This window comes from Collinsella sp. An271 (genome assembly GCF_002159695.1).
In the GTDB taxonomy this organism is placed as follows: Bacteria; Actinomycetota; Coriobacteriia; order Coriobacteriales; family Coriobacteriaceae; genus Collinsella; species Collinsella ihumii.
Map to the genome: position 1 here is coordinate 228,687 of NZ_NFJE01000002.1, position 57,360 is coordinate 286,046.

Consider the following 57,360-nt stretch of genomic DNA (forward strand, 5'->3'; position numbering starts at 1 on the left):
GAAGGAAAACAGCATGATGGAGCAGTTGCCCGGCAGGTCGACCCTGCTGCTATCCTCATAGCCCAGCGCGTGCGCGAGGAACTCGCGACAAGACGAACCGGAGGACACGGCGAGCACGCACTCGTGACCGGGCCGCCGCATGATCTCGGACAGCGTCTCGACCATGCGCCTCCTGACCTCCATCTGGCCCTCCCCGCCGAAGCGCTTGAAGAAGTCGCCCCAGGGCTTGGGGAACATAATGTTGGAATGCTCCGCCTCGAAGGTGCCGAAATACCATTCGCGAAGACCGTCCTCGCAGCTATAGGGCATACCGGTGATGCATTCGAGCGTTCGCTGCGTCCGCGTGAGCGTCGAGGCGTATGCGTGATCGAACACGACGCCCTCGCGCTCGAGGTACGCCCCGGCGCGACGCGCCTGCTCCCAACCGAGATCCGTGAGGGGCGAGTCGCACCAGCCTTGAATCAGCCCCTTGACGTTGAACAGCGTCTCACCGTGCCGCACAAGATAGAGATGTCTGGTCATCAGGGTTCCCACCGCCTTACAATCCGACAATCCGCGGCTCTACATCGCACGGTTCTTCGCCGCCGCAGCGCGGGCGGCGTCGATCACCGCGGCGCGGAAGCCGCCGGACTCGAGCGCGGATACGGCCTCGATCGTCGTGCCCGCGGGCGAGGACACCATGTCCTTCAGCACCGCCGGATGCACCCCGGTCTCGAGCAGGTACTTCGCCGTGCCCAGCACCGCCTGCTCGGCGAAGGTGTAGGCCTGCGCGCGCGGCATGCCCTCGGCCACGGCTGCATCCGCCAGGGCCTCGATGAACACGCATACGTACGCAGGCGAGCTGCCGGACGCGGCGATCACGGCGTCGATGAGGTGCTCGGGCACCACCTCGGCGCGGCCGAAGCTTTCGAACAGCTCCTGCACGCGCGCGCACTCCTCGGCGCTCACCTGCGCGTTCGGCGTCAGCGAGCTCATGCCCGCAAGCACCATCGCCGGCAGGTTGGGCATCACGCGCACAATCTTGCGCTCGGAGCCCAACAGGCCCTCCAGGCGCGCGAGCGTCACGCCGGCGGCGATGGACACCACGAGCACATCGGGCGCCACGGCGTCGGCGAACCCACGCACCACGTCGTCAAGATACTGCGGCTTCACCGCGATGATGACCATGGCCGCGTCGCGCACCGCCTCGACGTTGTCGCAGGTGCCCGCGCACCCCAGCTCGCCAGCCAGCCGTGTGGACGCCGCCTCGCTCACGTCCGAAACCACGATGTCGCCCGCGTCGATGAGGCCCGCGCCCACGATGCCCTTCACGATCGCGCTGCCCATGTTGCCGCAGCCGATGAGGGCCAATTCCTTATGCATGATGCTTGTCCTTTCCCGTGATACGAATGGTTCAGCGTCTCCCCAAAGCAGCTAAAACGCCTGCTCCGTACGGTTGATGATCTCGTCTTGCAGCTCGCGGCCCAGGTTACACCACTTCTCGGAGAAGCCCGCCACGCGCACGATGAGGTCGCGGTAGTTCTCCGGATGCTCGCGCGCGTCGAGCAGCGTGGCACGATCGATGATGTTGAACTGGATGTGGTGCCCGCCCATGTCGAAGTAGGTGCGCACGAGGTCGGCCAGGTTCTCCAGACCGCGCTCGCCCTCGATGGCCGCCGGCGCGAACTTCTGGTTCAGCAGCGTGCCTCCCGTGGAGGCATGGTCCATCTTGGCGCACGACGCGATCACGGCGGTCGGTCCGTTCACGTCCGCCCCGCGCTCCGGCGAGATGCCGTCGGAGACCGGCTCGCCCGCCAAGCGTCCCGACGGGGACGCGCCCGTGACCTCGCCGAAATAGATATGGCAGGTGGTGGGCAGCATGTCGACGCGCCACTCGCCGCGGCGCATGTTGGGACGCCCGGTCACCGAGTCACGGAAGCACGCGAACACCGAGCGCATGATGTCGTCGGCGTAATCGTCGTCGTTGCCGTACTTGGGCGTGCGGCGGCTCACCATGCCGCGCAGCGCCGCGAAGCGCTCGCCCTCGAAGTTCGCGTCGAGCGCATCCATCATCTCGCCCATCGGCACCCGGTGCTCGTCGAACACGTTGAGGCGCAGCGACGCCAGCGCGTCGGTGATGGAGCCGATACCCACGCCCTGCAGGTAGGTGGTGTTGTAGCGCGCGCCGCCGGCGTTGTAGTCCTGGCCGCGCGCGATGCAGTCCTCGGTCATGATAGACATGAACGGCACCGGGTTCAGCCGTGCGCACAGCTGCGTGTTGATGTTGGAGCCGCGCACCTTGATGTCGATGAAGTGGCGCATCTGGGCGCAGTAGGCGTCGAACAGCTCGTCGTAGCTGGCAAAACCGCGCGGGTCGCCCGTCGTGAGGCCGATGAGCTTGCCCGTGCGCGGGTCCACGCCGTTATGCAGCGTGACCTCGAGGATCTTGGGCAGGTTGAAGTAGCCTGTCAGCGGATAGGCCTCGTAGCCCCAGCAGCCCGTCTCCACGCAGCCCGACGCCCCGCCGCGGCGCGCATCGGCCAGGCTCTTGCCGGCCGCCAGCAGCTCGTCGACGATCTCCTCGGTGCTGTAGAAGGCCGGCTGGCCCCATCCGGCGCGCGCCACCTCGCAGGCGCGCAGCAGGAAGCGGCGCGGCGTCTTGCGCGAGATCTGCACGTTGGAGTTCGGCTGGATGAACATCATCTCGTCCATGCAGTCCAAGATGAGGTAGGACACCTCGTTCACGCCGTCGGCGCCATCGGGCGTGATGCCGCCGGTGTTGATGTTGGCGAAATCGCTGTACGTGCCGCTCTCCTTGAGCGTCACGCCCACCTTGGGCGGCGCGGGCTGGTTGTTGAACTTCACCCACAGACATTCCAGCAGCTCGAGCGCGCGGTCGCGGTCGAGCGCACCGGATGCCACGTCGGCGCGATAGTGGCCGATGAGATGCTGGTCGAGGCGGCCGGGCGTGTAGGCGTCCCACGGGTTCGTCTCGCTCGTGATGGCCAGGTGGATGAACCAGTAGCGCTGGATCCACTGCCAGAACGTCTGCGGGCGCTCGGTCGCGACGACGCGGCAGTTCTCGGCGATCTGCGACAGCTCGGCGGCGCGCACGGGATCGGGCTCGTCGGCCGCCATGGCGCTCGCCAGCTCGGCGTAGCGGATGGCCAGCGTCTGCACGCCCTCGAGCGCGATGAGCATGCCCGAGAGCTCGTCGCGCTTGGCCACGGCGTGCTCGTCGGCCAGGTAGTCGAGGTCCGCCAGCGCGGCCTCGATGTCGGCGCGGATCTCGCCGAAGCCCGCGCGCACGCCGCGCTCGGAGCCCAGGCAGGTGTGCCCGCCGGCGCGCTGCTCGTAGAACTCGGTGAAGATGCCCGCCTCGTAGGCGTCGTGCCAGGCGGGCTCCTGCGCGCGCATGATGGCGTCGCGGCTCGCGCGGCCCATCCAGTACGGGATCACGATGTCGCGCTGTGCGGCCAGATCGTCCTCGGTGACGGTGAAGTTGACCTGCTCGCGGTCGTTCATGTTGTGCATATCCTCGAGCGTGTGGCAGCACAGCTCGGGGAAGGTGGGCGCCGCCTGCGGGCCGCGCCCCTTCTCGCCCACGATGAGCTCGCCCGGCTCGATGGAGATGCTCTTGTGCGCGAAGTAGTCCCGCAGCACCAGGCCGCGCAGCTCAGGGATGGAGACCGTGCCCTCGTAGCGCAGGTAGGTCGCCGTCTCGATGAGCGCCCGCTCCATGTCGAGGTAGGGCTGGGTGGTCTCGGACTGATGGCGCAGCCGCTTCACGCGCTCGTTCATGCCGCGGTCGTCCTTCCACGTGGCATGCGACGTGGTCCGCGTGGGCGCGGTATGCGAGCGCACCGCGGCGAGCGCGGCGCGGATCGCCTGGAAGCGCGGGTCGTCGAGCGTGGGAGATGCGTCGAGCGTGGGAGATGCGTCGGCCCGCTGGATGCCCGACGGCTTGCCCGCCTCCATGGCGACCTCCCCCGTATCGGTGTTCCCTGTCATATCAACCCCCGATTTCCACCTGCAAGAAGCCGCGCTCGCGCAGCAGGTCGCGCAGGTGCTCCATCGTCTGCGCCGAGGGCACCGCGAACGCGCCAGCCGGCGCGGCGCGACCCAGGCGCGCGTACTTTCCGTTACCCGTTGTATGATACGGCAGCAGGCTCACCGGGCACAGCCCCGCATGCGACTTGATGGCCTCCGCCGCAGCGATGATATCGTCGTCGCCGCTGTTCACGGGCTCGACGATAGGCATGCGCACGTTGATATGCGCGCCGTGTTCCGCGAGGTAGGCCAGATTCTCCAAGATGGCCCCGTTCGGCGCGCCCGTGAGCGCCCGATGGGTCATCTCGTCGGCAGCCTTGATGTCATAGAGCCAGAGGTTCACGAAGGGCAGCAGCCGCTCCAGATGCGCGCGGGGCGCCGCGCCGCACGTGTCCGCCGCCACGTGCACGCCCTCCTCGCGCAGCAGGCGGCAAAGCTCGACCAGGTAATCGATGTCCTGTGCCAGGCACTCCCCGCCCGACAGCGTGACGCCGCCGCCCGATTTCTCATAGAACATGCGGTCGCGCAGCAGGCAGCGGGCAAGCTCGGCGGGCGGGGGCGCGGGTTCGCCGGTGATCTCGCGCAACCCCTGCGGGCACGCGTCCGCGCAGGCCCCGCACGCCGTGCAGCGGGCACGATCGGTGCGGGCGACGCCGCGCTCCGGGTCGATCTCGATGGCGTGCTGCGGGCAGGCCCGCGCGCAGAGGCCGCAGCCGCGGCAGCGCTCCTCGTCCACCATGAGCTCGGGCGCGAACGCCTGCGACTCGGGATTGTGGCACCATGCGCACGTCAGCGGACAGCCCTTGAAGAACACCGTGGTGCGGATACCCGGCCCATCATGGGTCGAGAACCGTTGCATGTTGAAGATAAGCGGGGCCGTCCCCATACGAGCCTCCCGGTGCGCGCGATGCAAACATGCCACCATTGTAGTGGTACATTTTGGGACGGGGTCGCTTTTGGACACGGGTTCACGGGGGCGACATCGTGCCGTTTGTGCTCCAATGGCGCACGGGCGCACGCGAGCGCGCTTCTAGGCTCCCGGAGCGCTCGGGAAGGTCGCTGTATCCGCCCGCGTGCGAAATCGCACCTTGGTAAAAGGTTTAACCAGGGCCTGCGGACGCTTCGTTTTGAATTTGGTATCAAGTCTTGGGCAATAAGGGTCACGTAAGAGCGAATCGGATATCCCTTCCGAGGCCTCCGGAATCGATCGTGTGGAAAAAACGCAGGTCACAGGCTTGTCAAATATGGCCGCTTCCCTTTCGTGCTTCCCAATTTGATACCAAATTCATTTTCAGGAAACACTGACCCCCTCGTTCCTGCGGTAATGCAGTGCGGTTTCCCTACCGGACGCATACGGGACCTCGGGATCCGCCCGGCCCGTGCCCCCTACTCCCCGCTCGTGCGCACCCAGTTGCGGTCGAAGTCGCGCAGCAGCAGGAATATCATGGCGACTCCGAATGCGAGCGGGCGGGTGTCATCGTCCTCGAGCTCGATGCGAAAGACCGGACGGCCCGACGAGCGCAGCGCCGTCACCGTGGCGATACGTCCGCCCTGGCGCCAGATGCTGAACTCGTCGCCCAGCACCGCGCCCTCGACGCCCACGCCCTCGCCCTCGATGGTGTAGACGGTTCGAAACTCGCCCGGCTTCCATTCGCGCCTCACCTGCACGCGCTCGAACCCCGGCACGCGCAACTGATACACCGGATCGAAGGTCGCCCTGCCTCGATGGATGGTGCCCACGGCCTCTCCCGCACCGTTCTCGATGCGATAGTTGCTCATGCTGAACAGCGCGAACGTCCGCACCAGGCGAAACTCCGGCATGCCGGCGCGCACGGCCTCGATGCGCTCGTAGTTGCCGAACACCACGCTGCCCTGCGGCTCGGGCATGGTGAGCGTGATGGGCGCGTCGGCATCCTGTGCTCCGGCGTCCTCCACGGTGGAAACCCGTTCGGATTCGATCTCGCGGTCACCCGATTCGGACAATTCCGGCCCCACCACCAGCAGGCGATTCCGATCGCGCGCGATGGCCCGCGCCATCACGTTCGCATCGCCCTTCACCATCTCGTCGATCGTGACGCCGAACAGGGCGCTCATGAGGATGAAACTTTGGATATCCGGCGTCGTCGCGCCCGTCTCCCAGTTCGATACGGTGTTGCGCGAAACCCAGATGGCGTCGGCCAGATCCGCCTGCGACATCCCCAGCGCCTCGCGCCCGCGCCTGATCTGCTCGCTCACGTTCATGACGGCATCCTTCCACTTTGCCGCGGCCCGTGCGGCTACCTACCGTGTACCCCCACTGCAGCACAGGCGAAGCGAACGCGCTGCCCAAAGCCTTTGGCATAGCGGCAAACGGCCGGCAGACGCGGGCGAAAGACGACACGTGTCCGCCATCGGGAGACACGCGCGCATGGCGGGGATGCCGTCAACCGGCCATGCGGAAATGCCCCACGATGTCGCCGCGGCGGGACTCCAGGAGGTCCTCTTCGTAGCGCAGCTGAAATGCGCTTTGGTGGTGGATCACATAGGGTGTGCCGCGGCTGTTACGATAGTCGGAGACGATGCCCACGTGCCCCTCGAACATCACGATGTCCCCGGGCTGCCACGAGGAGAGATCCTCCGGATTGTTCGTGAGGCGTTGAGCATGGCGCTCGAAGTACACGAGCTGGTTGCCCGTCCTGCGGAAGTCGATGGCGGCATCGGGCGTCTCCACGTCATACGCCTCCGTGGCAGCCGCGATATCATCGGCGATGAGCCTCTGCAGGTCATAGCCCGCATCGCGCAACGCGAACGCCACGACATCCGTGCACACGCCGAAGCCGTCATCCGGATATCCGTTCGCGTAATATGCGCTTCGATAACGCGGCCGGGTCCGAACATACGCGAGCGCCGCCTCGAGAATGTCCTGGCCGTCCTCAATGCCGTCCCCGTCGCGATCAACATGCGGTCCGTCGTCGACGAAGAGTATGTCCATGTAATGCTCCGGGCGCTCGGCGGACGTCATGTTCACCGCACCCGTCGCGACGAGGACGGCAGCGACGAGCGTGAACAGCAGAAGAATCCCGCCCAGGGCTGCCGTAACGCGATGCCTCATCTGCCTTCTCATCGCAATCCCTCCCGTACCGAGCATGCTTCGAACGCGTCGATGCGCGATGTTCCCCTCCAGCTTATCAGCCCATCCTTTCGCGCTTGAAACGGGACGATTCGGTCTTGACCTTACCGTTACGTAAAGCGCTATCGTGGAGCTCGAAGGAGGGGCCATGAACGGATACCGCATCGGGGAGCTCGCGCGCATGGCGGGGATCACCACGCGCACACTGCGCTTTTACGAAGAGGTGGGGCTGCTTGCGCCCTCGGGCCGCAGCGAACGCGGCTATCGGCTGTACTGCAGCGCGGACGCCGATCGGCTGCAGGAAATCTTGCTGCTGCGCCGCTGCGGCGTGGCGGTGCGCGACATCGGCCCGCTGCTGAGCACTTCGTCCGCAGAGCGCACCGAGCTGCTCGCACGCCACCTTGATCGCCTGCGCGACGAGCAATGCCGCCTGACGCGCCTCATCGCCACCGTCGAGCGAACGCTCACAACTTTGGAAGGAGCTGGGTCCATGACCGATATCGAGAAGTTCGAAGGTTTCAAACGGGATCTCGTGGATAAGAACGAAAAGCGCTACGGAGCCGAGGTACGCGAGCGCTATGGAGACGACGCGGTCGACGAGAGCAACAGGAAGATGCTGAAGATGAGCAAGCAGGAATATGCGGATTTCCGCGCACTGGAGGAGCAGATCCGCTCCGAGCTGGAGAGGGCAGTCGACGCGGGAGACGATCCCGCGGGCGAGACGGGCGAACGGATCTGCAGCATGCACCGCACCTGGCTGGGCTACACCTGGCCCGCCTATTCCGCCGAAGCGCATCGCGGGCTGGCGGAGAGCTACGTGGCAGACGATCGGTTCCGCAGCTACTACGACCGCTCCGTCGAGGGCTGCGCCGCATGGCTGCGCGACGCAATCGTCGCGCACGCGCGGTAGGCGGCGCTTTTCGGGAGGGGCGCCGGTTGCTGTACCCTTCGCCTGCCCCACGGTTCGGTGCCCCCCTTGATGCGCATGTGCGATAATCGATGTCCTCAGCGAAAGCGATGCGCACCGCGACCGTGGCGCGCAGACACCGAGCAAGGAGACGCATGGCCCGCATCCGCACGCTCTATATTGATGCTGACGCCTGTCCCGTCCTGCGCGAGGCGCTCACCTGCGCACGACGCGCCCATATTCCCGTCATCATCGTCGGCAACACCACGCAGAACCTTGCGCGGCACATCAGGCGCGACGACCCGCGCGACGCCGAGCATGCCCGCGGGCGCACGGCTGATCGCCCCGGGTTTTGGGTCGACATCGTCGACGTGTCGATTGGTGCCGACAGCGCGGACTTCGCCATCATCGAGCGCCTGCAGCCTGACGACGTGGTCGTCACGCAGGATATCGGGCTGGCAAGCATGGTGCTCGGGCGCGGAGCGGCGGCCATCGGGGCGCGCGGACGCGTGTACTCGAGGGCGACGATCGACATGGACCTGTTCATCCGCCACGAAGAGAAGAAGGTGCGACGGGCCGGCGGGCGCACGCGGGGTCCGGCGGCGTTTACCGACGAGGATCGCGAGCGGTTCGTTCGCAACCTATCACAGCTCCTGGCTTCGTGAAGCGCTGATCGCACGGCTCACTGTCGATGCGCGGTCTCTATGGGGGCACCCTCCCGTGCATGAGGTGCCGCCGGACAGCTCCGGAAGACGACAGCGCCGATCCGCCATCGCACCGAACATGAGCTACGTCACCCTCGGTTGCACCACGTTGCGCAAAAGTGGCTAGATATTTCGAATTTGCTGTTCGTCGATTCTGATCCGGATGTCCGAGTCGGCCGGTTTGGCTATATTGGCTGGTTCTGACGGCGGGATGAGAGGCCCTTTCGTCCCGAATCGGGCCCCGTCAAGGGGAGATGAACCGGAAGCACAGGCTCCAGGCACATCGGCACGGGGTTTCTTACAGCAAAATAGAAATTTCTAGCCACTTTGCCATCAGCGGGTGATAACGGAGGACCCGTTCGCACGGCTGGGACGCTCCGAGGCGACCTCGCGCCTCCGCACGGATCCATCCGCCCTGCCCTACAGCCCCGCTGCCATCAGCACGAGGCCCCAGACCACCGCGATCACGTACAGCAGGGCCAAGATGATGACGTTCTCGCGCGCGTTGTGGTTCGTGCGGAACAGCACCAAAAAGCCCACGCCCGCCGATACGAGCGTGCCGGCCATGAGCGGTCCGAACCCGAGCACGCCCTCCAAGTACAGCTGCGTGATGACCACGCTTGCCGCGCAGTTCGGGACGAGACCGACAAGCGCCGAGGCGAACACCGCGAGCGCCTGGTTGCCGGCGACGAACGAGGCGAGCGCCCCCTCTCCCACCGTCTCGAGAATCGCGATGAGCGCGAACGTCACAACGAAGATGAAGACGGTCACCTGCACGGTGTGGGACACGGCGCTCAGCACGATCGAGCGCAGGGCGCCGTGACCATGGTCGTGCCCATGCCCCTCATGCGCATGGTCGTGATGGTCGGCGTCGTCGTCGCACCCGCAGTGGTCGTGCTCGCACAGACGATGGATGTGCGAGGCGCCCTCGCCTGCTTCGGCCATCTCGTCGAGCAGGTCGCGCCCCGCCTCGGCGCCGCGCGCGGCACGGCGCAGCGCGGCGTGGGCGCGTGCGTTCCTGCGCAGCACGCGCAGGCCGAGATCGATGCCCAGGCCGGTGATCGCGGCGACCGCCGCCTTGGCGAGCAGCACGAAGGCAAGCGAGTCGGCGTCGGTCCGCTCCGCCAGAAGCATCGGCAGCATCTCGTCGGACGTCGACAAGAAGACCGCGACGAGCGTGCCGAGCGTGATGACGCGTCCCGCGTACAGCGTCGCACCCATAGCGGAGAACCCGCACTGTGGCACGATGCCGAGCAGCGCTCCCACCACCGGGCCCGCCGCGCCCGCACGACGCACGGCCGCGTTGACGCGCTCGCCCGCCGCGTGCTCAAGCGCCTCGAGCGCCAGATAGGTTACCAGCAGGAACGGCACGAGCGGCAAGGTGTCCTCGACCGCATGCTCAAGCAGATGAAGAAGAAGTTCCATGGAGCGCAGCTCCCTTTCGTATAATCGTCTTCCGGCAGATAAGGTTAGTACCCATTTGTACGCCGTGTGTGAAACGACCGAGGATGTTCCGGCATCAACACAAGTTCCGGTATTGTATCCACGTTAGTTGCACATGGCAAACTATTCACAAGAACACGAGAGGTGAGCAGCGTGAACGTCAATCAGGCACTCGAGTACTCGATGCAGCCCTTTATCCCCATGTTCATCTACGGCGACTACGACGCCATGGAGTCGGAGCGCCAGCGCGGCGAGGAGGCCATGAAGGCCCTCATCGACGAGTGGCGCGTGAACGACGAGCCCGGGTTCTCGTTCGACGTGATCCTGGAGCTCGCCGACCGCAACCGCGAGCTGTGCGACCAGATCGGAGAGGCGCGCCTGCGCAACCTGTCCTCCCCGCTGCTCGCGCGCTCGCTTTCCGATGCCGACACCTGCGCGGGCATCGGCAAGCTGCAGGGCCGCGGCGCCGGCGTCGTGGCGCGCGCCGTCCGCGGCGACCGCGACGCCTACGCGGTCGAATGGGTCCGCAAGCCCATCAAGGGCTGCGTGCTCGGCATCGATATCGAGACCACCGGCCGCGCGCCAGAGCGCGGCTACATCATCAACGTGGGCTGGGAGATCATGGAGCTCACGAGCGACGCGGTGCCCCACGATGCCGAGGCCCACTACTGCGGTCTGCCCGAGATGTACCGCGAAGCGGGCATCCCCTTGGCCGACATCCACCACATCACGTGGTCTGACGTCGAGGGCAAGACGCCGTTCCGCGAGGACAAGGAGCTGCACAAGGCGCTCATCAAGCTCATGAAGAAGTATCCGTTCATGGCACACAACGCGGCGTTCGAGGATTCGTGGTTCATGATGCATCTGCCCGGTTACGCCGAGCTGCGCCGCGCGGGCAAGATTCTGCCCATCGATACGCGCCAGATCTGCCGCTCCATCGACGAGGAGGTTCGCACCCTACCGCGCGAGAGCGCGCCCGCGAGCCTGGAGAACTGGGCACGTCGCCGCGGCACGCTTGCCGCCGACGCCGCCGAGCAGCACCTCGGCCTCGACGACACGGACCTCATGCTGCGCACCGTGCAGGCAGAGTTCAATCGCAAGTCCATGTTCAAGGCGTAAGCGAGACGTTTCATATCCGTTTGCAACGCGGGCCCTTGCCGGATGGCATTCCGGCAAGGGCCCGCGTTTTTGTGCGCGATGGGTTGAAACGAACCCGTCCCCAGCCAACCCATCATCTGGAAAAAACCCTTGACATATGAACATGCGCTCATATAATCGGAGCTGACAGAAATATGAATGTCTGTTCATATGAGAAAGGAGGCAAAAATGAGCGCGCGACAGCAACAATTGGACGGCGGAGACATGACGGCCACCGCCCATGAGCCCGCGGAGCTCGCCACGACCTGCTCGCCTGAGGACCTTCCCGACGAGGAGCTTCTGTACGACCTCGCGGACCTGTTCAAGGTGTTCTCGGACACCACGCGCATCAAGATCCTCTACGCCCTCATGGGCCGCGAGCTGTGCGTGGCCGACATCGCCGCTGCGACGGAAACGTCCCAGTCGGCCGTGTCGCACCAGCTGCGCATCCTCAAGCAGTCGCACCTCGTCAAATTCCGGCGCGACGGTCGCAACATCAACTACTCGCTCGCCGACGACCACGTGTACACCATGCTCAACCAGGGCATGAGCCATATCTGCGAATAACGACCGAAAGGAACCATCATGCGCAAGTCCTTCAAGCTCGACGAAATCGATTGCGCCAACTGCGCCCAGAAGCTCGAGGACGCCATCTCGAAGCTCGACGGCGTCGAGAAGGCAAGCGTCAACTTCATGACGCAAAAGCTCACCCTCACCGCCGCCGACGACCGGTTCGACGAGGTGCTCGACCGCGTGGTCAAGCTCACCGCCGATCTTGAACCCGACTGCGAGATCCTGCGTTAGAGGATACGAAAAAGCCGCCCGCGCGGGCAGGCGCGGGCGGCTCGAATCAACCGGCACATCTCATACCGTTGACACGGCAAGTATAGACCCATTCAGGTGATCGAACCATGAACAAGAAACAGAAGCGCTGGAGGAACCGCATCGTCCTCGCGCTCGTCATCTTCATCGTCGTGTACGCCGTCGAAGAGCTCGGCGTGCTCGGCGCCATCTTCGGAGCGCCCGGCGACCTGTACGCAAGCTTCGCGCTCTTCCTCATCCCCTACCTCATCGCCGGCTACGACGTCCTGCAGAAGGCATGGCGCAACATCCGCCACGGCCAGGCGTTCGACGAGAGCTTCCTCATGACGGTGGCGACCATCGGTGCCTTCGCCATGGTGTTTTTCCCCGAGGCCGAGCCGCACATGGCGGAAGGCGCCGCGGTCATGCTGTTCTACCAGGTCGGCGAGCTGTTCCAGAGCTATGCCGTGGGCCAGAGCCGCAAGTCCATCAGCGCCATGATGGACATCGCCCCCGACTACGCCAACATCGAGCAGGACGGGCAGCTCGTCGAGGTCGACCCCGATGAGGTCCAGGTCGGCGACATCATCGTCGTCAAGCCCGGCGAGCGCGTGCCGATCGACGGCGTCATCACCGAGGGCGTAAGCCAGCTCGACACCGCCGCGCTCACCGGCGAGTCCATCCCCCGCCACGTGGAGCCGGGCGCCGACGTCATCTCCGGCTGCATCAACATGACCGGCATGCTGCACATCCGCACGACCAAGCCGTTCGGAGAATCCACCGTCTCGCGCATCCTCGAGCTCGTGGAGAACGCGAGCGAGAAGAAGGCGCGGACCGAGAACTTCATCACGCGCTTCGCCCGCTGGTACACGCCGATCGTCACCGGCGCCGCCGTGCTGCTCGCCGTGATCCCGCCTGTGCTCGGCATGGGCGCCTGGTCCGATTGGATCCTGCGCGGCCTCACGTTTTTGGTGGTCTCCTGCCCCTGCGCCCTGGTGATCAGCGTGCCGCTGTCGTTTTTCGGCGGCATCGGCGGCGCTTCCAAGCTCGGCATCCTCGTCAAGGGCTCGAACTACCTGGAGCTGCTCTCCAAGGTCGATACCGTGGTGTTCGACAAGACGGGCACGCTCACGAACGGCACGTTCAACGTGGTCGCCATCCATCCCGAGGCGGGCGTCGACCCCGATTACGTGCTCTCCAACGCCGCATATGCCGAGGCGTTCTCCGATCACCCCATCGCGGTGTCCGTGCGCCAGGCGTACTCCGGCGAGATCGACCAGGCGCGCATCCGCGACGTCAAGGAGGAGTCGGGCCACGGCGTGTCCGCGCACGTTGATGAGCACGTGGTCATGGTCGGCAACGACAAGCTCATGGCCGAGCACGGCGCCCGCTGGCACGAATGCGACCTGACCGGGACCATTCTGCACGTCACGGTCGACGGCCGCTACATCGGCCACATCGTGATCGCCGACGTGGTGAAAGACGATGCCGAGCAGACCATACGCGACCTGCATGCCGCCGGCGTGACCAAGTGCGTCATGCTCACCGGAGACCGGCGCGACGTCGCCGAGGCCGTGGGCGAAAAGCTCGGGCTCGACGAGGTCCATGCCCAGCTCCTGCCCGCCGACAAGGTCAGCGCCGTCGAGCATCTGCTCGGCTTCGAACGCGGCGACGCCAAGCTCGCGTTCGTGGGCGACGGCATCAACGACGCGCCGGTGCTCACCCGCGCGGACGTGGGCATCGCCATGGGGGCCATGGGATCGGACGCCGCCATCGAGGCCGCCGACGTGGTCCTCATGGACGACAAGCCGTCCAAGATCGCCCGCGCCATCCGCATCGCGCGTAAGACCATGCGTATCGTGTGGCAGAACATCGTGTTCGCGCTCGCGGTGAAGATCGCGATCCTGCTGCTCGCGGCGATCGGCGTGGCAAACATGTGGCTCGCGGTGTTCGGCGACGTCGGCGTGGCGATCATCGCGATCCTGAACGCGATGCGCGCCATGCGGGTGAAGGGGGTCTAGAGCTCCGCGCTCCCGTGGGTCATGTGGGGACGGGGCCGGTTCAACCCATGGCGGCGCGCTGCGCCGACGTGGGTTGAGCCGGCCCCGTCCCCCATTGCACCTAATAACACTACTAGGCCATATGCGCCTTGAGCTTTTGGAAGCTGTCCTCGGACAGGCAGTGCTCCATGTGACAGGCCTCCTCGGCCGCGAGCTCCGGCTCGACGCCGGCTGCGATAAGCAGGTCGCGGAAGAAGACGTGCCGCTCCAGGATCTCGTGCGCCACCTGCGCCCCCGCCTCGGTGAGTCGGACGTCGCGCTTGACGACCTCGATGAACCCCTTGCCCTCCAACGTCGACAGGGCCTTGGAGACGCTTGCCTTGGTCACCCCGAGATGCTCGGCGATGTCGATGGCGCGAACAGCTCCGCGCTCCTGCTGGAGCACCAAGATGGCCTCGAGATAATCCTCGCCCGATTCGCGCAACCGCATGTCGCAACCCTTTCGATCGGTTAGTTAGTTATAGTGAACTCATACTACCTCAAAAAGTTTGATATAGCAAACAAATAGCCCTGCACCGGACAGCGGTGCAGGGCTTGCGGTAAAGCGGCATGAAGCGCGACGCGATGCGGATGGCTCGTCTCTAGTCGAACACCTCGACGAGCTCGATCTCGAAGTTGAGGTCCTTGCCTGCCATCTCGTGGTTCGCGTCGAGCATGACGCCCTCGTCGTTCACCTCGAGCACGACCGCGGGGATCGGCTGGCCCGCGGGGCCGGACAGGTAGACGTGGTCGCCCGCATGCACCTGGTCGATGTTGGGCACCTGATCGGCCGGAATCCTGAAGACGAGCTCCTTGCGGTGCTGACCGTAGGCCTGGTCGGCCGGGATATGGACGGTCTTCTTCTCGCCCACCTCCATATCCATCACCGCCGCGTCGAAACCGGCGATCATCTGATGGGCGCCGCAGATGAACTCGATCGGCTCGCCGCGATCGTAGCTGGAATCGAACTGCGTGCCGTCGTCAAGCGTACCGCGGTAGTGCGCGCGGACCTTCTTGCCGTCGTTGGACATGTGCATCCTCGTTTCTGTCATACCGTCTCGCCCCTTGTGGGCGCAGACATGCAGTGGGCACTATACCCCATGCGCCGCAATCATGCCGCGCGCGGCGCATTCGTGCCATCGAGCGAGATATGCACACAAATTCGGGTACCATGGCCTAGAAAAGCTCCCGGCCCGGAGCCGGGGCAGGTCGCGCAAGCAGCCGGTCGGCACCTGCTGGCCCGGCGCCCCGCCCGATGAAAGGATGAGATCATGGCAGATTCCACAGCACGCGATCGCGACGCCCTTGCGGACAGGGAGCTCGAGCAGGCGTCGGGCGGCATGAGCATCGACGAGATCAGGGACCTCACGGACTCGTACCGCAACTTCCTCGAACATGCGAACAACGCAGTTAAAACCGCGTCCGACCTACTGAAAGACCAGGCGCAGCGCCTGTAAGCGGCCGCATGCCGGGATTTCGCGCAGTGCGGACCGTGAATCGCCCAGATACCGGCATCTGAGCACCGGCCACGAAACGAAAAGGGAGCTTTTGGGTACATGTTTTCCGGTCCGCCGAGTAGACCCTCATCAGCATAATGTATAACATACTGATTTAGATATGTTGCCATATGCAGAAGGTGGGCTACTCAACCAACCGGAAAACATGTACCCAAAAGTCCCTTTTTCGTTCAGGCAGCAATTCAAGAGTATTCTATTAAATGCAATATATAAAAACAGGGGTATAATGCCGGAATTTCCGGCATTATACCCCGACCCCACCGCGCCGCTGAGCGCTCCGGCCGCCTGGGGCTATACAGATAAGCGGCAGGCACGCGCCCTTGGCGCTACCCGTGCAGCTTGGCGTCGATCAACTCGGCGAGCACCTCGCCCAGATCGTGGCCCGCAACGCGCATCATCTGCGGGAAGCGCGAGTAATAGGTCATTCCCGGCGTGGAGTTGACCTCGTTGAAGACGACCTCGCCCTCCGGTGTCACGAACAGGTCCACGCGCGCGAACCCGGAGCAACCGAGCGCCTCGTAGACCGTGCGACCCGCCTCGCGGACGCGGGCCATGACGTCGGCGGGAAGGTCGGCGGGACACCGCAGCTCGGTGTTGGCGCCGGGATCCTTCTCCAGATGGATACGGAAGAAACCGTCCCCGGTGATGACGATCTCGTCGACCTCGCCCATCGTGATGCCGTGGATGGAGTCGCCCATGACGGCGCACCCCACCTCGACGCCCGTGATGGCCTCCTCGACGGCGACCTTCTCGTCGAGCTCGAACGCGGCATCGAGCGCGGCGCGGTAGGCCGCGTCATCGGAGGCCTTGGAGACGCCGATGGACGAGCCCCCGCGAGCGGGCTTCACGAACACGGGGTAGCCGCCGCACTTCTCGACGACGGCATGACACGCCTCGTCGGAGGCGCCGCGATAGAGCACTTCGCACTTGGGCGAGCGAACGCCGGCGGCCGCCGCCAGACGGTGGGACGCGTCCTTGTCCATGCATACCGCGGAGGCGAGCACGCCGCAGCCGACATACGGCACGCCGCACGCCTCGAGCGTGCCCTGCACCGTGCCGTCCTCGCCGCCCTGGCCATGGAGCACGGGCAGCGCCACATCGACCGGCAGCTCCACGAACTCGCCTTCGACAAGCTCCATGAAGCCGCCGCGTGCGTCCTCGCTGCAGCCGGGGATGAGCACCACGGGGTTCACGTCGTGGTCCTCCCATGCGCCGGTCACAATATCCGCGACATCGCCCGAATAGTGGAACCACGCGCCGTCGCGGTCGATGCCGATGAGAACCGGCTCGAAGCGGTCGCGCGGCAGCTGCGCGATGACGTTGTCGGCGGATTTGAGCGAGATATCGTGCTCGGTGGAGATGCCACCGAAGAGGATCGCAACCTTGATCATGGCCATCTGTCCTTTCCGATCGGGCGACGAGGCGCCGCGCGTGCAAGGGGCACCCATTATAGCGACGCGACCCCGCATGCCCTCTCGCCGCCGCGGGCGCCTAAGCGCCTGACCACGGCAAACCGCCGCTGCGTCACGGAGAATTCACGGCAGGGTCCGCACAGGGCAGGCGAGCGTGCTATGCTGTGCCGCATGAAACGCACAGCAGCCCTTTCGGCTTCAACCTTCACGCTCTACGTCGATGGCGCCGGACAGCGCATCCCTGTGACCGTCACGCGCAAGCGCGTGCGCAACCTCAACCTGCGCGTACGCGGGGACGGTTCCGTGGCGATGAGCATCCCTGCGCGCACGAGCGTTGCCGCCGCGCAGGAGTTCTTGGACCGCAAGAGCGCGTGGATCGTCGAGCGCGTGCGGCGCAGACGCGAGGTCATTTCCGCCCCGCTCCACCCCGAAGAGCTCGAAACCGTCATGCTGTGGGGAGCGCCGGTGCCGACGGAACGCGCGCTCGATGACGCGGGCATCCACCACGGCGCTGCAGCGCGCCCCTCGACATTCAGAGCCATGCTGCAGGACGGGCCGTCCGTGCCTGCCCGCATGTCGCCCGACGAGTACGGGCGCCTCGTCGACAAGCTGTATCGGCGCGAGATCGAGCGCGCGCTGCCCGAGGTGGTCGAACGCGTCGAGGCGACCATGGGCGTGCATGCGAGCAGCTGGAGCATCCGGTCCATGAAGACCCGCTGGGGGTCGTGCACGCCTGCGACCCGTGCCATCCGTATCAACGCGCGCCTGGCGGCCTATCCTCCGCTTTGCCTGGAGATGGTCGTCACCCACGAGCTCGTGCACCTCATCGAGCCGAGCCACAACGCGCGCTTCCACGCGCTGCTCGACACCTACTGCCCGAGGAATCGCGAGGCTTCCGCGCTGCTTCGCCGATCGTGAGCCGCGTGCGGCAGACCCCTCGGCTTATCGCGCCGCTACCCACCGCCAGCGCGACGACAGAGCGCGCGCCGATCTCGAAATGGCAGCGAGCGATGCCCAGATCGATCTTTGCGCACGGCCCCAGCCCCAAGCGCGCCCGCACGCCGGGCACCTCGCCCTCGACGAGCTCGAACGAGAACGCCTGCTGGTTCATGGCCGTCGGGGCGAGCTGGGCGGCACGCATGCCGGCTGCGAACCATTCCGGCATGGCCGCAGGTCCGCCCGGCACACGGCACAGGCTCGTCACGGGCTTGACCTTATGGGACGCGCCGGACGTCTCGCCGTACCCGAGCGCGAGGATCGCCGGACGCGCCTCGCCTGGCATCGTGCGGGCGGCGCCCCGTTTGCGGTAGGTCATGGCGACCCAGCAGGTGTTGAGGCCCAGCAGCTGGGCGGCGAGCACGACCTGCTCCCCGTAATACCCGACCGTCTCATCCAGGCGCGGGCCCTTGCGCCCGATGAGCGCCACGTGGTTGCGCACCCCGCGAAACGACCCGTAGTGAGCGAGGGCGCCGTCGAACGCGGACGGGTCGTCTGCGACGAGCGTGAAGCTCAGCCCTGCCGCCTCGTTGCAGCCGTCTATGACGGACTGGAGCTCCCGCAGCGCATCGGCATCGATTCTCTTATCTCGGTAGCTGCGCACCGAATGGCGCGCCTCCATGGCGTCAAGCAGATGGGCATCGTCCCAGCGCGCAAGCGCATCGACCGTCCCGAAAGAGCTCGTATCGATTTCCATGGCACCCTCTCCCCTTTCTCCGGATTCCTATTCGACCCGCTTGCCGCCGCAGCCATCCCCCGCACTCTCGGCGCGGCGCGCGACCTGTCTCACGAACCCCTCCGCGTCGCCTGCCAGGCGCGCCATCCGCGCCCACAGGGCCAGATCGGCGCTCACGTGATAGAAGTTTCTGGTTCCCACCTCGTACATATCCACGAGGCCCGCCTCGCGCAGCACCTTGAGATGATGCGAGACGGCCGGGCGCGACAGGTTGACGCACACGGTGAGCTCACCCACGCGCATGCCTCCCCAATGGCGCAGCCGCTCGATGAAGATCTGCTGGCGGCTCTCGTTGCCGAGCGCGATGAACACCTGGCGGCATGAGGAGAACTCCTCGGCAAGCTCCGTCATGCGCCGCGGCGCGAAGGCGTCCCAGGCCGAATCCGCAGGCTCGCGGGGCTCGATGGACTCCCGCTCGGAGTCGCAGGGATCGCGCATGGTGCTGCCTCCTCACGTCAACGGTCGAAGATCTTGAACCATTGTAGAAAGCGCATTCGCCCCTGTCAGCATCGGTAAAGGTATTCGAGACGAACGGGCGCGGGCGCGGGTCGGCGCCGTATCCGCCCGCATCCTGGGACTCTCGCACTACCCGACAGCTTCCTGTTGCCGCAGCTCATCCGAAGCTCGATAGCGAACCGCCCGGGCGCGCCCCGACTTGACCAGCGCTCCGGAGGCCACCATACCGTTGATGACCTTGAGCGCCGTGTCGCGTCCGACGTCAAGCGCCCGCTGAGCTTCCTCGCGCGAGAAATCGCCTCGTTCGAGTGCGAAGGCTATCATGAACCGCTCGAGACGACGCGGGCCCGTATCCGCAGGGCTGTCCCCGATGCGTTCCATATGCGTGACCCGAACGCCCGCCGGGGCGCCGGCGACCTCCCGTCCGGCCGCGTCCGCCGCGCGAGTTCCCTCTTGTGCACGATCGAGCGCGCACCTCTCCGCACGCGCCCGGTCATATGCCGCCTTCACGCGCACGGGCAGAGCCCCCATCGCATCGAGTTCGTCGAAAGCCTCCTGGCCCCCGCGAAGATCGGGGCCGCTGTTCGCCGTCAGGCTCATGTGCGGGTTGCGCGTCGTGTTGACGTTCGGCAGCACGAGCGTGAAGAAGGAGCCCTCTGCCTCGATACGCGCTGCAAGCCCCTCGTGTTCATACAGCTTCCAGATCTTGGGAAGGCCGGACCCGTACGCCTCGACTTCTCCCAAGCGGCCGAACAGCGCCAGCAACCGGGGGTTTCGCGGCGAGGACTCCCGCGTGATGGCCTGTTGCGCGGTGATGCCGAACAGGCCTCCGAACGAGGTGAACGAAAGCTCCGTGCGGTACATCTTCACCAGCGTGGGCACGCAGAGGCTCTCATCGTAATCGCGGTGGATGATGGCGTTGAGCAGGCCCTCGCGCAGCGCGTCATCAGGATAGTCGCGCTGATCGATCCTCGTGTTCGACGGGAAATACGACCTGAGGTTGTTCGCGAGGCGCAAAAAGCCGAGCGCCCGCTCGTACTGGCCGAGGATCGACCCCTCGCACTCGATGCGGTTCAAAAACTCGGTGCCGGCGTCGTCGTTGAAGACGGCGCACTTCAGGGTGAAGGGGTTCTGGTCGGAGACGAGCAGGGCGAGATTCGAGTAGAACCCGTCGCGGGCGAGCATACCGAGCGCCCGAAAGCGTTCCGGGGAGAACTCGGCGCCGTGCTCCCGGAAGACGCGCCCGGCCTCGTCGAAGGTGAGCTCCTGCACCCTTGCGTGGCGCGTCTCGAAAAAATCATCGTCGGCTTCGCGGATCATGCGCCGGATGTCCCGGCGGCCCATCGGCACGGTCGCAGGCCCCAGGCGGATGAACACGCCAGCCGGAACCAGGCCCTTTGAAGCCAGGTAGTAGGGCTTCTCATCACCCGCCTCGACGGACACGAGCACGGTGTCTTTGCCCTCGAGCTTGACGGGCTCGATATGCACGAGGTGCGCGAGCGGTGGGCAGATGGCATCATGCACGAGGTTCGAGACCTTGAGCATCTCGCTGTCGATATCGTCGACGCCGATCACCCGGCCAAAATCGTCGATACCGATATAGATGTCTCCACCGGTTCCGTTTGCAAATGCGATGATCGTCCTGACGATACGTTCGGTAACTGTGCGTTTAAACTCGATACGTTCCGTTTCCCGGTACTCCATCGCCCGCCTCCTCTCGTCGATATATCGACGATAGTACCACGGCGTGCGGACATCGTTGCGTGCGGGCGTGACAGCACGACAGAAGAATCGTCAACCCGGGCGGCCGCCTGACCGCCCGGGTTGACGATTCCCCGCCTTGTTGTCACGCCTGGGATGGAAGCCGCTACCTCGTGCGGACGATCTCCACCGCGACGGTGCGCAGCGGCAGGCCGATCGGGGCCCAGGGCTTCTCCAGGCGCACGCGGACGCCCACGAGCGCGTCGTGGCGGGCGAGCAGGCGATCGGCCAAGCCTTCTGCCACGGCCTCGATCAGCTTGAACGTATGGTCGCGCAGGAAATCGTCGACCTCGTGGCACACCTTGCCGTAATCGATCGACGCGCGCAGGTCATCGGTGCGCCCCGCCTCGCGCAGGCTCGTGTAGAGCGTGAGCGAGACGATGAACTTCTGGCCGAGCGCGCGCTCCTCGGAATACACGCCGTGGTTGGCGAAGACCTCCAGGCCGTCGATCTGGATCTTATCGGCTCCGGACAGGTCGGCCGCCGTCCAGCGGGCTATGGCCGTCCTCGTGGCGGGTAGCCCGGCCTCGCGCCGCGCGAGCTCCGCGCCCTCGGTCGGCGTGGCGTTTTCCGGCAGATGCTTTTGATGCTTCTTGCCCATGGCAATCTCCCCTTTCGTCCCCGCCCCGCATGCGAGAGGGTCAAAAGGGCGTCCAGCCCTTTGCCCCCATCAGATGCGGACGGCGAGGTTCTGCTGTTCTGTCGGCCAGTTGCATTCGGGGCGTGCGGGGCAGGCGAAGCAGGGGCGCGACAGCTTGTCGGCCCGATACAGCAGGCTGCCGAGCGGCGAGACGGCCGCATCGGATACGCGGTGCGCGCCGATGGCATCTGTGATGAGGTCCTGCTCCGCAGGCGAGAATGCACGGTCGCCATCTACCGTACCCATTATTTCGCGCGCGATGCGCACCCCGGCGACATCGTGCGGCTCGCCCGTCTCGTACTGCGCCGCGCGCCCGATGTCGTGCAAAAGCGCCGTGGCGTAGACGACGTCGCGCGGCAGGTCCGCGCCCTCCTCCAGCACGCCGATCCACATGATGCGCGCCACGTCCATCAGGTGCGCGAGGTCATGGCGGCAGAAAGCGCGCATGTGCTCGAGCTCCTGCATGCGGGCGAGATGTTCCTGAAAGACCGGGTGGCGCCAGATGGCATCCGCCCGTGGCATGGCCGCGCAGACGGCCTTTCCGCAGCGCTCCACTAGCGCCCCAGCATGCGGAAGAAGCGCTCCTCGAGCGACGGGTCCTCCGCGAACGCGCCGCGGCGGGCGCAGGTGACCGTACTGGTGCCCGGCTTCTGCACGCCGCGCATCGTCATGCACATGTGCTCCGCCTCGATGAGCACGATGGCGCCGCGGCATCCGAGATCCTCCATGAGGGCGTCGGCGATCTGGGAGCACAGGCGCTCCTGCAGCTGCAGGCGGCGCGCGAAGACCTCGACGGTGCGCGCGAGCTTGGAGAGGCCCGCAACCCGCCCGTCGGGTATGTAGCCGATGGCGACCTTCCCGTAAAACGGCAGCAGATGGTGCTCGCACAGGGAGTAGAACGTGATGTCGCGCTCGATCACCATGTCGTCCGCCTCGACCGCGAACGTTTTGGCCAGATGCGTCGCGGGGTCCTGGTCCATGCCGCCCGCGAGCTCGGCGTACATGCGCGCCACGCGGTCGGGCGTCTCGATGAGCCCCTCGCGCGTCGGGTCCTCGCCGATGCCCTCGAGCAGCAGGCTGATCGCCTGGCGCACCTTTTCTTGATCGACCATGAACATCCCTTCGAACGCATGCCGCTGACTGCGTTATCGTACCACCACAACGCCCGCTGCCGGACCCGCCATTGGAGACGGGCCCGGCGGCGGGTCGCGCCTACATCGTGTGCGTGCTGTAGACCTCTTCGTCCTGCCAGAGGCGCACGGCCTCGGACAGTGGCACGCCCAGCTCGGATGCGGCCTCGCGCGTGGCGTTGAGGTCGATCACCCGCTGGTTGGACGACCCGTGGAACCGCAGCGTGATGTCGTAGAGCTCCTGCACCCACGGCCCGTCGACCAGGATGTCGATGCAGGCGAGCAGCCGCTCGGTCACCTCGGTGCGATGGCGGCCGCCCTCCATGAGCTCGTCGAGCGTGTCGCCCGTGAAGCACCAGATGGTCTTGCCGCAGCCGCGCGGATAGCGCGCGCGGACGCGCTCGACGAACTCGACGAGCCCCGCCTGGTTCTCGGGCTCCATGGGCTCACCGCCCAGGATCGTGAGCCCGTCGACGTAGCCGGGCGCCAGGCTCTCGATGATCGCATCCTCCACCTCGCGCGTGAACGGCTCGCCCGCCTCGAAGCTCCATGCGCCGGAGTTGAAGCACCCCGGGCAGCCGCGCCTGCATCCGGAGACGAACAGCGTCGTGCGCACGCCCTCCCCGTTGGCGATATCGAAGTTCTTGATCTCGGCGTAGTTCACGCGTGCTCCACTTCTCACCGTGCCAGCAACGATCCATCATGCAATGTCGACAGCAGCCCTCTAGGTAGAGTACTCAGTCAGCGAGCGGGCATCTGACGAGGCGAGGTGACCCGAACGAGGAGGGCATAGGCCTTAAGGCCATGCCCGACAAGTGAGGGACAGATCGCCCGTCAGATGCCCGCGCAGCGTCGAGTAGTTCCGCGGTTCGGTAGAACCGCGGAACTACAGGTGCAGCACGCGGTCGCGGATCTCCTCGGTGCGGCCCTGGTTCCAGAACTGCGTGCCGATGTAGCCGCAGGTGCGGCGCGCCACGTTGAGCTTCTCCTGGTCGCGGTTGCCGCAGTTGGGGCACTCCCACACCAGCTTGCCGTCGTCCTCCACGATCTTGATCTCGCCGTCGTAGCCGCACACCTGGCAGTAGTCGCTCTTGGTGTTGAGCTCCGCGTACATGATGTTGTCGTAGATGTACTGCATCACGCGGATGACGGCCTTGAGGTTGTCCTGCATGTTGGGCACCTCGACGTAGGAGATGGCGCCGCCGGGCGACAGCTGCTGGAACTCGCTTTCGAACTTCAGCTTGTCGAACGCGTCGATCTCCTCGGAAACGTGCACGTGGTAGGAGTTCGTGATGTAGCCCTTGTCCGTCACGCCCGGGATGATGCCGAAGCGGCGCTGCAGGCACTTGGCGAACTTGTAGGTCGTCGACTCGAGCGGGGTGCCGTACAGCGAGAAGTCGATGTCGGACGCCGCCTTCCACTCTGCGCACTTGTCGTTCATGTGCTGCATGACCTTGAGGGCGAAGTCCTTGCCGCGCTCGTCGGTGTGGGAGGCACCGGTCATGAACTTCACGCACTCGTACAGGCCCGCATAGCCCAGGCTGATCGTGGAGTAGCCGCCGTAGAGCAGCTTGTCGATGGTCTCGCCCTTGTCCAGGCGCGCGAGCGCGCCGTACTGCCACAGGATCGGCGCCGCGTCGGACAGCGTGCCCTTCAGGCGCTCGTGACGGCACATGAGGGCCTTGTGGCAGAGCTCCAGGCGCTCGTCGAAGATCTCCCAGAACTTGTCCGCGTCGCCGTGGGACGACAGCGCGACGTCGGGCAGGTTGATGGTCACGACGCCCTGGTTGAAGCGGCCGTAGTACTTGGGCTTGCCCGGCTCGTAGTTCTTGGCGCGCGCCACGTTGTCAAACCCGTTGCCGGAGCGGTCGGGCGTCAGGAAGCTGCGGCAGCCCATGCAGGTGTAGCAGTCGCCGTTGCCCTCGGTCTCCCCCTTCGACAGCTTGTACTTGCGCATCATCTTCTCGGAGATGTAGTCGGGCACCATGCGCTTGGCGGTGCACTTGGCGGCGAGCTGCGTCAGGTAGAAGTACGGGGAGTCCTCGTGGATGTTGTCCTCCTCCAGCACGTAGATGAGCTTGGGGAACGCGGGCGTGATCCACACGCCAGCCTCGTTCTTCACGCCCTCGTAGCGCTGGCGCAGGGTCTCCTCGATGATCATGGCCAGATCGTGCTTCTCGGCGGGCGTGCGCGCCTCGTTGAGGTACATGAACACCGTGACGAACGGTGCCTGGCCGTTGGTGGTCATAAGGGTCACGACCTGGTACTGGATGGTCTGCACGCCGCGGCGGATCTCGTCGCGCAGGCGGTCTTCGACCACGGAGGCGATCTTGTCCTCGGAGGCGTCCACGCCGAGCTCCTCGAGCTCGCGCAGCACCTGGCCGCGAATCTTCTGGCGCGAGACGTCGACGAACGGCGCCAGGTGCGTCAGCGAGATGGACTGGCCGCCGTACTGGCACGAGGCCACCTGGGCGATGATCTGCGTGGCGATGTTGCAGGCGGTCGAGAAGCTGTGCGGGCGCTCGATGAGCGTGCCGGAGATGACCGTGCCGTTCTGCAGCATGTCGTCGAGATTCACCAGGTCGCAGTTGTGCATGTGCTGCGCAAAGTAGTCGGAATCGTGGAAGTGGATGAGGCCCTCGTTGTGGGCGTCGACCACGTCGGAGGGCAGCAGCACGCGCTGGGTCAGGTCCTTGGAGACCTCGCCGGCCATGTAGTCGCGCTGCACGGAGTTCACGGTCGGGTTCTTGTTGGAGTTCTCCTGCTTGACCTCTTCGTTGTTGCACTCGATGAGCGACAAGATCTTGTCGTCGGTGGTGTTCTTCTGGCGCTTCAGGCTCTGCACGTAGCGATAGATGATGTAGTGGCGGGCGACCTCGTAGTGGTCGAGCGCCATGATCTCGTCCTCGACGAGGTCCTGGATCTCCTCGACCGACACGGTATGGCCGGCGTTCTCGCATGCCTCCGCCACGTTCTGGGACGCGAAGACGATCTCGCGCTCCGTCATGCGCTCGCGCTCTTTCACCTCGCGGTTGGCGCCGCGGATCGCGTTCGAGATCTTCTCGATGTCGAATGCGACCTCGGTACCGTTGCGCTTGATGATTTTCATATCGATGCCCTTCGATAGTCATGTTCGTGCCCGGAGAGCGCCGACCGGCCCTTTCGCACCCGACGGCGCGAATCCGATTGCCCGGCTCTTCTCCAGCACCGCCCGCCATCCGCCCCGCAAAACGGTGCCGCCGAGTCTGGGACACCCCCGCGAGGCAGGAGGCAAGCAGCGCCGGATACCAACTATACGTCATCCATCCTTACAACATACAGGGGAACTTCTGGGCACCCCCTACTACATATTGTGTTTTGGCAGGTCAGCCGCAATGTGCTTTTTTCGAGTCATTTAACTTTTGCTGAAGAGACGGGAGGGTCCGAAAATGCGCCTGAGCGCGTGAGCTGCGGTTGTCCTTTTTGGCGTGGGGCGCCGGCCCAACGAAGAATCCACAACGCGTTCGATGTCGAACACGAGAATGGCGCAAGTTGGGGTCTTGACCTAGATGTTGGGCGGGAGCCCCGCGCGGGGGCGGGCGGCCGGTCGTCTGTCGCCTGCGGGTGCGCGGCGTGGGGCTGGTCGCGTGCCCGACCGGACCCTCTCGGAGGAGTGAATACGAGTTTGTCATTGTTTTTCGGTGCCCTCGCGCCACATGCGCCGCACCCGTTTGCATTTCCGCAGGATTCAACTGGGGAAATGCCGGAGGGTGCGGCGTATGTGCAGAAAGGGCACCGAAAAACAATGACAAACTCAACCTATGCCCCTTATGGGTTTTATTATGAGCAGATTTTTATGCAGTATCGAGCCAGGAATATGCAATCCCGCCTCCACGGGCGTCTCAGGCTCGTCAAGCGAACGCCTTGATCGGTGTTTCCCTACAATAGGTGGCATCAACCTCTCAAAGATAAGGGGAGCATCCATGACTCGCATCTATACCAGCCCCGGCAAGTACATCCAAGGACCCGACGCCCTGTGCGAGCTCGGCGCGCATGCGGCCCCGCTCGGATCCAAGCTGCTCGCCATCGCCACGGCGACCGGCATCGAGCGCTTGGGCGCCAAAATCGAGCGCGGCTTCGCCGACGTCGACGCCGAGATCGTCTTCGAGCGGTTCGAAGGCGAATGCACCGAGCGCGAGATCGAGCGGCTCTGCGCGGTCGCGCGCGAGGCGGGCTGCGACGTCGTGGCGGGCATCGGCGGCGGCAAGGTGCTCGATACCGCCAAGGCTGTCGCCTACTATCTCGGCGCGCCGGTCGTCGTCTGCCCGACCGCCGCGTCCTCCGATGCGCCGTGCAGCGCGCTGTCGGTCATCTACTCCGATACGGGCGCGCTCGACCGCTACCTGTACCTGCCGGCGAACCCCGACGTCGTGCTCATGGACACGACGGTGATCGCCGGCGCGCCCGTGCGCCTCATCGTCGCGGGCATGGGGGACGCCCTCGCCACGTACTTCGAGGCGAAGGCCTGCGTCAACTCCGATGCCAACACCTGCGCGGGCGGCAAGGCGACGGGCACCGCGCTCGCCTGCGCCCGCCTGTGCTTCGACACCCTGATGGAGGACGGCGTGAAGGCCAAGGTCGCGCTCGAGGCGGGCTGCTGCACGCCGGCCGTCGAGCGCGTCATCGAGGTGAACACCTTGCTTTCGGGCATCGGCTTCGAGGGCTGCGGCCTGGCGGCGGCGCACGCCGTCAGCAACAGCATGGGCCTGCTGCCGGAGACCGGCCACGCGATGCATGGCGAGAAGGTCGCCTTCGGCACGCTCGTGCAGCTCGTGCTGGAAAACGCCCCGACCGAGATGCTCGAACGCGTGCTCGGCTTCTGCCTCGAGGTCGGCCTGCCCGTGACGCTCGAGGACCTGGGCGTCGAGGACATCTCCCGCGATCGCATCATGGCGGTCGCCGAGAGCGCGTGCGCGCCGACCGAAACCATGGGGAACCTTCCCGTCGCCGCCACCCCGGACATGGTGTGCGACGCGATCCTCGCGGCAGACGCCTTCGGCCGCTACTACTCCTTAGACAGCTAAGAATGCAAATCGGGGGACGTACCTTCCGCGTGCACTTTTGCAAATTTGGGGACGTACCTTCCGCGTGCAAAAGCGCCTGCGGAAGAGGCGTCCCCGATGCGCGCTGGGCGCTTTTTCATGAACGCAGGGGACCCGAATCGACGTTTCCGCAGGTAGGCGAAAAAGAGCGTCGCACTTTTTCATGAAGAACGTGCCCGCTGGACGGCCCGCGCGGCAACCGTGCCGGATGCGGTGCATACCGAAGGGGTGTCCCCGATTTGCAAAAATGCACGCTCAAGGTACGTCCCCGAATTTGTACCCCCGGGAAGGGTTCGGCTGGCATCTCGCCCCGCGAAGCTCTACAATTTGCTATTTGTTATACGACCCCGCCCGACCGGCGGGGTCGTCTCGTATGGACGATGGAAGGGGTCGGCATCATGATCGATTGGCTGGTACGCCGCTTTGTGCGCGATTGCGACAACACGGGCGACGCCGCCGTGCGCACGAGCTACGGCCAGTTCGCGGGCATTGTCGGCATCGTGTGCAACGTAGCCCTGTGCGTGGCGAAAGGCGCCATCGGCATTGTCGCGGGCTCGGTCTCCATCGTCGCCGACGCCGTGAACAACCTGTCCGACGCGGCGAGCAACATCGTGAGCCTGCTGGGCTTCAAGCTCGCAAGCCGGCCCGCCGACCCCGAGCACCCCTATGGCCACGGCCGCTACGAGTACCTGGCCGGGCTCGTGGTCGCCGCGCTCGTGCTCGCCATCGGCATCAACCTGGTCGGCTCCTCCGTCGACAAGATCGTCCATCCCACGCCGGTCGAGTTCAACGGCGTGCTCGTGGTCATCCTGCTGCTCTCCATCGTCGTCAAGCTGTGGATGGCAGCTTTCAACCGCTCCATCGGGCGCCGCATCGACTCCGAGACGCTGCAGGCGACCGCCGTGGACTCGCGCAACGACGTCATCTCGACCGCGGCGGTCCTGCTCTCCTCCGTGGTGGCGCATTATGCGGACATCCAGCTCGACGGCATCGTGGGCGCCGCGGTGGGCGTCTTCATCATCTGGAGCGGCATCGGCCTTGTGCGCGACACGGTGAACCCGCTGCTGGGCGAAGCGCCCTCGCCTGAGCTCGTGGAGCACATCCGCGCCAAGATCATGAGCTATCCCGGCGTGCTCGGCACCCACGACCTCATGGTGCACGACTACGGCCCCGGCCGCCAGTTCGCGAGCGCGCACGTGGAGATGCCCGTGGAGGCGGACCCCATGGAGAGCCACGATCTGATCGACAACATCGAGCAGGACTTCAAGAACGACGACGGCCTCATCGTGACGCTGCACTACGATCCCATCGTGACCGACGACCCCGCCGTCACCGACATGCGCAACTGGATCGACCAGGCCGTCAAGATCATCGACCCGCGCATCACCATCCACGACCTGCGCACGGTCCCCGGGCCCACGCACACCAACGTGATCTTCGACTGCGTGCGCCCCGCCGACCTCGAACTCTCCGAGGAGCAGCTGCGCCGCCGCGTGAAGCAGATCGTAAGCGACCACTACCCGCGCACCGTCGCCAAGATCACCATCGACGAGAGCTACGTGAGCTCGGAGCAATAGCGGGGCGACGGACCGCCGAAGGGGTGTCCCCGAATTTGCATAAATGCACCCCGAAGGTACGTCCCCAGTTTGCAAAAATGCACGCGGAAGGTACGTCCCCGAATTTGCACCCGCACCGGCCCGCAGTTTTCCGAATGGCAACAGGATCGCAACGCGTTGGACCACCTCGGCCCCGTTCTTCTTCCGGAAATAAACGACACCGATACTCGGAATCGAGCGGACGGACCGCTCGACAGGTTTGCTACGGAAGAGGACCCCATGGATGCACACGACCCCGCCGGCCGCACGGACGTCGCCCCCTACACCGGGCTCGTCCCCCACACGCCCAAGATCAACCAGCAGCTCGCGCGCTACGGCGTGAAGTTCGGCATCTATAAAGACGGGACCTTCAACGAGCGGCTCTTCCCCTTCGACGCGATCCCGCGCATCATCGACGCGCGCACCTGGGCCACGCTCGAGCGCGGCCTCGCCCAGCGCGTGGACGCCCTGAACGCGTACCTGCGCGACATCTACGGCGCAAAGGAGATCGTGCGCGAGGGCGTGGTGCCCGAGGACTTCGCGTTCGCGAGCTCGGGATACCTCCCCCAATGCGAGGGCGTGACGCCCCCGTGCGGCATCTACAGCCACATCTCGGGCATCGACCTGGTGGAGGGGACCGATGGCAGCTGGTACGTGCTCGAGGACAACCTGCGCATCCCGTCGGGCGCCTCCTACCCGCTCATCGCCCGCAGCCTGTGCCGCCGCTGCGACGACACCACGTTCCGGCGCGTGCCCGTGGTGGACAACCGCGATTACGGGCGCAGGCTGAAGGAGGTCATGGACCACGTGAACCGCGGCGGCATCAACGTGGTGCTGACCCCGGGACGCTACAACGCCGCGTACTTCGAGCACGCCTACCTGGCCGAGCAGGCCGATGCGCTGCTGGCGACCCCCGACGAGCTGTTCTGCGAGGACGGCAGGCTGTACTACCGCGACGCCGCGGCGATGCGCCGGGTGGGTGCCGTGTACCGCCGTCTGTCCGACGAGTTCCTGGACCCGCTGTGCTTCCGCCCCGACAGCCTCATCGGCGTCCCCAACCTCATGGCGGCCTACCGCGCAGGGTCCGTGGCGATCGTCAACGCCCCGGGCAACGGCGCGGCCGACGACAAGGGCCTGTACTACTTCGTCCCCAAGATGGTCGAGTATTACCTGGGCGAGCGGCCCATCCTGCAAAACGCTCCCACCTACCTGCCGTTCTATCCCGACGACATGGCCTACGTGCTGGACCATGCGGACTCGCTCGTCATCAAGGACGTCGCCGAGGCGGGAGGCTACGGGGTCGTCTTCGGATCCACCCTGGATGCCGACGAGCTCGAGGCGATGAAGCGCGCCATCCGCTCAGAGCCGCGCCGCTTCATCGCGCAGGAGGTGGTCGACTTCACCTGCCTGCCCACCTACATCGGCGGCGAGGTCGTGCCCCGCAAGGCGGACCTGCGCGCCTTCGTGCTGAGCGGCCCCACCACCACCGTCTGGGCCAGCGGCCTCACGCGCTACGCGCGGCAGGAGGGCTCGGCCATCGTCAACTCAAGCCAAGGAGGAGGCTTCAAGGACACATGGGTACTCTCTCGCTGAACCGCATAGACCACCTGCTGTGGCTGGGGCGCTACCTGGAACGCGCCTTCACCACGCAGCGATTCATCCTGACCGCCTACGACCGCGTCGCGGACCGGGCGCTCGACGATATCGACGGGGACTGGAAAGGGCAGCTCGTCGACCTGGGATTCAACTGCGAGACCGAGACGCCGCTGGAGTTCTTCCAGCGGTGCCTGTTCAACCGCGACAACCCCTCGTCGGTGGCGCGCTCCATGGACGCCGCCTACGACAACGCCATCGCCTGCCGCGACGCGCTGGGAACCGAGAGCCTCGGCTACATCCAGATGGCGGTCAACGCGCTGGAGGCATCGAGCGCGTCGGACAGCCCCCTGCTCGACCTGCAGCTGGTCCAGGACAACATCATGGCCTTCAAGGGGTGCATCGACGACTTCGTGGTGGACGACGCGGCGCGCTGCCTGGTGAAATGCGGCATGACCGTAGAGCGCATCGACCTGTGCGCGCGCCTGCGCTACCGGCTGGACGGCATTCCGCACGAGGTCGACCGCCTGGCCAGCAGGCTGGACCGCACCGGGGCCTCCTACAGCCGCCAGGCGGTCAAGGAGCTGGCGGCGCAGACCTTCGACCCGGCGTTTCCCCAGAATGTCGATGACAAGGGCCTCGAGCGCATGATCGCGTGCGCGAACGGCATCTTCGCATAGGACGGGGTGAGGCGTATGCGCATCCTCAGCTATTCGTTCGAGACCGCCCTCCATCTGAGCGAGCCCGTGCGCGAGCACGACTTCCTGCTGCGGTGCCGCCCGAAAAGCGCGGGCGGCCAGACGGTCTTGAGCACCCAGACCGTGGTGACACCCGACACGCGGCTGCTCGAGCTTACCGACGGGTTCGGAAACGCCGTGCTCGCCGGGAGGATCGCGGCGGAGCACGACGAGTTCTCGTTTCTGTCCGCCGGTCGGGTACTGGTCGACCGCGCCGACCAGCCCTGCGAGCACGCGCACCCCATGTACCGGCGGCCGTCTGTCCTCGCCGCCTGCGACGAGGGCATCGCGGCCTTCGCGCGCGACGCGGCCGGGCGGGACTCAGCGGATGTGGCGGGCGACCTGTGGGGCTGCGTGCGGCGCATCTCGGGCGCGCTGCATGCTGCCATGTCCTACGAACCGGGGTCGACGTTCACCACCACCAGCGCCTCCGAGGCGTTCGCCCAGCGTCGAGGGGTCTGCCAGGACTACGCGCACATCCTGATCGCTGCGCTGCGGTCGCTGGGCGCGGCGGCCCGCTACGTCAACGGCCTCATCGTGGGCGACGGGGCCACACACGCCTGGGTGGAGGTGCACGACGGGTCCCGCTGGCGCGGCATCGACCCCACCAACGACCGCGACGTCGACGACGACTATATCGAGCTCGCGCACGGGCGCGACTTCTCCGACTGCCCCATCGAGGCCGGCGTGTTCCGCGGGGGCGCCGACCAGCGCCAGGAGCTCTTCATATCGGTGCGCGACCAGAGCATGCGGGTGTGAGCCGGCAGGGGGTTCGTTGGGGACGGGTTCATTTCAACCCATGGCGGCGCGCGGAGCGCCGCCATGGGTTGAAATGAACCCGTCCCCAACGAACCCCCTCCTGCAGCCGACCGAGCTTACCAGGCGGCCTCGATGGCGCGAATCTGGGCGTACAGCCACCGGTTCTGCGGCACGAGCACGCCGTGGCGCTCGGCTAGGCGGATGATCGTGCCCGAGAACTCCTCGACCTCCGTCGGCTTCCTGTTGATGCGGTCCTGCGCCATGGAGGGCATGCCTTCCGGATCGAGGGTCCGGAGCAGTTCGACCATCTGGGTCAGGTCGTCCTCCGTCACCGCGACGCCCTCGGCACGCGCCACGACGCGCGCCTCGCGCATGGCGGCGACCAGGCTGCGGTACTGCTCGCCGTCCTCATCGCACACCGAGCCATAGGTCCCGCCGTACACCATGCAGGTCTGGTTCACGCCCACGTTGAGCATGAGCTTCGTCCAGATCCGGTGGCGGATGTCCTCCTCGACCGCGTGCACAATGCCCGCGCGGTCCAAGAACCCGTCGATGTCCTCGACCACGCCCGGCTCGGTGCCCGGGGCGGCGCCGAAGCGGATCTCGCCTGGATGCGAGAACGTGAGCTCTCCCCCGATGAACACGGCGTCCATCCCCTGCGTGATGGAGATCACGGTCCGCTGCCAGCCATAGCGCTCCGCCACGCGCTCCTCGCTCATCACGCCGTTGAGCAGCGACATGATCTTGGTGTCGGGGCCCACCAGCGGCTCCATGGTGTCGAGGGCGCCCGCGAGCCCCGGCCCCTTGACGGCCAGGATGACCAGGTCGACCGGCACCGCCGCGCTCGCCGGGATCGTCCGGATCGGGCAGGGCGACCCGTTGACCATGACGGCGTCGGCGCCCTTGCGCGCAAAGCGCTCGTCATCCATCACGAACTCGACGGCGTCGCAGCCGAGATGCTCGGCGATGACCGTGCCGTGCAGAAGCCCGACCGCTCCCCTGCCGACGATTGCGACCTTCTCGATAGCCATGCGAAACCCCTTTCCGCCTCGCCGCGTCCCGTCCCGCCGTCCTGCCGGATACGGTTCGCCCATATGTGAAACCGATTACACATAATGTTCCCTCATGCCTGCTGGATGCCGTTGAAAATATACATCCTTGCAGCTCATCGAGCTAATTTGCATCGGTCCGGCATGCGGGTGACGCGCGAGAGCATACAATTGTCCCGTTCATTTTCCCATGCTTCGCCGCGAAAGGAACACGTCACATGGCAGAGACTCCTAAACCTGCCGCATCGCAGGAAACCGTCGTAACCGACACCCCCGCAGCCCCGAAGGCCAAGCCCGCCGCGAAAAGGACGGCCACCCGCGCCGCATCCGGCTCCGCGAGCGCCGCGGGCAAGGAGCCGTCGGCCGCGAAGAAGGCGACGTCCAAGGCGGCCGGTACGAAGACCGCCGCGACCAGGAAGACGGCGGCACGGGCCGGCTCCGCGGCATCAACGGCCAAGAAGCCGACCGCCGCGACGCCCAAGGCCAAGGCCGCACCCAAGCCGAAGGCCGCCGCGAAGAAGACCGCGCCCAAGACCACATCCCCCGCAGCCGCAAAGCCGGCGGGCGCCCGCATGACCAAGGCCCAGAAGGAGGCCGCGGACAAAATCTTCGCCGAGCGCCTCGCCCGCCATCACGACGAGCTGCGCTGGCTCTACATGGAGCTCTACGACAACGGCGACATGTTCGCCGAGCTCTGCGACCAGATGAAGCGCTTCTTCGACGAGCGCGGCGCCAAGCTCAAGGAGCTCGACGCCCAGCGCGAGGCTGCCGGCGCCTGGTATCGCGCGAGCGACATGCTCGGCATGCAGATGTACATCGACAACTTCGCCGGCACCATCAAGGGCGTCGAGGAGAAGCTCGACTACGTCCAGCAGTGCAACGTCAACTACCTCCACCTGATGCCGTTCCTCGACACGCCGGCGGACAAGAGCCGCTCCGACGGAGGATACGCGGTCTCCGACTTCCGCCGCGTGAAGCCCGAGCTCGGCACCATGGACGACCTCGCCCACCTCGCCGACGAATGCCATGCGCGCGGCATCAGCCTGTGTATGGACTTCGTCATGAACCACACCTCCGAGGACCACGAGTGGGCCCGCCGCGCCCGCGCCGGCGAGGGCGAGTACATGAGCCGCTACTTCTTCGTGAAGGACCAGGGCATCATCGACCGCTACACCCGCGACGTCCCGCAGGTCTTCCCCACCACCGCGCCCGGCCACTTCACCTACCTGCCCGAGCTCGACCAGTGCGTCATGACGCAGTTCTACCCCTACCAGTGGGACCTCAACTACCGCAACCCGCGCGTGTTCAACGAGATGATGTACAACTTCCTGTTCCTGGCGAACCAGGGCATGGACATCATCCGCATCGACGCGGTGCCCTACATCTGGAAGCAGCTCGGCACCAACTGCCGCAACCTCAAGCAGGTCCACACCATCGTGCGCATGATGCGCATGATCGGCGAGATCGTCTGCCCGGGCATCGTGCTTTTGGGAGAGGTCGTCATGGCGCCGGTCGAGGTCGTGCCGTACTTCGGCACGGTCGAGAAGCCCGAATGCCACATGCTCTACAACGTCACCACCATGGCGACGACCTGGAACACCGTGGCCTGCCGCGACACGCGCCTGCTGCGCTCCCAGCTCGACGCCGTCTTCGGCCTGCCGCGCGAGTACACGTTCCTGAACTACCTGCGCTGCCATGACGACATCGGCTGGGGCCTCGACTACGGCACGCTGTCCGCATGGGGCATGGCCGAGGTGCCGCACAAGCAGTTCCTGAATGACTACTTCTGCGGCATCGCGCCCGGCAGCGTCTCGCGCGGCGAGCTGTACAACGCCGACCCCGTGACGGGCGACGCGCGCTTCTGCGGCACCACCGCGTCCATGTGCGGTATCGAGGCGGCGGGCTTCGAGGGCGACGAGGCGGCCATGGACGTGGCCATCCGCAAGGACATCATGCTGCACGCCTACATGTTCACCCAGTCCGGCCTGCCCATCATCTACAGCGGCGACGAGATCGGCCAGGTGAACGACTACTCCTACAAGGAGGATCCCGAGAAGGCCGCCGACTCCCGCTACATCCATCGCGGCGCGTTCGACTGGGGGCTGACGGAAAACATCGAGAAGCCCGGCACGATCCAGCAGCGCATCTTCAGCGCGCTCGCGCAGCTCGAGGATATCCGCCGCACCGAGGCGATCTTCGGTGCCGAGGCCGAGGTCTGCACCAAGGACTACAGCGACACCTCGATCCTGTGGATCGTGCGCCGCGCCAGCGGACGCGAGCTGCACGCGGTCTTCAACTTCAGCGACGACGCGAAGACGGTCTGGATGCCGGAGACGGCGACCTACACCGACCTGATGAGCGGCACGACCGCCGAGGTCACCACCGTCGACATACCGAGCTGGAGCTTCATCTGGATGCTCAAGTAGGCTGACCGCCGAGCAAATCGGGACGGGTGCTATGCGCCTGCCGCCTCCCTGGCAAACGGCAGGCCCATGGCACCCGTCCCTCGTTTTTCCGATACCCGCCATCGGGTCCGCCATCGGGGAGGAGCCCGACCACTCGATACAGCGATGCCCCTGGCCGTTGGAGAAAGGTGGCCAGGGGCAGGTTCATGACGCCGTCCGCAACGATACAAGGAGGATGGCGGGATCGCGGGACGGCACGAGAAAGGCGAATCGCTTACGCCAGCTCGGCATTCCTGAAGTCGGGATGCTGCTGCGCGTCGTAGTAGAACGACTGGACGCGCTCGGAGCCCACGTAGTTATGCGCGTAGTACATGATCGGCACGAGCGGCATGTCCTCGCCGATCATATGGCAGACCTTGCGATAAGCGGCCTTGCGCTCGTCCTCGTCCTCGATCTGGCGCGCGGCATCGATCGCCGCGTCGACCTCGGGGTTGTTGTAGTGCGGGTAGTTGTCGGCCGCGGTGCTGTAGAAGTTGGGGTACAGGAAGTTGTCCATGGTCGGATAGTCCGCCGTCCAACCGCTGCGCGCCATCTGGAACGAGCCCTCGCTCATCTTGGTGAGGTGCACCGCCCACTCTGCCGTGTCCTGGGTGACCGTGATGCCCACGGCCTCGAGGTCCGCCTGGATGGAGCTCATGATATCCTCGTGGCCGCGCCCGCTGTCGTAGCTCAGCGTGAGCGTGAGCCCGCGGCTGCCGTCGTCGGCCGCCGGATAGCCGGCCGCGTCGAGCAGCTGGGCGGCCTGCTCGGGAGCGTAGGTGCAGTACTGCCAGATGTCCTCGTCGTCGGAGTCGATGGCGCGCGGGAAGATGGTGTCGGCCACCTCGCGCGTCCCCTCGAACAGCGTGTCGACGATGTTCTGGCGGTTAATCGCGAGCGACACGGCGCGGCGCAGGTCCACGTTAGAAAGCAGGTCGTCCTGCGTGTTGAGGGCGATGAAGTACGTGGAGACCTGGCTGCCCACGAGCACCTGCTTGCCCGGCTCGACCGTGTAGCCGTCATCCGATTGACCGTACGCGTCGATCGTCTGCTGAATGCGGCCGGACGGAATCTGGGCGAAATCGAGCGAGCCGGCTTCGAACTCGTTGAACGCCGTGTCGGGCTGGCTGTGGATGGCGAAGTACACGCCGTCGAGCTTGGGCGCGTCGCCGTAGTAGTCCTCGAAACGGGAGCAGGAGATGTACTGGTTGTGCTGCCAGGGCTCGTCGAGCATGAACGGGCCGTTGCCGATCGGCTGCTCGAGGAAGGTCGCCGGGTCGTCGATGGCGGCCTGCGGCACAGGCGAGAGGCCCGGGTGGCAGCAGACGGCCAGGAAGTCAGCCATGGGCGCGGTGAGCGTCACCTCGAAGGTGAGGTCGTCGGGGCAGGCAAGGCCGCTCATCTCGGTCGCGTTGCCGTCGACCATGTCCTGATAGCCCGCGACCGGCTGCAGGTGGTAGCCGATATCGGACGGCGTGGACATCGTGGGGTCGGCCAGGCGCTCCCATGCGCGCTTGAACGAGGCGGCGTCGACGGGATCGCCGTTGTGGAAGGTCATACCCTCGCGCAGCTTGAACGTGTAGGTGAGCTTGTCGTCCGAAAGCGATGGAAGCTCGGCTGCGGCCAGGGGCACCGCGGTGTTGGTGTCCCAGTCCCAGGAGACGAGCGTGTCGAAGCACGCGAGCACGACCATGGTGCCCTGGACTTCCTTTGCGTTGTACGGATCGATGAACGCAGGCTCGCTCGTGTAGATGCTCATGACGTTGTCGCCCGACGAGGCGCTGCCCGTATCGCCGGTCGGCGCAGACCCGCTCGTGGACCCGGTGCCGCCGCTGCATCCGGCAAGCGCGGTCAGGGCGCTCACCGCAAGGGCGCTGCCGATAAACTGCCTGCGGCCCATCATGGGCATACGATTCGATTCGGTTGCCATCTTCCGTACCTCCTAGATATCTCACCCTCCGTGGATAATGGTATAAACCAGCACTCTGGTTAAGTAAAGCATCGAACCGTCCGTTAACGGTTTGGAAAAGTGCTGGAAATGTTTTAGTTGGCTGGAGTGGGCGGTGGGGCGCCTGCGAAAGCTCCGCGTCTTTCAGCTGGGTGCACTCGCCTCGGGAAACGATCGTTGATTCAGTCCGTATCGATCGCCGGCATGAGATCCGTCGAGCATCTGCCATGGTGTCCAGCCCAAAAACCATGTATACGAGTTTGGTGCGATTTTTGAGTGCCTTCTGTCCACATGCGCCATACCTCTCGACAAAAGCCCAGTTGAATCCTGCGGTTTTGTCGAGGGGTACGGCGCATAGGGTGAAAAGGCACTCAAAAATCGCACCAAACTCAACCTATGTCCTTGATGGGTTTTACTTCGGCCTGATTTTTATGCATGAGAATGCTCGCTACCTGCGGGTTTATCAGCGCTTTATACATGCCAAAATCCGGGCAGGCCAGCGCGCCCGACAGACCAGCCGACAGCCCGCGCCGCCTCCCCCGCTACCCGCGCGAGAAGAACGCCGCGTCCGCCTTGCGCCAGGGGCGCAGGCGCGCGGGATCCACCTCGACATGCGCGTGCTCGGCCACATCGAACCACTTGACCGTGTATCCCGCGCCATGGCTGCAGAACACCGAGTCGGGCGTGTTGGGCAGATCGGCCTCCGGATCGTAGGCAGCCTCCTCGATCACGCGCTCGGCATCATGGCACGCCCGGTACCCTGCGTATTCGAGCGCCAGGCGTCCCATGCCGCCCGTATAGCCGCTCACTTCGAGCGCGTACTCGCGCATCTCGGACGCGGGCACCGTGCCGACAAGCTGCGCGGTGTCGCCCGCGATCTCCGGCGCATCGAACTCGGCGCCCATGCGCTGCACGTCGGCGAGCGCGCGGCCCACCTTGTCGGCAGGTACCGTCAGGCGGAACCGATACCACGGCTCCAGCAGCATGCAGGCGCCCTGCTCCCGTGCGCACATCAGCGCGTGCCGGATGGCGCGATACGTCGCCTGCCGGAAGTCACCGCCCTCGGTATGCTTGGCGTGCGCGCGGCCGGCGAGCAGCGTGATGCGCACGTCGGCGATCGGCGAGCCGGTGAGCACCCCCAGATGCTCGCGTTCCAGCACATGCGTGAGGATGAGGCGCTGCCAGTTGCGGTCGAGGTCGTCTTCCGAGCACCTCGTGCCTACCTCGATGCCTGCGCCGCGCGGCAGCGACTCGATCAGCAGGTGCGCCTCGGCATAATGGCGCAGCGGCTCGTAGTGGCCAATGCCCTCGACCGGCGCGGTCACGGTCTCTTTATATAAGATGCCTCCCGGGCCGAACTCGACATCCAGCCCGAAACGCTCGGAGAGCGTCTGCTGGATGACCTCGCGCTGGACCGCGCCCATCAGCTGCACATGCGCTTCCTGCAGGTGCTCCTGCCACGACACGCCCAGCAGCGGATCCTCGTCGGCGAGCTCGCGCAGGGCGCGCACGACGGTGTGCACGTCGTTGGATCCGGGAAGCACCTGATAGGACAGGACCGGTGCGAGCTGCGGCGCCATGCCCGCGGGCTCGGCGCCCAGCGCGCTGCCGGGGACCACGTGCGTGAGTCCCGTGACCGCGCAGATCTGGCCGGCGGGGACCTCGGTGACCGTCTGGAACGTTTCGGCCTGGTAGATGCGGACCTGGTCGATCTTCTCCTCCCACGCCTCGCCGCGCTCGGTGCCCGATACGAACATCTTGGCGCGCAGCGTCCCGCCGGTCACCTTGAGCCATGCGAGCCGCTCGCCGCGGGGAGAACGGCTCACCTTGTACACGCGCGCAGCGAACTCGTCGGGCCAGGCCCGCTCGTCGACCAGCGCATCGAGGCAGCACAGCAGCTCCTCGACGCCTTCGCCCTTGAGCGCGGAGCCGAACAGCACGGGAAACACGCGCCGCTCCGACACCAGACGGCGCACCGTCGTGCGCGCCAGGGTTTCGGTCTCGAGGTATTCGTCGAGCGCCGCCTCGTCGGTCGCCGCGGCATCTTCCAGAGCGCCCGGGTCCGTCGCGCAGCCCTCCGGCACGCGCGCCCCCGCCGCGCAGGCGAGCGCGACCCCGTCCAGACACGAAGCCGAAAGCCGGGTGCGCACCTGATGCATGAGCGCCGCGGTGTCGGCCGTGGCCAGGTCGATCTTGTTCACGAAGAGGACCGTGGGCACGCCGTAGCGCTCCAGCAGATCCCACATGGTCTCGGTATGGCCCTGCACGCCGTCGTTTGCCCCGATGACGAGAATCGCGTAGTCGAGCGCCTGCAGTGTGCGCTCCGCCTCGGCGGAGAAATCGACGTGGCCCGGCGCGTCGAGCAGCATGTAGTGCGTGCCGTCGTGGTCGAAGTGCGCCTGCTTGGAGAAGATCGTGATGCCGCGCTCGCGCTCCATGGCGTCGGTGTCCAGATGGGCGTCGCCGTGGTCGACGCGCCCACGCGTGCGGATGGCGCCCGCGGCGAACAGCATCGCCTCGGCAAGGGTCGTCTTGCCCGCATCGACATGGGCCAAAAGCCCCACCACCGCCTGCTTCATGCACGCCTCCTCCAACCGATTTCTGCGCTCACCATTGTCGCACACGAAGGGCAGGGGCTGGTGCTTTTTGGGCCGGGAACGAAACGACCGGGTGCCTCGTATACTGGATGAGGAGGTGTACATCATGGACTGCATCGATCTTGAGACATGCGAGGTGTTCCAAGGGGCCGAAGGGCCGACCGCTCCCCTCATCTGCGTCATCGACCTGCCGGAGCATCCCTTCGGCATCACCGAGGCCGCGCAAGGCAGGCGCGCCTCGGTCGCGCGCATTCCGATCGCGGCATGGGGCGACAACCTCACCCCGTGGCCGGCACCGGGCCTGCGCGATGGCGACGCCCCGTTCGGAGGGCACGGCGACCGCACGCTCCGCGAGCTGCTCGATTCCGTCGTCCCCGCCCTCGAGCGGCGCCATGGCATCCGGCCCCGCGCGCTCGCCATCTGCGGCTACTCCCTTGGCGGGCTGTTCGCCTTCCACGCGTTTTGCCGCGACGCGTGCCTCGTCGCCTGCGCGAGCCTCTCCGGCTCGCTGTGGTATGAAGGGCTGGTTGAGGACCTCGAGCGGCACCCCTTCGACGGTGCGGGCCGCTACGCGTACTTCTCGCTCGGCAAGAAGGAGCCGCGCTCGGGCGCCCCGATCATGCGGCGCGTACAGGCCCGCATGGAGCGCTGCGCGGAACTCTGCCACGAATATGGATGCGGCGTCGGCATCGTCATGGGGCCCGGCAACCATATGCAACATCACCAGGAGCGCCTCGAGGCGGGCATATCCGCCCTCGACTCCTTCCTCGGCAGACAAGAGACGACGGGCATGATACGATGTGCCCCGACTGAGAGGAGACCGGCCATGAAGACGCATCCGTGCCTCACCCTGTTCGCCACGGCCTCGCTTGCAGCCAGCCTTGCCCTTACCGCGGGCTGCTCCGCCCAACCGTCGCTCCCGACCGAGGGGAGCACGTCGATCGACCGAGGAAGTGATAACGTGGCCCAATCGTTTAGCAGCACCGCGCTGGCCGTCGTTCTCGACAACGGCAGCGTCCTGTTCATCGACCGGGACACCGAATCGCCCTACTACCCGGGCCTCGACACCGCGCGCATCGTCGATGCGGACGGCAACGAGACCTCCGCGGACGCACTCGCCAGCGGCAACGTCGTGCGCGTCACCGGCAACGGCATCATGTTGGAGAGCTATCCGGGCCAATACCCCGGCATCACCGACGTCGAGATCGTCGACGAGGGTGCACCCGAAAACCTCGAGCCGTACGCGGACATGATCTCCGAGCTGAACGTGGAGCGCGACCCCGCCGAGCCGGCGCAGGCGACCGTCGAGTACCGGACCGAGCAGGCCGTCGTCTCGCTCATGCCGCAAACCAACGGCTACACCTGGAGCTACGAGGAGAACGGCGAGGGAGTGACCGTGACGGCGGACGTTGCCGACCCGGTTCAGGCCAAGGCGGACGACCTTATCGACGCGCAGGTTGACGGTCCGACCGACGCCACCGTGTCCTTTGACGTGCCCGCCTCCGACCTCCGCGTCACCCGCTGGAGCGAAGCGGATATCGCGGGCGCTACAGACCCCAACTCGATCAACCTTCCCGGAGAGGACGTGCAAGTCACTGCGTCTGATGGGGCATATGTGTTCACGATCGAGCCCGGATACCGGTACTTCTTTGAGGCGACCTTCGATGCGGGCACGGTGGGCTATCTTTTCACCGTGCGCGAGGGATAGCAGGGTGCCGGCGCCCCGGCGGCACGAAGTGTTGAACACCCGCCACGTGGGCCCAGAACTTGCAGTGAGAGCCTCCTTTGAGCTCTTCTCTGCCAGTTCTGGGCCCGTTATCTGGGTACATCTTCTGGGCATGCCCTCGGTGGCGTCGATAAAAATCGGCACCTGCCAATGATCCGGCACCGTCAGCGCAACTGCGAAGACGCCCCCTCAGGCCAGCTCGTCGAGCTCGCCCGATGCATAGCGCTCGAGCACGAATGCCTCAAGCCGCTGGAAAACGGGGATGTAGTCATCAACGATGCGCTCCACGAGCGCTGAGGCGCGCACCGCATCGTAGATGTGTGTCATGTCGTTTCGGTCGCGTAGCATGGAGAGCCATGCCTCTTCATCCATGCCGTCGAAATACCGAAACGCACGCTTGATGATCTCCCGGGGAGAGCCCGACGCCGAGACCTGATCCCCTTCGTATACCAGCAGTGCCTTGAGCAGCTTCCAGCCGAACTCGAACTGAAGGGAAAACTTGCCGATGATGCCGCTTTGCACAAACTCATTGGTCCGATCCTGGAGAGGAGCCTGCTCGAGCACCCTGAGCGCCGAGCGGTAGTTATCGAGCTTTTTCATACAGCACCCTTCCGTCCCGCTCGATCTCTGCGCGCAGAGCAGGCGAAACCGTCTCATCGAGATTGACGACGTCCACCATGAGCAACGACCAGAGGTCGTTTTGCACGGCATCCTCGAACGCTTCTGGATGGGGACAGCCCTCGACGGCGATATCGATGTCGCTTTTGGGCAGATTGGTCCCTCGCGCGCGGGATCCAAACAAGATGACCCGCTGCGCGCCCTCCTTCTCGGCAATCTGCGCGATCTGTCGGTACACCCGCTCGATATCTGCCATGGGACCCCCTCTCCATCGCGAACGTGAATACATCTTACCGTGCCACGCGCGGGGCACTCGACGCAAAAACGGACGTTCGACGCGCTCGATTGACGATGAACATGCAAGCTATAGAGCCTTTGCCATGCTTTCCGCTGTTGATGGCGAGCTGTATTGCGAAAGCTGCTTTACTCCCCAACCTGTCACGACTTTTAGCGGTGGTTGCCCTCGTCAGCCGATGGTTATCGGGTAGCATCCAATCCGAGTACTTGGAAGGAACCTATTGGATAGCACGATAAAAGCAAATGCTATGAGCGGTAGTAATGCAATTAAAAGACAACGTTTCATAAGCTTTCACCTTACCACCTTATAAACCAATAACCATCTAATGAGCAGCTCAGTGCTGCCCGTCCGCGCCGATGCCGTGGAAGACGACGTCGAGCACACCGTGGACGAAGGCCTCGGGATCGTCGTTTTCGTCGACGACCTCGCCCGCGTACTCCGTGATCGCGAAGGCGCCGATGATGGCGACCGCCACCAGGTGGCTGTTGGCACCCGGGCGCACGATCCCCTCCCCCTTGGCGCGCTCCAGCTGGGCCTCCAGCACGGCGATGATGCGGTCGAGATGCTCCTTGATGTGCGGCAGGACCTCGTGCTCCACGTCCCAGATGCCATGGGCGAGCGCCAACGTGAGCGCGCTGCCCGGGCGGACCGCGCGCGCCACCGCCTCGACCAAGCCCAAAATCGACGCGCTCGCCGACGGGGCGTGCGCCACCGCGGCCTCGACGTCGGCGACGAGCCCGTCCATCGAGCGGTCGAAGATCGCCTGCACGAGCGCGCCCTTGTCGGCGAAGTAATAGTACAGCGACCCCTTGGACATGCCGCAGCGCTCCGACACCTCACCGATCTGAAAGCCGGTGCCCCCGTGCTCGAGCATGAGCTCGGTCGCCGCCGCCATGATGCGCTCGCGCGTCGCCGCGCTCTTGCGCGTCCGCGCCTGGGCGCCGGCCGCTCCCGCAGCGTCGCGCTTCTCGACTTGTTTCTTCATGCCTGCACCCTCTGCCGAAGCCCTCATCGGGGAAAACGCGGAGCCATCCGAGACGGACGCGGTGATCTCCCTCGGTCACTCGAAATTGTATCATCTCTTAAGTTTTTTGAATTTTTCTCAAAAATATTGGAATCATGGTAAGAAAACGGGTATCTGCAGTGTGCTGTCGAGGGCATCGCCCAGGCGATGCCGAGGAGAACCCATGAGAACCGTCTTTCGCATCTTCGCGCGCGACCTCAAACGCATCGTGCGCAACCCCGCCGCCGTCGTCATCGCCCTCGGCGTATGCATCATCCCGTCGCTGTACGCGTGGATCAACATCCTGGCCAACTGGGACCCCTACGAGAACACGAGCACCGTGCCCGTAGCGGTCGTGATCGAGGACGCGGGCGCGGACATCCCCGACCGCGGACCCACGAACGCGGGCGAGATGGTGCGCGAGCGCTTGGAGGAAAACGACCAGCTCGGATGGACGTTCGTGGACACCGAGGAGGAGGCGACGGACAAGGTGCGGGCAGGAGATGCCTATGCCGCCTTCATCATCCCGCGCGACTTCACGTCCACGCTCGCGGGCGTGCTCGACGGGAACGCGCAGCCGGCGCATATCGCCTACTACGTCAACGAGAAGGAAAACGCCATCGCGCCCAAGGTCACCGACACCGGGGCGACCACCCTCGAGGACCAGATCTCCAACGAGTTCGTCCGTGTGGTGGGCGAGGTCGCCTCCGAAAAGCTCAAGGGGGCGGCAGCCGGCGCGCTCGCCGATATCGACCGGGGTACGACGGGTGCCGCAAGCGCGCTGCGCGACACCGCGAGCTCCCTCGACGGCCTCTCCCGCGACATCGACGGGCTCGACGCCACGCTGTCCTCGTCGCGCGACGCAATCGCCGACGCGCGCGCCTCGCTCGTCTCAATCGCCGGCACCTCCGACGCGCTCGCCGGCACCCTCGACTCCTCGCTGGGCACGCTGGGCGACGCGCGGAGCGGCATGCGGGAGATGGCGTCGACGCTCTCGGACGCCCTCGGTACCGGAACGGGCACCATCGCACGCATCTCCTCGACCTCCGCCTACGACCTGAGCGCGCTCGCCGGCGACGTCGCGTGGGCACAGAGCACCGTCGATGCCGCCATCGCGCGGATCCGTGCGCTCGACGGAACGGTCCAGACCTTCAAGACCTCGCTCGAGACCGTCCGCTCCACCATCGTGACCCTCACCCCGCAAGACGGCGAGCAGACGACCATCCAGACCGATATCGTCAAGGAGCTCGACGTCCAGATCCAGGCGCTCGTGGAGCTCTCCGACGCACAGAATGCCCAGCTCGACCGCCTGCAGCAGATCTCCGACGACATCAAGCGGGCCGCAGGAGACGTGCGCGACCTGTCGGGCTCGGTCGCGGGCGCCGTGCAGGACGGCACCGAGCGCATCGCCGACCTGCAGGCCCAGCTTTCCGGCGGCGCCCTGCCCGAGCTCACCTCGTCGCTCGACGCGTTCGCCAGCGCCGGTGGCCGCCTGTCCGGCGCGCTCGCATCCGTCCGCCCACTCACCGAGCAGGCCTCCTCCCTGCTCGGCCAGCTCGACACGCTGCTCGACCAGACCGCCTCGACCGCGCGCGACACGTCCGGCACCATCCGCGATACGTCCGCGCGGGTGCGCGGCCTCGCCGACGACCTCGATGCGCTCGGCAGCGCGCAGGCGGCCAGCGAGCTCTCCCGTCTCGTCGACCTCGACCCCACGCGCGTCGGCTCCTTCATGGGGTCGCCCGCGACCATGGTCGACAAGGCGGTCTTCCCGGTCGAGAACTACGGCTCGGGCGTGGCGCCGTTCTACACGAACCTCGCCCTGTGGGTCGGCGGCTTTGTGCTGGTCGCCATCTACAAGCTCGAAGTCGACGCGGAGGGCATCGGGACCGTGCTCCCCTACCAGGCGTTCTTCGGACGCTGGCTGCTTCTGGCCGCACTCGGGCAAATCCAGGCGGTCATCTGCTGCACCGGCGACGTGCTCCTCGGAATCCAGTGCGTCTCGCCCGTCGCGTACGTGTTCGCCGGCATGGTCGCATCGCTCGTCTACGTGCTCATCGTCTACGCGCTCGCCGTCTCGTTCAAGCATATCGGCAAGGCGCTCGGCGTCCTGCTCGTCGTGCTGCAGATTCCGGGGGCGGCGGGCACCTACCCCATCGAAATGATGCCCGGGTTCTTCCGAGCGCTGCACCCCTGGCTGCCGTTCACCTACGGCATCGACGCCATGCGCGAGGCGGTCGCCGGCTTCTACGGCATGTACTACGTCCAGAACCTCGCCGTCCTCATGTTGTTCTGCGCACCCGCGCTCATCGTCGGCATCGGTGCCCGACGCCGGCTGCTGCGCATCAACACCCTGTTCGACCGGCGCCTGGCGCAAACCGACCTCATGATCGCCGAGCGCACCGACGCCACCGAGGCAGTCCGCGCGCCCGAGAATCTCGGCGGCGCGGGCGTGCTGCTCGCCGATCCCGCCCGCGCCCGCAGATTCGAGCGGGCCTACCCGCGCCTCGCGCACCGCGGCCTCATCGCCCTCGGATGGGTCCCCGCCGTGCTGCTGCTCGCGCTTTTCGTGCTGCCCGCGAAGCTCCCGCTGCTCATCTGCTGGATCGTCTCGCTTGCCTGCTCGTGCGCCTACCTCATCGTCATCGAGTACCTGCACAGCCTGGCGGCACCAGTTGAGGCGGCGCACGCAGCGGCGCATGGGCGCGCCGGCACGGGCAGCCATTTCCCCTCCGACTCGGAAAGGTCGTGAAGCTCCATGAACCGCATCTGGGCATTCATCCGCCGCGACGCGCGCCACGCCTACGCGAACGCCATCAGCATCGTCGTCATGGTCGGCATCATCACGGTCCCCTCGTTCTACGCATGGTTCAACATCGCCGGAAGCTGGGACCCCTATGGCGAGACAAGCAACCTCAAGGTCGCCGTCGCCAACGACGATGCGGGCTTTGAGGGCGAGCTCGTCCCTGTCAAGCTCAACCTCGGCGACCGCGTGGTGTCCGAGCTGACCGAATCGACGTCGATCGGCTACACGCCCACCACGCATGACGAGGCGATCGAGGGGGTCCGCTCGGGCGCCTACTACGCCGCGGTGATCATCCCGGAGGACTTCTCGACATGCCTGCTGAGCGGGCTTTCGAGCGATCCGCGCCAAGCCGAGGTGCCGTTCTATCAGAACCAGAAGGCCAACGCCATCGCCCAGATCGTCACGAACAAGGCGTCGGCCGCCGTGCAGCAGGACATCGACAGTGGGTTCGCCGAGGCCGTGACCGACGTGGGCGCCGGCGCGCTCGAGGAGCTGAGCGGTCTTTTGGACGACGACCAGCTGGCCGGCGCCGCCGCCAACCTCGAAGGAGCGCTCGGCGGCGCGTCCCAGACCCTCAGGGAGACGGCCGGCATCGCCCGGTCGTTCTCCTCCCTCGCCGGCTCCTCGCAGGCGCTGCTCGACACCAGCGTCGTGACGCTCGACGCGGCGAGCGCCCCCAACCGCGAGCTTGAGGATGCGCTCGTCGAGAGCGCGGACGGCCTGCGCGGTCTGGACGCCGCGATCGATGACGCCGTCGGCGCCGTGGACGGCGCGCTCGCCGGCAGCACCTCGGGTCTCGACGACGTGGGCGCCGCCATCGACGCGGCCTTCGACACCGCCTCCGGCCAGGCGAACGAACTCTCCGGGGCGCTCGGCGAGGTCGACGGGAGCGTGCGGGCGCGCATCGATGCGCTGCGCAAGCTGTCGGACAGCCTGAACGGGCAGGATACGCTCGTGAAACGCTACGAGGACCGCTTCCAGGTGGGCTCTGTCGAATTCAGCCGCGTCCACGAGATCCGCGTGACCATCGAGGGCATAAACGAGCGCGTGCAGCAAGCGATCTCCGAGCTCGAGGAGCTGTCGAGCGGCCTGCAGCAGACCTCGCAGGACATCGAGCGCTCCCTGACCGACGCCGACGTGGCGCGCAGCGAGCTCGCGCAGCTCGTCGACGACGCCCGGGCGAGCCTCGCATCGGCGCAAGGCGCGTACAACGACTCGCTGCGCGGCACGCTGAGCGACGTCGCCGCAAGCATCGAGAGCTCGGTCGCCGGCGTCGACACCACGATGCAGAGCCTTTCTGCGACCATGTCCGCCGCAGGAGCCGCGGCGCGCGACGCCGGCGCGGGGCTTGCCGACGCCCGCACGGCGCTCGATACGGCGGCAGGCGAGCTCGAGGACCGCGCATCCGCGCTCGACCAGCTGTCCGGGCGCATCGAGGACGCCCTCGCATCCTCGGATATGGACAGCCTGCGCTCCATCCTCTTGACCTCGCCGGCCGAACTCGGCGCGTTCGTCGCGTCCCCCGTCGCGGTCGAGCGCCATGCCGTGTACCCGGTTGAGAACAACGGTTCCGCGATGGCCCCGTTCTACACGACGCTCTCCATCTGGATCGGCGGCGTCGTGCTCGCCGCGCTCGTGAAGGCGACGCCCAGCGAGGCCGCCCTCCGCGAGACCGGCTGCACGCTCACGCAGTCCTATCTGGGCAGACTCGCCCTGTTCGCCGGGACCGGCATCGCGCAGGCGCTTCTGATCTGCGGAGGCGACCTGTGCTATCTGGGCGTCCAGTGCGCCCATCCCGCCCTGTTCCTGTTTGCGGGGTGCGTCGCGTCGCTTGTGTTCGTCAACATCATCTTCGCGCTCACCACCTCGTTCGGCGATGCGGGCAAGGCGATCGCCGTCGTCCTCATGGTCCTGCAGGTCGCCGGCGCCGGCGGCACGTTCCCGCCCCAGATGCTGCCTGCGGCGTTCCAAGCGATCTACCCCTGGCTTCCGTTCGTGCACGCCGAAGGGGCCATGAGGGCGGCCATGTTCGGGATGTACGGCGCCGATTTTTGGATCGAGCTGGGACTGCTCGCGCTGTACCTGGTGCCCGCGCTGCTGCTGGGCCTCGTCGCCCGTCGTCCGGTCATCCGCGCGAACGAGAAGCTCGAGCACGCGCTCGAATCGACCCGCATCATGTAGGCGTGCGGGCCGAGGAACGCGCCCGGGGCTGCAGCATGTGGCCGACGCCTCCCCGGGAAGGCCTCGGCTGCAGCACCGGCGGTATCACCCGGCCGGAATGCACGGAATCAGCCGCGATTGGGGATGCGCGCATGGCCCGGCTCCGCCTCGGACAGCCGACCGCACCCTATAGCTCGACCGACGACCCGGTGTAGAGGTAGTGGATGCGCTCGCCCAGCTCATCGCGGAGGATGCTGTAGGCATCGAGCCCCGTGCAGTGAAACGTCGCATACCGCGTCGGCCTGCGCGCAAGCTCGCGCGCCATCTCGCGCACCGACGACGCATCCGGCACGCCTCCCGCGCTCGGGGCCGTAAGGTGGAAGCCGGCGATCACCGTATCGATCGGCGCGCCCGCCAGCGCCTCGGCGCGGTCCATGATGTTCAAGATGCCCGCATGGGAGCACCCCGAAATCAGCAGGTAGCGATCGCCTTCATGGACGAGCAAGCTCTGCTCGTGGACAAAGGGGTCCGGCACGAGTCCCGCATCGCGCCGCTCGAGCAGCCGGCCGTTCGACGAGGGCCTCGGCCATGCGCCCTCGACACCCGAGAACAGCATCATGCCGCGTCCAAGCAGGCGCATATCATCGGTCGGAACCAGGCGCGGGCACGTGCCGAGCGAAGCGTCGAGCCCGATATCGTGATGGTGATCGGCTGTCCCCGAAACGTGCTCGGCGAACGCACCGCGTCGCACGTAGATGGGCGCATCCACCTGCGCGGCCTCGCTCGCTTCCAGATACGCGTGCAGACCTCCTCCGTGGTCGTAGTGCCCGTGCGAGATGACGGCGCAGTCGACATGCACGGCATCGACGCCCAGCGTCCGCGCGTTGTCGAGAAAGCTGCCGTCGGGCCCCATATCGAACAGCACGCGCGCCCCGTTGGCCTCCAACAGCAGGCTCAGCCCGTGCTTTGCCACAAACCGACTCGAAGGCGTGGCGTTTTCCATCAGTACCGTGATCTTCATGGCATCCTCTCCCCAAACACCTGGTAGACACACGAGTGCAAACTAAAGGTACGTCCCCAATTTGCATTTTTGCAAATTGGGGACGTACCTTTAGTTTGCACTTACTCGGGGGCGGACTCGTGGGCGAGGTGGCAGAGCGTATCGCCCGCGATCCGATAGACCGTCCATTCGTCCATGGCCTCGGCTCCCAAAGACCGGTAGAACCCGATGCTCGACTCGTTCCAGTCAAGGCACCACCACTCGAGCCTGCCGCACCCGCGCTCGCATGCGATGCGCGCCAGGCGCGCCAGCAGCGCGCGCCCGATCCCGCGGCCGCGCCACGCGGGGCGCACGTACAGGGCTTCGAGGTACAGGCCGCGCCTGCCCAGAAACGTCGAGAAGTTGTGGAAGAACAGCGCGAACCCGACCGGCTGCCCATCGACCTCGGCGATCAGAACCTGCGCCCCGCCCTCGTCGAACAGCTCGCGCTCGAGCGTCTCCACATCGGCGACCACCTGGTCTTCAAGCTTCTCATAGCGCGCAAGCTCGATGATGAATTCGAGCACGAGCGGCGTGTCCTCGCGCTCGGCGAAGCGAAACCGCACCGGTGTATCCATGGCTCCCCCTTTTCATGCGAAAACGTTTCAGCCCCATCATACCCGTCCCCTGTGGCCTACAATGGGAACTTGAGCTCACGGCGCGTCCGCGCCGCAACCGAAAGGATCCGAAGACATGAACGTTACGCGCGCCGAACAGGACGGTATCCTGACGTTTTCCCTCGAGGGGCGACTCGACACCACGACGAGCCCGAAGCTGCACGAGGAGCTGATTCCCGCCATCGACGGCACCCATGACGTGGTGCTCGACTTCTCCCGCCTCGAGTACGTGAGCTCCGCGGGCCTGCGCGTGCTGCTCGCCGCCCAGAAGCAGAGCGCCGCGCGCGGCACGAGCCTCACGCTCACCGGCGTGAACGACGAGATCATGGAGATCTTCGAGATGACGGGCTTCATCGACATCCTCACGATCGAGTAGCCCTAAGCCCCATGGCGGGGCCGAACCCCGCACGGGCGCAACCCGCATCTACGCCTCGACGCGCTGCCTGCTCACGAGGTCGGCGAAGTACGGGCAGGTCTCCAGCAGCTCGTCGTAGGTGCCATCTGCCACGATCCCGCCCTGCCGCATGACCAGGATGCGGTCGCAGTGCCGGATCGTCGACAGGCGATGCGCGATGACGACGCGCGTGCTGCGCAGGCTGTCGAGCGAGTCGGACACGATCTTTTGCGTCACGTTGTCCAGCGCGCTGGTCGCCTCGTCGAAAAACAGGATCTTCGGCTTCGGCGCGATGGCGCGGGCGATCATGAGCCGCTGACGCTGGCCGCCCGAGATGCCGCCACTGCCCTCGGAGATGATGGTGTGCATCCCCATCGGCATGGCGCGGATATCGTCGGCGATGCCCGCCATCTCGGCCGCCTCCCACGCATCGTCCAGCGTCAGCTGGGGTGCGGAGATAACGATGTTCGAGAAAATGTCCCCCTGGAACAGCTTGACGTCCTGCATCACCACGCCGATATGGCGGCGCAGGGAGCGCAGGTCGATCTTGTCGATATCGCGCCCGTCGAAGTAGATGGCGCCCTTGCGCGGCTTCTCGAATCCGAGCATCAGGCGCATGAGCGTCGACTTGCCGCAACCGGTCTCGCCGACCACCGCGACGTATTGGCCCGGACGGATGCGTAGCGACAGGTTGTGGATGATGTCGGGACCGCCCTCGGTGTAGCGGAAGCTCACCCGGGACAGCTCGATGGAGCCGGACAGGCGCGTCACCACGCGCTTGCCCTCGGACACCTCGGGCACCTCCTTGAGCACCGGCTCGACCATCTCAAGCAACGGCTGGACCTGCGCCACCACCAGCGCGAGCGACGCGAGCTGGGCCACGCCGCCCGACACCATGCCGTACGACGAGCTGAACGCCATGTAGTCGGCGACCGCGATGCCCGCCGTCGCAGCTACATGGTAGATCACGATGTTGCCCGCAAGCGTGATGGCGGCCGTGAGCGCCGGGCCGACGACGGCGACCCTGGGCAGCCCGTACTGGCAGCTCGCCTGCTTGCGATACCCGTCAGCCCAATGGGCGAAGGCGCGCCGCTCGGCACCGGAGAGGCGAATCTTCTGGATGCCGCCGATCAGCGCCAGCACCACGCTCGAGTTCTTGGCCGAATACTGCAGCTGACGGCGCGCAAAGGAGGCCTTGACGAGGCCCGACACCGCGACGATCGCGATGTTCACCAAGGTCACGGCAAGCGACGGCAGCACGAGCTGCGGGGCGAACCCGATGGCCTGGACAAGGTACGCCAGCGAGAACACCGAGCTCAAGCCGACCGTCAGCACCATGTCGGACAGCACCGTGCAGACCTGGCGCACGCCCTGCACGCGGCTCGCGAGGTCGCCGGAGCCGTAGCGCTTGAAAAACGACGCGGGCAGCGACAGGACGCGCGCCATGACCGCCGCCTCGATCGAGACGGAAAGGCGCGTCTGCATGCGCGCGAGCACCGCGCTGCGAACGATGTTGATGAGCGAGGAGGACAGCACCATGCCCACGAGCAGCACGAGCGTCGACATCAGCGCCGTCGAGGCGCCGACGGGGATCACGGTGCCGTAGAGGAACTGCGTGATGACCGGCGTGACGAATCCGAGCAGCGTCGAGACGCCCGTGGCCACGAGGATCATGGCGTAGTCGGCGGGCGTGAACGAGTCGAGGGCGAAGCGGGCCAGATCCGCCACGCCGAGCTCGCGCAGCGGCAGGGGCCGGTAGAAGCAGATGGCCTCGCGCTGCAGTCTTTTCGCGCTTGCGGCGTCGACGTCCACCGCGCGCTGCTCGCCCCAGTCGAAATACCGGTAGCCCGCGTTCCCGTGCGGGATGAGCGCCACCGGCGACCCGTCCTCTAAAAAGCCGAGGTAGGGACCGGAGGCGTTCCTATACCAACCGTCTGTGAGCTCGACCGTGCGCCGCATGATGCCCGACGGCCGGCACAGGTACTCGATCTGGTCGTCGATGCCGCCCGGATGCGCGGGCAGCTCGCCTGCGGGCGCATGGAAGAACTTGAGGATCTCGCCGATGGCGTTGGTGGCCTTCTCCTGCTCGTTCAGCGTCTTGGCGGCGGCCTTCTCGCCCATGATGACCGAGGCGAGGTCGGCGAAGGAGTCGGAGAAGCGCTTCTCGTCGTTGCGCTTGCGCTGCTTGATCTGCTCGTCGTACAGTCCCATCTTCGCCCCCCTACTCGCTCGTGACCAGCGTGGTGTACAGCCCGCCCGCGCGGTACAGCTCCTCGTGCGTCCCGCGCTCGACGACGCGCCCGCGGTCGAGCACGATGATCTCGTCGCAGTCGCGAATCGTCGACAGGCGGTGCGCCACGACGATGGTCGTGATGCCGCGGTCGCGCACCGAGCGCATGACCTCGTATTCGGTCTTGGCGTCGAGCGCGCTGGTGGCCTCGTCCATGATGATGAGGGTCGGATCCTGCGCGAGCACGCGCGCGATCTCCAGGCGCTGGCGCTGGCCGCCGGAGAAGTCGCGGCCGCCCTCGAGGATCTTGTAGCTGTAGCCGCCGTCGCGCTCCATGATCGCATCGTGGATATGGGCGTCGCGCGCCGCCATGATCATCTCGAAGTCCTCGATCGAGCTGTCCCACATCTTGATGTTGTTGGCGATGGTGTCCTCGAACAGCACGATATCCTGGTCGACCACGGCGAGCGACCCGGTCAGGACTTCGCGCATATACGCCTCGCGCGGCTTGCCGTCGAACAGGATCGCGCCCTCCCACGGTTCGTACAGGCCCGAGATGAGCTTGGCGAGCGTCGACTTGCCGCAGCCGGAGGGACCGACGAACGCCACGCTGCCGCCCGCCTTGAGGTCCAGGCTGAAGTCCTCGATGAGCGGGGCGGCGAGGCGCGAGTAGCCGAAGGTCACGTGCTCCATGGTGAGGCAACCGGACAGCTTGTCGAAGGAGAGCCCCTCCGCGTCCGATGCCACGGCGGATGCGGGAGCAGATCCATCCTGCGCAAGGTCGCGCGCGTCCTCCGATGCCCCGGGGGCCTTCGGCGCGCCGCCCGACACGCGGACGTCGTGCACCGAGCGCTCCCCCGGCTCGGGGTCGACCGCCACCGGGTAGTCCATCACGTCCCCGATGCGCTCCATGTTCGTGCGCATCTCCTGCAGGCTCTGCGCCGTCGCGATGAGGCTTTGGCACGGCGCCAAGAAGGAGGCCAAAAAGCCCTGGAACGCCATGAGCGCGCCGGGCGTGAACTCACCCGACATGATCAGCGCGCAGCCCATCACGAGGACCACGGCGTTGGCGATGCCTTGGACGAGGGCCGGGATCTCGCCCAGAAGCTGGTTCACGCGATGGACGTGCACCTCGGAGGAGTTCACCGACGCCTGATAGCCGGCCCAGCGCGCAAAGAAGCCGTTCTCGGCGCCCGACGACTTGATGGACTCGATCATCTCGATGCCCGCCACGGTCGTGCTCGCCAGCTTGCCCTCGTCGCGCATCTGCACGCGCGTGATGTTCGTGCGCTTGTTCGAGACGATGCGCGAGACCGCGGCGTTGATGACGGTCGTCGCCAGGCCTACGACCGTCAGGACCACGCTGTAGCGCAGCATGACGACCAGGTAGAACACGAGCATGATGAGGTTCAGCGCCGCCGGGGCCACAGCGGAGATGAGCGTGGAGGCGATCGTCGCGTTGGTCGCCTGACGCGACGCGATGTCGCCCGCCATGCGCTGCGAGAAGAACTCCATGGGCAGGCGCAGCACGTGCCACATGAAGGTCGCGTTGCCCACGATGGCGAACTTGCCCTCGATTCGCTCCATGCAGACGGCCCGCACGATGCTCACCGCCGCCTGGACCACCACGACGCCCGCCATGAGCGCCAGCAGCGGATAGAGCCAGTCGGGGTTGTCGCCCGTGAGGATGCGGTCGGTGAAGACGCGCGAGAACACCGAGGTCATGATGCCCGTCGCGGTGACGATCAGCGTCGTCGCGATGACGATGGCGAACGCCGGCGCCGAGCCGCGCAGGCGCTCGCGCGCGAACCCGAGCACGCTGTGGGGCTTGCCGCCGGGCTCGAACGCGGGCCCGGGCTTCATCATGAGGCAGATGCCCGTGAACGCCTGGTCGAACTCCTCCATGGTCACCGTCACGCTGCCGCGCGCCGGATCGGCGAGCACTGCGCGGTCGCCCTTGAAGCCGCACAGCACGACGAAGTGGTTGAAGTTCCAGTGGAGGATGCAGGGGAACTGCCCGTGCTCGCGCAGCGCCACAGGCTCGAAGCGATAGCCCTTGGCCTCGAGCCCGTAGGCCCGCGCGGCCTTGAGCAGGTTCGCGGCGTTCGAGCCGTCGCGCGAGACGCCGCAGTCGAGCCTCACCTGCTCGAGCGGGACCCATTTCCGGTAGTATGCGAGCACCATGGCCAGGCTGGCGGCGCCGCATTCGAGCGCCTCCATCTGCATGATGATGGGCACGCGCGCGATCGTGTTCGCCATGGCCCTCCCCTAGCTGCTCAGCAAAAACGATATGGGGCTCACCGAGCCCGTCGTGATGTAGACCTGGTAGAGGTGCCCCGGCTCGAGCGCCCCATCGACATCGATCTGAACCGGGATGCTCCAGTCGGACGTGACCACGCTGTCGCGGGCGTAATCGCTCGTCAGGCTCTGCGAGACCTCCTCGACGGAAAGCGGCAGGTCGTCCACCGCGGTGACGGCGCCGTGCTCGCCGGTCGAGAGCTCCACCGTCATGCCGGGGGCCACGTCCACGGCGTCCTCGGTCGACAGGTAGCATGTGAGTCCGCCGCCGTCCTCCACGGCCACGGCCTCCACCCTCGTGGGCACCGTGCCCGCAACGGACCAGATGAGCACCGCCACGACAAAGGCCGCGGCGGCGGCCAAGGCGATCCAGACGCTCGGCTGGGACACCTTGATGTAATCGTTGAGCTGCTCCGGGGAAGAAATGCGCTTGAGGCTCTTTTCCCTGAAGAGGCTTGACGCCATGTACCTACACCTCCGCACCGATACCCGACAGCCGACACAATGGGATAAGCATACCGCGCATCCGCCGCGCACCGAAGGCGCCGGGCGAGACGCGCCCTAAAATCGCCGAGACCCGCCTCGCGGGGCATCATGCCGTGCGAAGCGGGTCGGTCGGCGCATCCCTATATCCTCAGCACCTGGCTCAGGGCGCTCCAGAGGACCTCCTGCCCCAGGCGGTTGGGGTGCGTGCCGTCGGTATAGAAGGCCTCCAGCGGCAACCCCTCGGCAGAAGCGACGTAGCGGTACGCATCGTAGAGCGATCCGAACGCCCAGCCGTGCTCGGAACACAGCGACCTCAGCGTGCTCGAGACCTCGGCGAGCGAGAAGTTGTAGGCCTCGCGCACGACCGGCATGCTCGACAGCACGATCATGCGGCCCTGGTAGCGCTCCGCCACGCGCGTGAGCAGCTCCCCGGCATACCTGCGGAAATCCGCCAGCGTCTCGGTGCGGTCGTACGCCCCGCGGTCGTTGGTGCCCAAGATGACGATGGCCGCGTCCTCGTCGCCCAGCGCGTCCTCGCCCAAGCGGTTGAAGAAGTTCATGCTCCCCCTGCCGCTCACGCTTGCGTTCACCATGGTCGCGCCGCGGGCGGCAAGCGCCGAGCGCAGGCGATTCGCCGCGCAGTCGACCGACGCGGACGGCTCGTAATACGACTCGCCGTCGAGGGAGAACAGGAGGTTCTCGGAGCCCGGGACGAACCCGGGAGCCCCCAGACCGGCCATGATGCTGTCGCCGAGGATGCGCACCGAGTCCACCCCCTCGGAGCTCAGCAGCGTGTCGAGGGGCAGCGCGGACGCGAACCCGGCGGGGATCGTCGTGGAGGGGCGCTGCTGGCCGCCAGCGAACGCGCCGGTATAGGGGTCGAAGCGGTACCAGGTCTGGCCGATCAGGCAATCCCCGTGGACCATGGTTCCTGCGGGCCACGAGTAGTACACGGTCTTGTTCTGGGACGCGAGGTAGTGCCAGCCGTACGTCACCGCGCCCGTCACCTCGTCAAGGTAGTACCAGCTGCCGTCGATACCCTGCTCGCCGTAGAGCATCTTTCCG

The 57,360-nt window shown here is 66.0% G+C and carries 48 protein-coding genes (2 of these 48 running past the window's edge); 18 read left to right on the top strand and 30 right to left on the bottom strand.

Annotation, left to right across the window (positions count from 1 at the left end; translation table 11 throughout):
* The 6 genes from B5F74_RS02665 to B5F74_RS02690 form a co-directional block, all read right to left on the bottom strand.
* Positions 1-522, bottom strand: the 5' portion of a protein-coding gene (locus B5F74_RS02665) for a histidine phosphatase family protein (protein WP_087199803.1). Its footprint begins 60 nt before the window's first position; 522 of the gene's 582 nt are visible here — the first part of the coding sequence; the start codon lies at positions 520-522; its stop codon lies off the left edge, out of view.
* 39 nt (positions 523-561) lie between these two features.
* Positions 562-1,362 carry a pyrroline-5-carboxylate reductase gene (gene proC, locus B5F74_RS02670; protein ID WP_087199805.1) on the bottom strand — a complete coding sequence of 267 codons (801 nt, stop codon included), beginning with the start codon at positions 1,360-1,362 and terminating at the stop codon, positions 562-564.
* 51 nt (positions 1,363-1,413) lie between these two features.
* Complete coding sequence (gene hypD, locus B5F74_RS02675; protein WP_204212399.1) at positions 1,414-3,990, bottom strand: trans-4-hydroxy-L-proline dehydratase; 2,577 nt, start codon at positions 3,988-3,990, stop codon at positions 1,414-1,416.
* A 1-nt stretch (position 3,991) separates the two neighbouring features.
* Positions 3,992-4,915 (bottom strand): glycyl-radical enzyme activating protein, encoded by a 924-nt coding sequence (locus B5F74_RS02680; RefSeq protein WP_087199807.1) that lies wholly within the window; start codon positions 4,913-4,915, stop codon positions 3,992-3,994.
* A 500-nt stretch (positions 4,916-5,415) separates the two neighbouring features.
* Positions 5,416-6,270 (bottom strand): helix-turn-helix transcriptional regulator, encoded by an 855-nt coding sequence (locus B5F74_RS02685; RefSeq protein WP_087199809.1) that lies wholly within the window; start codon positions 6,268-6,270, stop codon positions 5,416-5,418.
* 181 nt (positions 6,271-6,451) lie between these two features.
* Positions 6,452-7,120, bottom strand: a complete 669-nt coding sequence (locus tag B5F74_RS02690) for a DUF1287 domain-containing protein (RefSeq protein ID WP_239283325.1) — start codon at positions 7,118-7,120, stop codon at positions 6,452-6,454.
* Positions 7,121-7,286: 166 nt separating this feature from the next.
* Here B5F74_RS02690 and B5F74_RS02695 point away from each other — a divergent pair, with 166 nt between their 5' ends.
* Together B5F74_RS02695 and B5F74_RS02700 are read left to right on the top strand one after the other, a co-directional pair.
* A complete protein-coding gene (locus B5F74_RS02695) occupies positions 7,287-8,048 on the top strand; it encodes a MerR family transcriptional regulator (protein ID WP_087199813.1) in 762 nt (253 codons plus the stop codon).
* 152 nt (positions 8,049-8,200) lie between these two features.
* A complete protein-coding gene (locus tag B5F74_RS02700; RefSeq protein ID WP_087199816.1) occupies positions 8,201-8,710 on the top strand; it encodes a DUF188 domain-containing protein in 510 nt (169 codons plus the stop codon).
* Between the two features lie 459 nt (positions 8,711-9,169).
* On the opposite strand, the gene B5F74_RS02705 is transcribed toward B5F74_RS02700, so the two are convergent.
* Positions 9,170-10,174 carry a putative manganese transporter gene (locus B5F74_RS02705; RefSeq protein WP_087199818.1) on the bottom strand — a complete coding sequence of 335 codons (1,005 nt, stop codon included), beginning with the start codon at positions 10,172-10,174 and terminating at the stop codon, positions 9,170-9,172.
* A 171-nt stretch (positions 10,175-10,345) separates the two neighbouring features.
* Here B5F74_RS02705 and B5F74_RS02710 point away from each other — a divergent pair, with 171 nt between their 5' ends.
* The 4 genes from B5F74_RS02710 to B5F74_RS02725 all read left to right on the top strand — a co-directional run bounded on the left by B5F74_RS02710 (position 10,346) and on the right by B5F74_RS02725 (position 14,151).
* A complete protein-coding gene (locus B5F74_RS02710) occupies positions 10,346-11,311 on the top strand; it encodes a DNA polymerase III subunit epsilon (RefSeq protein WP_087199820.1) in 966 nt (321 codons plus the stop codon).
* 243 nt (positions 11,312-11,554) lie between these two features.
* Positions 11,555-11,896 carry a metalloregulator ArsR/SmtB family transcription factor gene (locus B5F74_RS02715; protein ID WP_087199962.1) on the top strand — a complete coding sequence of 114 codons (342 nt, stop codon included), beginning with the start codon at positions 11,555-11,557 and terminating at the stop codon, positions 11,894-11,896.
* A gap of 18 nt (positions 11,897-11,914) precedes the next feature.
* A complete protein-coding gene (locus B5F74_RS02720) occupies positions 11,915-12,133 on the top strand; it encodes a cation transporter (protein WP_066834292.1) in 219 nt (72 codons plus the stop codon).
* Between the two features lie 107 nt (positions 12,134-12,240).
* Positions 12,241-14,151 (top strand): heavy metal translocating P-type ATPase, encoded by a 1,911-nt coding sequence (locus B5F74_RS02725; protein ID WP_087199822.1) that lies wholly within the window; start codon positions 12,241-12,243, stop codon positions 14,149-14,151.
* Between the two features lie 112 nt (positions 14,152-14,263).
* Here the strand turns inward: B5F74_RS02725 and B5F74_RS02730 are convergent, their stop codons facing one another.
* Together B5F74_RS02730 and B5F74_RS02735 are read right to left on the bottom strand one after the other, a co-directional pair.
* Positions 14,264-14,620, bottom strand: coding sequence for a metal-dependent transcriptional regulator (locus B5F74_RS02730; protein ID WP_087199824.1), 357 nt, complete (start codon positions 14,618-14,620; stop codon positions 14,264-14,266).
* 151 nt (positions 14,621-14,771) lie between these two features.
* On the bottom strand, positions 14,772-15,200 hold the full coding sequence (locus B5F74_RS02735; RefSeq protein ID WP_087199826.1) for a peptidylprolyl isomerase: 429 nt from the start codon (positions 15,198-15,200) through the stop codon (positions 14,772-14,774).
* 240 nt (positions 15,201-15,440) lie between these two features.
* Between B5F74_RS02735 and B5F74_RS02740 the strand changes: the two genes are divergently transcribed.
* The gene (locus tag B5F74_RS02740; RefSeq protein ID WP_066834284.1) at positions 15,441-15,626 is read left to right on the top strand and encodes a hypothetical protein; all 186 of its coding nucleotides are present in this window, start codon (positions 15,441-15,443) and stop codon (positions 15,624-15,626) included.
* Positions 15,627-16,012: 386 nt separating this feature from the next.
* On the opposite strand, the gene B5F74_RS02745 is transcribed toward B5F74_RS02740, so the two are convergent.
* Complete coding sequence (locus B5F74_RS02745; protein WP_204212401.1) at positions 16,013-17,077, bottom strand: D-alanine--D-alanine ligase family protein; 1,065 nt, start codon at positions 17,075-17,077, stop codon at positions 16,013-16,015.
* Between the two features lie 192 nt (positions 17,078-17,269).
* Here B5F74_RS02745 and B5F74_RS02750 point away from each other — a divergent pair, with 192 nt between their 5' ends.
* Positions 17,270-18,016: a SprT family zinc-dependent metalloprotease gene (locus tag B5F74_RS02750; RefSeq protein ID WP_087199964.1), complete on the top strand. Its 747-nt coding sequence runs from the start codon at positions 17,270-17,272 to the stop codon at positions 18,014-18,016.
* On the opposite strand, the gene B5F74_RS02755 is transcribed toward B5F74_RS02750, so the two are convergent.
* The 8 genes from B5F74_RS02755 to nrdD form a co-directional block, all read right to left on the bottom strand.
* A complete protein-coding gene (locus B5F74_RS02755) occupies positions 17,922-18,791 on the bottom strand; it encodes a nitroreductase family protein (protein ID WP_087199830.1) in 870 nt (289 codons plus the stop codon). The genes B5F74_RS02750 and B5F74_RS02755 overlap by 95 nt on opposite strands.
* A gap of 27 nt (positions 18,792-18,818) precedes the next feature.
* Positions 18,819-19,268 carry a metalloregulator ArsR/SmtB family transcription factor gene (locus B5F74_RS02760; RefSeq protein ID WP_087199832.1) on the bottom strand — a complete coding sequence of 150 codons (450 nt, stop codon included), beginning with the start codon at positions 19,266-19,268 and terminating at the stop codon, positions 18,819-18,821.
* 147 nt (positions 19,269-19,415) lie between these two features.
* Positions 19,416-20,990 carry an RNA-binding domain-containing protein gene (locus tag B5F74_RS02765; RefSeq protein ID WP_087199834.1) on the bottom strand — a complete coding sequence of 525 codons (1,575 nt, stop codon included), beginning with the start codon at positions 20,988-20,990 and terminating at the stop codon, positions 19,416-19,418.
* A 163-nt stretch (positions 20,991-21,153) separates the two neighbouring features.
* Positions 21,154-21,648: a dihydroneopterin aldolase gene (gene folB, locus B5F74_RS02770; protein WP_087199837.1), complete on the bottom strand. Its 495-nt coding sequence runs from the start codon at positions 21,646-21,648 to the stop codon at positions 21,154-21,156.
* A gap of 69 nt (positions 21,649-21,717) precedes the next feature.
* Positions 21,718-22,242, bottom strand: a complete 525-nt coding sequence (locus B5F74_RS02775) for an HD domain-containing protein (protein ID WP_239283326.1) — start codon at positions 22,240-22,242, stop codon at positions 21,718-21,720.
* Positions 22,242-22,799: a GTP cyclohydrolase I FolE gene (gene folE / locus B5F74_RS02780; RefSeq protein WP_087199839.1), complete on the bottom strand. Its 558-nt coding sequence runs from the start codon at positions 22,797-22,799 to the stop codon at positions 22,242-22,244. Before folE ends, B5F74_RS02775 begins: the two co-directional genes overlap by 1 nt.
* Before the next feature lie 100 nt (positions 22,800-22,899).
* A complete protein-coding gene (gene nrdG, locus B5F74_RS02785) occupies positions 22,900-23,481 on the bottom strand; it encodes an anaerobic ribonucleoside-triphosphate reductase activating protein (protein WP_087199841.1) in 582 nt (193 codons plus the stop codon).
* Positions 23,482-23,703: 222 nt separating this feature from the next.
* On the bottom strand, positions 23,704-25,926 hold the full coding sequence (gene nrdD / locus B5F74_RS02790) for an anaerobic ribonucleoside-triphosphate reductase (protein WP_087199843.1): 2,223 nt from the start codon (positions 25,924-25,926) through the stop codon (positions 23,704-23,706).
* A gap of 853 nt (positions 25,927-26,779) precedes the next feature.
* On the opposite strand from nrdD, the gene B5F74_RS02795 reads away from it, so the two are divergent.
* From B5F74_RS02795 to B5F74_RS02815, 5 genes are all read left to right on the top strand, one after another.
* Positions 26,780-27,880: a glycerol dehydrogenase gene (locus tag B5F74_RS02795; protein ID WP_087199845.1), complete on the top strand. Its 1,101-nt coding sequence runs from the start codon at positions 26,780-26,782 to the stop codon at positions 27,878-27,880.
* A gap of 416 nt (positions 27,881-28,296) precedes the next feature.
* Complete coding sequence (locus tag B5F74_RS02800) at positions 28,297-29,475, top strand: cation diffusion facilitator family transporter (RefSeq protein WP_066834258.1); 1,179 nt, start codon at positions 28,297-28,299, stop codon at positions 29,473-29,475.
* A 258-nt stretch (positions 29,476-29,733) separates the two neighbouring features.
* Positions 29,734-31,086 (top strand): circularly permuted type 2 ATP-grasp protein, encoded by a 1,353-nt coding sequence (locus tag B5F74_RS02805; protein WP_087199846.1) that lies wholly within the window; start codon positions 29,734-29,736, stop codon positions 31,084-31,086.
* The gene (locus tag B5F74_RS02810) at positions 31,068-31,766 is read left to right on the top strand and encodes an alpha-E domain-containing protein (RefSeq protein ID WP_066834254.1); all 699 of its coding nucleotides are present in this window, start codon (positions 31,068-31,070) and stop codon (positions 31,764-31,766) included. The genes B5F74_RS02805 and B5F74_RS02810 overlap by 19 nt, the downstream gene beginning before the upstream one ends.
* A gap of 15 nt (positions 31,767-31,781) precedes the next feature.
* Positions 31,782-32,582 (top strand): transglutaminase family protein, encoded by an 801-nt coding sequence (locus B5F74_RS02815; RefSeq protein ID WP_087199848.1) that lies wholly within the window; start codon positions 31,782-31,784, stop codon positions 32,580-32,582.
* A gap of 116 nt (positions 32,583-32,698) precedes the next feature.
* Here B5F74_RS02815 and B5F74_RS02820 read toward each other — a convergent pair whose 3' ends face one another.
* Positions 32,699-33,613 carry a ketopantoate reductase family protein gene (locus B5F74_RS02820; RefSeq protein WP_087199850.1) on the bottom strand — a complete coding sequence of 305 codons (915 nt, stop codon included), beginning with the start codon at positions 33,611-33,613 and terminating at the stop codon, positions 32,699-32,701.
* Between the two features lie 236 nt (positions 33,614-33,849).
* Here B5F74_RS02820 and B5F74_RS02825 point away from each other — a divergent pair, with 236 nt between their 5' ends.
* Positions 33,850-36,057 carry an alpha-amylase family protein gene (locus B5F74_RS02825; RefSeq protein WP_239283327.1) on the top strand — a complete coding sequence of 736 codons (2,208 nt, stop codon included), beginning with the start codon at positions 33,850-33,852 and terminating at the stop codon, positions 36,055-36,057.
* A 253-nt stretch (positions 36,058-36,310) separates the two neighbouring features.
* Here B5F74_RS02825 and B5F74_RS02830 read toward each other — a convergent pair whose 3' ends face one another.
* Positions 36,311-38,005 carry an ABC transporter substrate-binding protein gene (locus tag B5F74_RS02830; RefSeq protein ID WP_087199851.1) on the bottom strand — a complete coding sequence of 565 codons (1,695 nt, stop codon included), beginning with the start codon at positions 38,003-38,005 and terminating at the stop codon, positions 36,311-36,313.
* Between the two features lie 560 nt (positions 38,006-38,565).
* Positions 38,566-40,602: a TetM/TetW/TetO/TetS family tetracycline resistance ribosomal protection protein gene (locus tag B5F74_RS02835; RefSeq protein WP_087199853.1), complete on the bottom strand. Its 2,037-nt coding sequence runs from the start codon at positions 40,600-40,602 to the stop codon at positions 38,566-38,568.
* A gap of 124 nt (positions 40,603-40,726) precedes the next feature.
* Here B5F74_RS02835 and B5F74_RS12500 point away from each other — a divergent pair, with 124 nt between their 5' ends.
* A complete protein-coding gene (locus B5F74_RS12500) occupies positions 40,727-42,328 on the top strand; it encodes a hypothetical protein (protein WP_204212403.1) in 1,602 nt (533 codons plus the stop codon).
* A gap of 207 nt (positions 42,329-42,535) precedes the next feature.
* Here B5F74_RS12500 and B5F74_RS02845 read toward each other — a convergent pair whose 3' ends face one another.
* From B5F74_RS02845 to B5F74_RS02855, 3 genes are all read right to left on the bottom strand, one after another.
* The gene (locus B5F74_RS02845) at positions 42,536-42,946 is read right to left on the bottom strand and encodes an HI0074 family nucleotidyltransferase substrate-binding subunit (protein WP_087199855.1); all 411 of its coding nucleotides are present in this window, start codon (positions 42,944-42,946) and stop codon (positions 42,536-42,538) included.
* Positions 42,930-43,220, bottom strand: coding sequence for a nucleotidyltransferase domain-containing protein (locus B5F74_RS02850; RefSeq protein WP_087199857.1), 291 nt, complete (start codon positions 43,218-43,220; stop codon positions 42,930-42,932). Before B5F74_RS02850 ends, B5F74_RS02845 begins: the two co-directional genes overlap by 17 nt.
* Before the next feature lie 376 nt (positions 43,221-43,596).
* The gene (locus B5F74_RS02855; RefSeq protein ID WP_158095675.1) at positions 43,597-44,247 is read right to left on the bottom strand and encodes a TetR/AcrR family transcriptional regulator; all 651 of its coding nucleotides are present in this window, start codon (positions 44,245-44,247) and stop codon (positions 43,597-43,599) included.
* A 202-nt stretch (positions 44,248-44,449) separates the two neighbouring features.
* Here B5F74_RS02855 and B5F74_RS02860 point away from each other — a divergent pair, with 202 nt between their 5' ends.
* Both B5F74_RS02860 and B5F74_RS02865 read left to right on the top strand, forming a co-directional pair.
* On the top strand, positions 44,450-47,017 hold the full coding sequence (locus B5F74_RS02860; RefSeq protein WP_158095676.1) for a YhgE/Pip domain-containing protein: 2,568 nt from the start codon (positions 44,450-44,452) through the stop codon (positions 47,015-47,017).
* Between the two features lie 6 nt (positions 47,018-47,023).
* On the top strand, positions 47,024-49,252 hold the full coding sequence (locus B5F74_RS02865; RefSeq protein ID WP_087199863.1) for a YhgE/Pip domain-containing protein: 2,229 nt from the start codon (positions 47,024-47,026) through the stop codon (positions 49,250-49,252).
* Positions 49,253-49,418: 166 nt separating this feature from the next.
* Here the strand turns inward: B5F74_RS02865 and B5F74_RS02870 are convergent, their stop codons facing one another.
* On the bottom strand, positions 49,419-50,252 hold the full coding sequence (locus B5F74_RS02870) for an MBL fold metallo-hydrolase (protein ID WP_087199865.1): 834 nt from the start codon (positions 50,250-50,252) through the stop codon (positions 49,419-49,421).
* Positions 50,253-50,353: 101 nt separating this feature from the next.
* Positions 50,354-50,848, bottom strand: a complete 495-nt coding sequence (locus B5F74_RS02875) for a GNAT family N-acetyltransferase (RefSeq protein WP_087199867.1) — start codon at positions 50,846-50,848, stop codon at positions 50,354-50,356.
* Between the two features lie 115 nt (positions 50,849-50,963).
* On the opposite strand from B5F74_RS02875, the gene B5F74_RS02880 reads away from it, so the two are divergent.
* Positions 50,964-51,263 carry an STAS domain-containing protein gene (locus tag B5F74_RS02880; RefSeq protein ID WP_087199869.1) on the top strand — a complete coding sequence of 100 codons (300 nt, stop codon included), beginning with the start codon at positions 50,964-50,966 and terminating at the stop codon, positions 51,261-51,263.
* Positions 51,264-51,311: 48 nt separating this feature from the next.
* Here the strand turns inward: B5F74_RS02880 and B5F74_RS02885 are convergent, their stop codons facing one another.
* The 4 genes from B5F74_RS02885 to B5F74_RS02900 all read right to left on the bottom strand — a co-directional run.
* The gene (locus tag B5F74_RS02885; protein WP_087199871.1) at positions 51,312-53,492 is read right to left on the bottom strand and encodes an NHLP bacteriocin export ABC transporter permease/ATPase subunit; all 2,181 of its coding nucleotides are present in this window, start codon (positions 53,490-53,492) and stop codon (positions 51,312-51,314) included.
* A 10-nt stretch (positions 53,493-53,502) separates the two neighbouring features.
* Positions 53,503-55,770 carry an NHLP family bacteriocin export ABC transporter peptidase/permease/ATPase subunit gene (locus B5F74_RS02890; RefSeq protein ID WP_087199872.1) on the bottom strand — a complete coding sequence of 756 codons (2,268 nt, stop codon included), beginning with the start codon at positions 55,768-55,770 and terminating at the stop codon, positions 53,503-53,505.
* 9 nt (positions 55,771-55,779) lie between these two features.
* The gene (locus B5F74_RS02895; RefSeq protein WP_087199875.1) at positions 55,780-56,274 is read right to left on the bottom strand and encodes a hypothetical protein; all 495 of its coding nucleotides are present in this window, start codon (positions 56,272-56,274) and stop codon (positions 55,780-55,782) included.
* Between the two features lie 161 nt (positions 56,275-56,435).
* Positions 56,436-57,360, bottom strand: the 3' portion of a protein-coding gene (locus B5F74_RS02900; RefSeq protein WP_087199877.1) for an SGNH/GDSL hydrolase family protein. Its footprint extends 707 nt past the window's final position; only the last 925 of its 1,632 coding nucleotides appear in the window; its start codon lies beyond the right edge, outside the window; the stop codon is at positions 56,436-56,438.

What these genes read in the sequence shown, in the direction of transcription:
- B5F74_RS02880 (WP_087199869.1), top strand. Translation starts at nt 50,964, where the DNA reads ATGAACGTTACGCGCGCCGAACAGGACGGTATCCTGACGTTTTCCCTC.
- folB (WP_087199837.1), bottom strand. Translation starts at nt 21,648, where the DNA reads ATGGGCAAGAAGCATCAAAAGCATCTGCCGGAAAACGCCACGCCGACC.
- B5F74_RS02860 (WP_158095676.1), top strand. Translation starts at nt 44,450, where the DNA reads ATGAGAACCGTCTTTCGCATCTTCGCGCGCGACCTCAAACGCATCGTG.
- proC (WP_087199805.1), bottom strand. Translation starts at nt 1,362, where the DNA reads ATGCATAAGGAATTGGCCCTCATCGGCTGCGGCAACATGGGCAGCGCG.
- B5F74_RS02885 (WP_087199871.1), bottom strand. Translation starts at nt 53,492, where the DNA reads ATGGGACTGTACGACGAGCAGATCAAGCAGCGCAAGCGCAACGACGAG.
- B5F74_RS02700 (WP_087199816.1), top strand. Translation starts at nt 8,201, where the DNA reads ATGGCCCGCATCCGCACGCTCTATATTGATGCTGACGCCTGTCCCGTC.
- B5F74_RS02855 (WP_158095675.1), bottom strand. Translation starts at nt 44,247, where the DNA reads ATGAAGAAACAAGTCGAGAAGCGCGACGCTGCGGGAGCGGCCGGCGCC.
- B5F74_RS02765 (WP_087199834.1), bottom strand. Translation starts at nt 20,990, where the DNA reads ATGGAGTACCGGGAAACGGAACGTATCGAGTTTAAACGCACAGTTACC.
- B5F74_RS02730 (WP_087199824.1), bottom strand. Translation starts at nt 14,620, where the DNA reads ATGCGGTTGCGCGAATCGGGCGAGGATTATCTCGAGGCCATCTTGGTG.
- B5F74_RS02695 (WP_087199813.1), top strand. Translation starts at nt 7,287, where the DNA reads ATGAACGGATACCGCATCGGGGAGCTCGCGCGCATGGCGGGGATCACC.
- B5F74_RS02680 (WP_087199807.1), bottom strand. Translation starts at nt 4,915, where the DNA reads ATGGGGACGGCCCCGCTTATCTTCAACATGCAACGGTTCTCGACCCAT.
- B5F74_RS02800 (WP_066834258.1), top strand. Translation starts at nt 28,297, where the DNA reads ATGATCGATTGGCTGGTACGCCGCTTTGTGCGCGATTGCGACAACACG.
- B5F74_RS02845 (WP_087199855.1), bottom strand. Translation starts at nt 42,946, where the DNA reads ATGAAAAAGCTCGATAACTACCGCTCGGCGCTCAGGGTGCTCGAGCAG.
- hypD (WP_204212399.1), bottom strand. Translation starts at nt 3,990, where the DNA reads ATGACAGGGAACACCGATACGGGGGAGGTCGCCATGGAGGCGGGCAAG.
- B5F74_RS02750 (WP_087199964.1), top strand. Translation starts at nt 17,270, where the DNA reads ATGAAACGCACAGCAGCCCTTTCGGCTTCAACCTTCACGCTCTACGTC.
- B5F74_RS02805 (WP_087199846.1), top strand. Translation starts at nt 29,734, where the DNA reads ATGGATGCACACGACCCCGCCGGCCGCACGGACGTCGCCCCCTACACC.
- B5F74_RS02870 (WP_087199865.1), bottom strand. Translation starts at nt 50,252, where the DNA reads ATGAAGATCACGGTACTGATGGAAAACGCCACGCCTTCGAGTCGGTTT.
- B5F74_RS02755 (WP_087199830.1), bottom strand. Translation starts at nt 18,791, where the DNA reads ATGGAAATCGATACGAGCTCTTTCGGGACGGTCGATGCGCTTGCGCGC.
- nrdD (WP_087199843.1), bottom strand. Translation starts at nt 25,926, where the DNA reads ATGAAAATCATCAAGCGCAACGGTACCGAGGTCGCATTCGACATCGAG.
- B5F74_RS02810 (WP_066834254.1), top strand. Translation starts at nt 31,068, where the DNA reads ATGGGTACTCTCTCGCTGAACCGCATAGACCACCTGCTGTGGCTGGGG.
- B5F74_RS02690 (WP_239283325.1), bottom strand. Translation starts at nt 7,120, where the DNA reads ATGAGGCATCGCGTTACGGCAGCCCTGGGCGGGATTCTTCTGCTGTTC.
- B5F74_RS12500 (WP_204212403.1), top strand. Translation starts at nt 40,727, where the DNA reads ATGGACTGCATCGATCTTGAGACATGCGAGGTGTTCCAAGGGGCCGAA.
- B5F74_RS02875 (WP_087199867.1), bottom strand. Translation starts at nt 50,848, where the DNA reads ATGGATACACCGGTGCGGTTTCGCTTCGCCGAGCGCGAGGACACGCCG.
- B5F74_RS02850 (WP_087199857.1), bottom strand. Translation starts at nt 43,220, where the DNA reads ATGGCAGATATCGAGCGGGTGTACCGACAGATCGCGCAGATTGCCGAG.
- B5F74_RS02815 (WP_087199848.1), top strand. Translation starts at nt 31,782, where the DNA reads ATGCGCATCCTCAGCTATTCGTTCGAGACCGCCCTCCATCTGAGCGAG.
- B5F74_RS02795 (WP_087199845.1), top strand. Translation starts at nt 26,780, where the DNA reads ATGACTCGCATCTATACCAGCCCCGGCAAGTACATCCAAGGACCCGAC.
- B5F74_RS02835 (WP_087199853.1), bottom strand. Translation starts at nt 40,602, where the DNA reads ATGAAGCAGGCGGTGGTGGGGCTTTTGGCCCATGTCGATGCGGGCAAG.
- B5F74_RS02745 (WP_204212401.1), bottom strand. Translation starts at nt 17,077, where the DNA reads ATGATCAAGGTTGCGATCCTCTTCGGTGGCATCTCCACCGAGCACGAT.
- B5F74_RS02720 (WP_066834292.1), top strand. Translation starts at nt 11,915, where the DNA reads ATGCGCAAGTCCTTCAAGCTCGACGAAATCGATTGCGCCAACTGCGCC.
- B5F74_RS02895 (WP_087199875.1), bottom strand. Translation starts at nt 56,274, where the DNA reads ATGGCGTCAAGCCTCTTCAGGGAAAAGAGCCTCAAGCGCATTTCTTCC.
- B5F74_RS02735 (WP_087199826.1), bottom strand. Translation starts at nt 15,200, where the DNA reads ATGTCCAACGACGGCAAGAAGGTCCGCGCGCACTACCGCGGTACGCTT.
- B5F74_RS02725 (WP_087199822.1), top strand. Translation starts at nt 12,241, where the DNA reads ATGAACAAGAAACAGAAGCGCTGGAGGAACCGCATCGTCCTCGCGCTC.
- B5F74_RS02760 (WP_087199832.1), bottom strand. Translation starts at nt 19,268, where the DNA reads ATGCGCGATCCCTGCGACTCCGAGCGGGAGTCCATCGAGCCCCGCGAG.
- B5F74_RS02820 (WP_087199850.1), bottom strand. Translation starts at nt 33,613, where the DNA reads ATGGCTATCGAGAAGGTCGCAATCGTCGGCAGGGGAGCGGTCGGGCTT.
- B5F74_RS02740 (WP_066834284.1), top strand. Translation starts at nt 15,441, where the DNA reads ATGGCAGATTCCACAGCACGCGATCGCGACGCCCTTGCGGACAGGGAG.
- B5F74_RS02715 (WP_087199962.1), top strand. Translation starts at nt 11,555, where the DNA reads ATGACGGCCACCGCCCATGAGCCCGCGGAGCTCGCCACGACCTGCTCG.
- B5F74_RS02705 (WP_087199818.1), bottom strand. Translation starts at nt 10,174, where the DNA reads ATGGAACTTCTTCTTCATCTGCTTGAGCATGCGGTCGAGGACACCTTG.
- B5F74_RS02830 (WP_087199851.1), bottom strand. Translation starts at nt 38,005, where the DNA reads ATGGCAACCGAATCGAATCGTATGCCCATGATGGGCCGCAGGCAGTTT.
- B5F74_RS02890 (WP_087199872.1), bottom strand. Translation starts at nt 55,770, where the DNA reads ATGGCGAACACGATCGCGCGCGTGCCCATCATCATGCAGATGGAGGCG.
- B5F74_RS02825 (WP_239283327.1), top strand. Translation starts at nt 33,850, where the DNA reads ATGGCAGAGACTCCTAAACCTGCCGCATCGCAGGAAACCGTCGTAACC.
- B5F74_RS02865 (WP_087199863.1), top strand. Translation starts at nt 47,024, where the DNA reads ATGAACCGCATCTGGGCATTCATCCGCCGCGACGCGCGCCACGCCTAC.
- B5F74_RS02685 (WP_087199809.1), bottom strand. Translation starts at nt 6,270, where the DNA reads ATGAACGTGAGCGAGCAGATCAGGCGCGGGCGCGAGGCGCTGGGGATG.
- folE (WP_087199839.1), bottom strand. Translation starts at nt 22,799, where the DNA reads ATGGTCGATCAAGAAAAGGTGCGCCAGGCGATCAGCCTGCTGCTCGAG.